The 57,006-nt window shown below is 64.4% G+C and carries 48 protein-coding genes and 1 pseudogene (2 of these 49 cut by a window edge); 26 read left to right on the forward strand and 23 right to left on the reverse strand.

From position 1 onward, the window contains the following. Positions 1–109, forward strand: the 3' portion of a protein-coding gene (locus tag QXZ85_RS07470; RefSeq protein ID WP_315702486.1) for a hypothetical protein. Its footprint begins 35 nt before the window's first position; the window shows 109 of its 144 coding nt (coding positions 36–144); the start codon falls outside the window, past its left edge; the stop codon is at positions 107–109. A gap of 32 nt (positions 110–141) precedes the next feature. On the opposite strand, the gene QXZ85_RS07475 is transcribed toward QXZ85_RS07470, so the two are convergent. From QXZ85_RS07475 to mtgA, 3 genes are all read right to left on the reverse strand, one after another. Beyond that, on the reverse strand, positions 142–885 hold the full coding sequence (locus QXZ85_RS07475; RefSeq protein ID WP_315769341.1) for a hypothetical protein: 744 nt from the start codon (positions 883–885) through the stop codon (positions 142–144). Between the two features lie 191 nt (positions 886–1,076). Further along, positions 1,077–1,259, reverse strand: a complete 183-nt coding sequence (gene rpmF / locus QXZ85_RS07480; protein ID WP_006610266.1) for a 50S ribosomal protein L32 — start codon at positions 1,257–1,259, stop codon at positions 1,077–1,079. A 178-nt stretch (positions 1,260–1,437) separates the two neighbouring features. Further along, positions 1,438–2,178 (reverse strand): monofunctional biosynthetic peptidoglycan transglycosylase, encoded by a 741-nt coding sequence (gene mtgA / locus QXZ85_RS07485; RefSeq protein WP_409998243.1) that lies wholly within the window; start codon positions 2,176–2,178, stop codon positions 1,438–1,440. A gap of 118 nt (positions 2,179–2,296) precedes the next feature. Here mtgA and QXZ85_RS07490 point away from each other — a divergent pair, with 118 nt between their 5' ends. After that, positions 2,297–3,220: a farnesyl diphosphate synthase gene (locus QXZ85_RS07490; RefSeq protein WP_315702484.1), complete on the forward strand. Its 924-nt coding sequence runs from the start codon at positions 2,297–2,299 to the stop codon at positions 3,218–3,220. A gap of 70 nt (positions 3,221–3,290) precedes the next feature. Next, positions 3,291–3,929 carry a DUF1345 domain-containing protein gene (locus tag QXZ85_RS07495; protein ID WP_409977478.1) on the forward strand — a complete coding sequence of 213 codons (639 nt, stop codon included), beginning with the start codon at positions 3,291–3,293 and terminating at the stop codon, positions 3,927–3,929. 96 nt (positions 3,930–4,025) lie between these two features. On the opposite strand, the gene QXZ85_RS07500 is transcribed toward QXZ85_RS07495, so the two are convergent. Continuing rightward, positions 4,026–5,903, reverse strand: a complete 1,878-nt coding sequence (locus tag QXZ85_RS07500) for a caspase domain-containing protein (RefSeq protein WP_315769342.1) — start codon at positions 5,901–5,903, stop codon at positions 4,026–4,028. A gap of 202 nt (positions 5,904–6,105) precedes the next feature. Between QXZ85_RS07500 and QXZ85_RS07505 the strand changes: the two genes are divergently transcribed. After that, the gene (locus QXZ85_RS07505) at positions 6,106–6,480 is read left to right on the forward strand and encodes a nuclear transport factor 2 family protein (RefSeq protein ID WP_315702482.1); all 375 of its coding nucleotides are present in this window, start codon (positions 6,106–6,108) and stop codon (positions 6,478–6,480) included. 25 nt (positions 6,481–6,505) lie between these two features. Continuing rightward, positions 6,506–8,113, forward strand: a complete 1,608-nt coding sequence (locus QXZ85_RS07510; RefSeq protein WP_316173871.1) for a Na+/H+ antiporter — start codon at positions 6,506–6,508, stop codon at positions 8,111–8,113. A 27-nt stretch (positions 8,114–8,140) separates the two neighbouring features. On the opposite strand, the gene QXZ85_RS07515 is transcribed toward QXZ85_RS07510, so the two are convergent. Beyond that, positions 8,141–9,379, reverse strand: a complete 1,239-nt coding sequence (locus QXZ85_RS07515; protein WP_316174203.1) for an ABC transporter substrate-binding protein — start codon at positions 9,377–9,379, stop codon at positions 8,141–8,143. 225 nt (positions 9,380–9,604) lie between these two features. Here QXZ85_RS07515 and QXZ85_RS07520 point away from each other — a divergent pair, with 225 nt between their 5' ends. Further along, positions 9,605–10,144, forward strand: coding sequence for a methylated-DNA--[protein]-cysteine S-methyltransferase (locus QXZ85_RS07520; protein WP_315702480.1), 540 nt, complete (start codon positions 9,605–9,607; stop codon positions 10,142–10,144). 174 nt (positions 10,145–10,318) lie between these two features. On the opposite strand, the gene QXZ85_RS07525 is transcribed toward QXZ85_RS07520, so the two are convergent. After that, the gene (locus tag QXZ85_RS07525) at positions 10,319–13,114 is read right to left on the reverse strand and encodes a [protein-PII] uridylyltransferase (RefSeq protein ID WP_315702479.1); all 2,796 of its coding nucleotides are present in this window, start codon (positions 13,112–13,114) and stop codon (positions 10,319–10,321) included. 194 nt (positions 13,115–13,308) lie between these two features. Between QXZ85_RS07525 and QXZ85_RS07530 the strand changes: the two genes are divergently transcribed. The 5 genes from QXZ85_RS07530 (at position 13,309) to QXZ85_RS07550 (ending at position 17,760) form a co-directional block, all read left to right on the forward strand. After that, on the forward strand, positions 13,309–14,280 hold the full coding sequence (locus tag QXZ85_RS07530; RefSeq protein ID WP_315702478.1) for an aliphatic sulfonate ABC transporter substrate-binding protein: 972 nt from the start codon (positions 13,309–13,311) through the stop codon (positions 14,278–14,280). Between the two features lie 223 nt (positions 14,281–14,503). Further along, positions 14,504–15,355 carry an ABC transporter permease gene (locus QXZ85_RS07535; protein ID WP_315769346.1) on the forward strand — a complete coding sequence of 284 codons (852 nt, stop codon included), beginning with the start codon at positions 14,504–14,506 and terminating at the stop codon, positions 15,353–15,355. Beyond that, a complete protein-coding gene (locus tag QXZ85_RS07540) occupies positions 15,355–16,140 on the forward strand; it encodes an ABC transporter ATP-binding protein (RefSeq protein WP_315702476.1) in 786 nt (261 codons plus the stop codon). The genes QXZ85_RS07535 and QXZ85_RS07540 overlap by 1 nt, the downstream gene beginning before the upstream one ends. A gap of 56 nt (positions 16,141–16,196) precedes the next feature. After that, on the forward strand, positions 16,197–16,706 hold the full coding sequence (locus QXZ85_RS07545) for an OsmC family protein (RefSeq protein WP_315702475.1): 510 nt from the start codon (positions 16,197–16,199) through the stop codon (positions 16,704–16,706). Positions 16,707–16,920: 214 nt separating this feature from the next. Beyond that, positions 16,921–17,760, forward strand: coding sequence for a hypothetical protein (locus QXZ85_RS07550; RefSeq protein ID WP_315747564.1), 840 nt, complete (start codon positions 16,921–16,923; stop codon positions 17,758–17,760). Positions 17,761–18,030: 270 nt separating this feature from the next. On the opposite strand, the gene mutS is transcribed toward QXZ85_RS07550, so the two are convergent. Then, positions 18,031–20,766 carry a DNA mismatch repair protein MutS gene (mutS, locus tag QXZ85_RS07555; protein ID WP_315744531.1) on the reverse strand — a complete coding sequence of 912 codons (2,736 nt, stop codon included), beginning with the start codon at positions 20,764–20,766 and terminating at the stop codon, positions 18,031–18,033. Positions 20,767–21,124: 358 nt separating this feature from the next. On the opposite strand from mutS, the gene pcaF reads away from it, so the two are divergent. Together pcaF and QXZ85_RS07565 are read left to right on the forward strand one after the other, a co-directional pair. Further along, positions 21,125–22,333 carry a 3-oxoadipyl-CoA thiolase gene (gene pcaF, locus QXZ85_RS07560; protein ID WP_315702472.1) on the forward strand — a complete coding sequence of 403 codons (1,209 nt, stop codon included), beginning with the start codon at positions 21,125–21,127 and terminating at the stop codon, positions 22,331–22,333. Positions 22,334–22,464: 131 nt separating this feature from the next. Continuing rightward, positions 22,465–23,358 (forward strand): dioxygenase, encoded by an 894-nt coding sequence (locus QXZ85_RS07565; protein WP_315702471.1) that lies wholly within the window; start codon positions 22,465–22,467, stop codon positions 23,356–23,358. 210 nt (positions 23,359–23,568) lie between these two features. Here QXZ85_RS07565 and QXZ85_RS07570 read toward each other — a convergent pair whose 3' ends face one another. The 3 genes from QXZ85_RS07570 to QXZ85_RS07580 are packed head-to-tail and all read right to left on the reverse strand — an operon-like array spanning position 23,569 to position 26,752. Beyond that, positions 23,569–25,128: a DHA2 family efflux MFS transporter permease subunit gene (locus QXZ85_RS07570; RefSeq protein ID WP_316173874.1), complete on the reverse strand. Its 1,560-nt coding sequence runs from the start codon at positions 25,126–25,128 to the stop codon at positions 23,569–23,571. Between the two features lie 3 nt (positions 25,129–25,131). After that, a complete protein-coding gene (locus QXZ85_RS07575) occupies positions 25,132–26,280 on the reverse strand; it encodes an HlyD family secretion protein (RefSeq protein ID WP_315747561.1) in 1,149 nt (382 codons plus the stop codon). After that, positions 26,273–26,752 carry a MarR family transcriptional regulator gene (locus QXZ85_RS07580; protein WP_315744525.1) on the reverse strand — a complete coding sequence of 160 codons (480 nt, stop codon included), beginning with the start codon at positions 26,750–26,752 and terminating at the stop codon, positions 26,273–26,275. Before QXZ85_RS07580 ends, QXZ85_RS07575 begins: the two co-directional genes overlap by 8 nt. 179 nt (positions 26,753–26,931) lie before the next feature. On the opposite strand from QXZ85_RS07580, the gene QXZ85_RS07585 reads away from it, so the two are divergent. From QXZ85_RS07585 to QXZ85_RS07605, 5 genes are all read left to right on the forward strand, one after another. After that, positions 26,932–27,423, forward strand: coding sequence for a Fur family transcriptional regulator (locus QXZ85_RS07585; RefSeq protein ID WP_315702467.1), 492 nt, complete (start codon positions 26,932–26,934; stop codon positions 27,421–27,423). Positions 27,424–27,483: 60 nt separating this feature from the next. Beyond that, on the forward strand, positions 27,484–28,434 hold the full coding sequence (locus QXZ85_RS07590; protein ID WP_315702466.1) for a DMT family transporter: 951 nt from the start codon (positions 27,484–27,486) through the stop codon (positions 28,432–28,434). 13 nt (positions 28,435–28,447) lie between these two features. Further along, positions 28,448–29,737: a flavodoxin-dependent (E)-4-hydroxy-3-methylbut-2-enyl-diphosphate synthase gene (gene ispG, locus QXZ85_RS07595; RefSeq protein WP_315744523.1), complete on the forward strand. Its 1,290-nt coding sequence runs from the start codon at positions 28,448–28,450 to the stop codon at positions 29,735–29,737. Between the two features lie 235 nt (positions 29,738–29,972). Next, complete coding sequence (locus QXZ85_RS07600) at positions 29,973–30,869, forward strand: TauD/TfdA dioxygenase family protein (RefSeq protein ID WP_315769350.1); 897 nt, start codon at positions 29,973–29,975, stop codon at positions 30,867–30,869. A 362-nt stretch (positions 30,870–31,231) separates the two neighbouring features. Further along, entirely contained in the window at positions 31,232–31,744 is a 513-nt protein-coding gene (locus QXZ85_RS07605) for a GNAT family protein (protein ID WP_315702463.1), read from the forward strand. A 796-nt stretch (positions 31,745–32,540) separates the two neighbouring features. Here the strand turns inward: QXZ85_RS07605 and QXZ85_RS07610 are convergent. Beyond that, positions 32,541–32,966: a DUF1330 domain-containing protein gene (locus QXZ85_RS07610; protein WP_315761697.1), complete on the reverse strand. Its 426-nt coding sequence runs from the start codon at positions 32,964–32,966 to the stop codon at positions 32,541–32,543. A 144-nt stretch (positions 32,967–33,110) separates the two neighbouring features. On the opposite strand from QXZ85_RS07610, the gene QXZ85_RS07615 reads away from it, so the two are divergent. Next, positions 33,111–35,324: a penicillin-binding protein 1A gene (locus tag QXZ85_RS07615; protein ID WP_315769351.1), complete on the forward strand. Its 2,214-nt coding sequence runs from the start codon at positions 33,111–33,113 to the stop codon at positions 35,322–35,324. 24 nt (positions 35,325–35,348) lie between these two features. On the opposite strand, the gene QXZ85_RS07620 is transcribed toward QXZ85_RS07615, so the two are convergent. The 5 genes from QXZ85_RS07620 to QXZ85_RS07640 all read right to left on the reverse strand — a co-directional run bounded on the left by QXZ85_RS07620 (position 35,349) and on the right by QXZ85_RS07640 (position 42,350). Then, entirely contained in the window at positions 35,349–37,994 is a 2,646-nt protein-coding gene (locus QXZ85_RS07620; protein ID WP_315769352.1) for an EAL domain-containing protein, read from the reverse strand. Positions 37,995–38,247: 253 nt separating this feature from the next. Further along, positions 38,248–39,087, reverse strand: a complete 840-nt coding sequence (locus QXZ85_RS07625; protein WP_315702459.1) for a SprT family zinc-dependent metalloprotease — start codon at positions 39,085–39,087, stop codon at positions 38,248–38,250. A gap of 207 nt (positions 39,088–39,294) precedes the next feature. Continuing rightward, a complete protein-coding gene (locus tag QXZ85_RS07630) occupies positions 39,295–40,623 on the reverse strand; it encodes a polyhydroxyalkanoate depolymerase (RefSeq protein ID WP_315702458.1) in 1,329 nt (442 codons plus the stop codon). Positions 40,624–40,746: 123 nt separating this feature from the next. Then, positions 40,747–41,559 (reverse strand): ABC transporter permease, encoded by an 813-nt coding sequence (locus QXZ85_RS07635; protein ID WP_316173878.1) that lies wholly within the window; start codon positions 41,557–41,559, stop codon positions 40,747–40,749. Next, positions 41,556–42,350 (reverse strand): ABC transporter ATP-binding protein, encoded by a 795-nt coding sequence (locus QXZ85_RS07640; RefSeq protein ID WP_315702456.1) that lies wholly within the window; start codon positions 42,348–42,350, stop codon positions 41,556–41,558. The genes QXZ85_RS07635 and QXZ85_RS07640 overlap by 4 nt, the downstream gene beginning before the upstream one ends. 100 nt (positions 42,351–42,450) lie before the next feature. Here QXZ85_RS07640 and QXZ85_RS07645 point away from each other — a divergent pair, with 100 nt between their 5' ends. Then, positions 42,451–43,785 carry an ActS/PrrB/RegB family redox-sensitive histidine kinase gene (locus QXZ85_RS07645; RefSeq protein ID WP_315702455.1) on the forward strand — a complete coding sequence of 445 codons (1,335 nt, stop codon included), beginning with the start codon at positions 42,451–42,453 and terminating at the stop codon, positions 43,783–43,785. A gap of 171 nt (positions 43,786–43,956) precedes the next feature. After that, positions 43,957–44,511: an ActR/PrrA/RegA family redox response regulator transcription factor gene (locus tag QXZ85_RS07650; protein ID WP_315702454.1), complete on the forward strand. Its 555-nt coding sequence runs from the start codon at positions 43,957–43,959 to the stop codon at positions 44,509–44,511. Positions 44,512–44,550: 39 nt separating this feature from the next. On the opposite strand, the gene QXZ85_RS07655 is transcribed toward QXZ85_RS07650, so the two are convergent. Continuing rightward, entirely contained in the window at positions 44,551–45,033 is a 483-nt protein-coding gene (locus QXZ85_RS07655) for an MmcB family DNA repair protein (protein WP_315728133.1), read from the reverse strand. A gap of 128 nt (positions 45,034–45,161) precedes the next feature. Between QXZ85_RS07655 and QXZ85_RS07660 the strand changes: the two are divergent. Further along, positions 45,162–45,575: pseudogene (locus QXZ85_RS07660) on the forward strand (alpha-amylase family glycosyl hydrolase); the annotation flags it as partial. Positions 45,576–45,735: 160 nt separating this feature from the next. After that, complete coding sequence (locus QXZ85_RS07665) at positions 45,736–46,428, forward strand: MBL fold metallo-hydrolase (RefSeq protein ID WP_409977479.1); 693 nt, start codon at positions 45,736–45,738, stop codon at positions 46,426–46,428. Positions 46,429–46,454: 26 nt separating this feature from the next. Here the strand turns inward: QXZ85_RS07665 and QXZ85_RS07670 are convergent, their stop codons facing one another. Then, on the reverse strand, positions 46,455–47,819 hold the full coding sequence (locus QXZ85_RS07670) for a PHB depolymerase family esterase (protein WP_315761691.1): 1,365 nt from the start codon (positions 47,817–47,819) through the stop codon (positions 46,455–46,457). A gap of 312 nt (positions 47,820–48,131) precedes the next feature. After that, positions 48,132–49,601 carry a glycosyltransferase gene (locus QXZ85_RS07675; protein ID WP_315761689.1) on the reverse strand — a complete coding sequence of 490 codons (1,470 nt, stop codon included), beginning with the start codon at positions 49,599–49,601 and terminating at the stop codon, positions 48,132–48,134. 350 nt (positions 49,602–49,951) lie between these two features. Here QXZ85_RS07675 and QXZ85_RS07680 point away from each other — a divergent pair, with 350 nt between their 5' ends. Continuing rightward, entirely contained in the window at positions 49,952–51,190 is a 1,239-nt protein-coding gene (locus tag QXZ85_RS07680; RefSeq protein WP_315769355.1) for an LLM class flavin-dependent oxidoreductase, read from the forward strand. Positions 51,191–51,354: 164 nt separating this feature from the next. On the opposite strand, the gene QXZ85_RS07685 is transcribed toward QXZ85_RS07680, so the two are convergent. From QXZ85_RS07685 to QXZ85_RS07700, 4 genes are read right to left on the reverse strand one after another with little or no spacing between them, the layout of a single operon-like run. Further along, positions 51,355–51,972 (reverse strand): hypothetical protein, encoded by a 618-nt coding sequence (locus QXZ85_RS07685; RefSeq protein ID WP_315769363.1) that lies wholly within the window; start codon positions 51,970–51,972, stop codon positions 51,355–51,357. Continuing rightward, positions 51,950–53,131 (reverse strand): XRE family transcriptional regulator, encoded by a 1,182-nt coding sequence (locus QXZ85_RS07690; protein ID WP_315769356.1) that lies wholly within the window; start codon positions 53,129–53,131, stop codon positions 51,950–51,952. The genes QXZ85_RS07685 and QXZ85_RS07690 overlap by 23 nt, the downstream gene beginning before the upstream one ends. Then, positions 53,115–54,497: a 7-cyano-7-deazaguanine synthase gene (locus QXZ85_RS07695; RefSeq protein ID WP_315769357.1), complete on the reverse strand. Its 1,383-nt coding sequence runs from the start codon at positions 54,495–54,497 to the stop codon at positions 53,115–53,117. Before QXZ85_RS07695 ends, QXZ85_RS07690 begins: the two co-directional genes overlap by 17 nt. Further along, a complete protein-coding gene (locus QXZ85_RS07700; RefSeq protein ID WP_315769358.1) occupies positions 54,494–55,072 on the reverse strand; it encodes a hypothetical protein in 579 nt (192 codons plus the stop codon). The genes QXZ85_RS07695 and QXZ85_RS07700 overlap by 4 nt, the downstream gene beginning before the upstream one ends. A 41-nt stretch (positions 55,073–55,113) precedes the next feature. On the opposite strand from QXZ85_RS07700, the gene QXZ85_RS07705 reads away from it, so the two are divergent. Both QXZ85_RS07705 and QXZ85_RS07710 read left to right on the forward strand, forming a co-directional pair. After that, on the forward strand, positions 55,114–55,515 hold the full coding sequence (locus tag QXZ85_RS07705; protein WP_315769359.1) for a hypothetical protein: 402 nt from the start codon (positions 55,114–55,116) through the stop codon (positions 55,513–55,515). 314 nt (positions 55,516–55,829) lie between these two features. After that, positions 55,830–57,006: the 5' portion of a cytochrome P450 gene (locus tag QXZ85_RS07710; protein ID WP_315702448.1), read on the forward strand. 200 nt of this gene lie beyond the right edge of the window; 1,177 of the gene's 1,377 nt are visible here — the first part of the coding sequence; the start codon lies at positions 55,830–55,832; its stop codon lies off the right edge, out of view.

A 57,006-nucleotide genomic window follows, 5' to 3' on the forward strand; every position in this document is an offset into this window, starting at 1 on the left:
GCAGACCCGCCATCTGCGCCGCGCCGCCACGGCCGACGCGCTCTCCGCCTATGCGACGCATCAGCATCCCACGGTCAGCGCCGCCGGGCGGACCCGGCAAGTCATCTAGGCAATCCCGTTCAGGTAAGCGCCGGCGCCGCTTCAGGGCTTCGGCGCGGCCGGCGCCTGCTCGTGCTCTTTCGCCTGGTCCGGCGCGCCAGCGTTCGGGGCCGGTTCAGTCGCAGCCGGGGTGGCGATGCGCGGATCGGGATGAGCCATCAGCACGGATTCGGCGACGGCTGCCGCGGCCGGCACCTCGATGTCCGGCGGCGCCGGTGCGGGCTCGGGCTCGGCATAAGCGGCCGGTGCCGGGACGACCGAGCCAGGGACATCCGCCGCACCCGCCGATTCTGCGACCTGTGGCTCCGGTTCAGCCTTGGCCGGCTCAGACTTGGCCGGTTCGGGCTTGGACGCAGACGCAAGGACGGGTTCAGTCCGAACCACCGGCGCGGCTGCAAGCACGGCCGCTGCGCGGCGGCGCTTCGTGCGCAGGCCGACGCCTGCGAAGAAGTCCACCATGGCCAGCAGCGCCAGCAGGAAGAAGGTCGAATTACCGAATTTCGGCCACATCACGAATTCGGCCGCAGCGCCGCCGGCGACCAGCAGCGAGAGCAGATGATCCGTGAGATATTTGCCGTGAGGCCGGGCGGCCTTGATCACTTCGAGCCACAGCAGCAACACCCCGAGCGCAAGCAGGATGTCGCCCAGCGACACCGTCCACGTCTCGCCCGAAACCAGCCGCACCTGGACCAGCGTCTCGCCGAAGCCGACCCCCGGCATCAGGAAGGCGATCATGTTGTAGATCGCCAGCGGGATCAGCAGCAGCGGAAAACCGACCATGGACATCGGTGACGCCTTCAACCGCGCAAGGGATCAGCACCTGCGCATTTCCAAGGACCGGGGACGGGAATACGACGGGCTCGTCCGCGAATGCCTTACGCGCAAAGGTCCCGGCGAATGGACTCGCACGGGACCGCGCTCAACCCGTCGGCGCCGCGTTCCGGCGGGCGACAAGCCCGCCGCATGGGCACAGACGATCAGGCGTCCTTTTTCTTCAGGACCTGGCGACCCTTGTACATGCCGGTCTTGAGATCCAGGTGGTGCGGACGACGCAGCTCGCCGGAATCCTTGTCCTCGACATAGGTCGGCTTCTTGATCGCATCGGCCGAGCGACGCATACCGCGTCGCGACGGCGACGTTTTTCTTCTGGGGACGGCCATATCCGTATCCTCTAGGGGTAATCTCTTATGGCATCAGCGGAACATCGTCGCGTGGCGACGGCCGCAAGCGCAAGCGCCGGCGAGCCCCGATGCCGATTAAGGCCGGGCTTATAGAGGATGAGGTCCCGTAAAGCTAGCGCCGTTTACGGCAATTTCGGGCAAATTCGCGCGTTCGCGCTCATCGGCCCCCGCCCCAACAGGTCTGAAGCGCGGGTGATTGCCCCCGCGCCATGTAGGTCATGGCGAGCCGGCGTACGCCCGGACCCGGATTCCGTGCGCTGCGTTTGACCGGGTTGGGCAGGATCGAAGCCAATAGCGCCGCCTCGCGCGGCCCCAAACCTGCTGCCGACCGGCCGAACGCATAGTTTGCGGCGGCCTCGGCCCCGAACTGGCCGGACGGGCCGAGTTCGGCGACGTTCAGATACAGTTCCAGGATTCGCCGCTTCGGCAGCACGGCGTCGATCCAGAGCGCCAGCGGCAGTTCCAGCGCCTTGCGGACGAAGCTGCGCCCTGGCCATAGGAAGAGGTTCTTGGCCAGCTGCTGGGTGATGGTCGAGCCGCCGCGCGTGACTTCCCCCTCCTCGGCATCATCCACGACCTCGCGCAGCGCACCCCAATCGACACCGTGATGGCTGCAGAATTTAGCGTCCTCCGCCGCAACCACCGCGCGCGGCAGGTAGGGCGACATCGCCGACAGATCGATCCAGCGCCGTTCGACCGGCCTGCCGGTCACCGAGCGCCACAGCATCAAAGCCGACATCGGGTGTCCTGTCGCATAGAACGGCGTCAGCCCGTAAGGCACGAGCAGCACCAGCAGGACCATGGCAAGGAGCGTTCGGAGCGGGCGCAAATTGAGGTTTCGCGGGGCTAGTGGAGCATGATCGGATGGTCGTCCGTCGCGATTATCCGATATCTCCATGAAATTTCCTGCCTTTTTCGGACAATCGAGGCCAAGTGTCGCGCTCGCGCCCGCAATTGACGAAGTCGGCGTCATCAACGATTGTCCGGCGAATTTTTTGCCTCTGGAGCACTACTTGATGACCGCGACGGCCCTGACCGACTTCACCCAACGCCTGGACAAGACCGCGGAAGACACCGAGGCCCTGCTGGGCGAATTGCTGTCGGACGCGCCGATGCAAGACGAGATCGTGCGGCCGAAGCGGCTGATCGAGGCCATGCGCTATTCAAGCCTCGGCGGCGGCAAGCGGCTGCGTCCGTTCCTGGTGGTCGAGAGCGCGGCGGTGTTCGGCGTGCCGCGGCAGGGCGCGCTGATGGCAGGCGCCGCGCTCGAATGCATCCATTGCTACTCGCTGATCCATGACGATCTGCCGGCGATGGACAATTCCGACCTGCGGCGCGGGCGGCCGACGCTGCACAAGGCCTATGACGATGCCACCGCGATCCTCGCGGGCGATGCGCTTCTGACGATCGCGTTCGACATCATCACCCGCGACGAGATCCATCCCGATGCCGGCGTGCGGCTGGCCCTGACCCGGGCCCTGGCACGCGCCTCCGGGATCGGCGGCATGGCGGGCGGGCAGATCCTCGATCTTGCCGGCGAAGGCCGGTTCGGCGATCGCGAGCCGGTCGACGTGGCGCGCCTGCAGCAGATGAAGACCGGCGCGCTGCTGCGCTTCGGCTGCATCGCGGGCGCCCTCCTCGGCCAGGCCTCGGCGCAGGAATATCAGGCGCTCGATGATTTCGGCCGCGCGCTTGGCGAGGCCTTCCAGATCGCCGACGACCTGCTCGACGTGGAGGGCGATGCGGCGACGCTCGGCAAACCGGCCGGCGCCGATGCCGAACTCGGCAAGACCACCTTCGTCACCCAGCTCGGGATCGACGGTGCCAAGCAGCGCGTGCGGGACCTGCTCGCGCGCGGCGATGCGGCGCTCGCGATCTTCGGCGCCAAGGGCGACGTGCTGCGCGCCGCCGCGCGCTTCGTGGCCGAGCGCAAGAACTAGAGCCCGCGCGGTGCCGATCCAGCCAGAGCACAAGGAAGACCCCGCGCTCGCCCACTTCACCAGGCTGCCGATGGCGCTGCGCGTGGTCTATGCGCGGCCGCGCACCTTCATTGCGCTTGGCATCGCTATATTCTCGTTCTTTGCGCTGCCCGGCGCCTGGCGAGTGATGACCCGGCTCCTGCTCTGCTGGGACATCTTTGCCACGCTCTATCTCATGCTGGTGGTGCTCATGATGCTGCAATGCGAGCATCAGCACATCCGCCGCAACGCCATCAAGCAGGACGATGGCCGCTTCGTGATCCTGATGGTGACGGCGCTCGGCGCCTTCGCCAGCATCGTCGCGATCGTGTTCGAGCTCGGCGCTTCCAAGCGCGGCGCCGTCGAGCTCACGCTGGCGACACTCACTGTCGCGCTGTCCTGGGCCATCGTGCACACCACCTTCGCCCTGCATTATGCGCACGACTATTATCGCGGCAGCAAACCGGGCGGCCTGCAATTCCCGAGCGGCGAGAGGCAGGATCACGCCGACTACTGGGATTTTGTCTATTTCTCCTTCGTGATCGGCATGACCGCCCAGGTGTCCGATGTCGGCATCACCGACAAGGTGATCCGACGCACCGCGACCGTGCACGGCATCATCTCGTTCATCTACAACACTGCGCTGGTCGCGCTGATGGTCAACATCGCCGCAAGCGCGATCTCGAACTGATTCAAGAGGCGGGGTGCGGCCTCCCACGCCCGGAATCGGAGAGGGCCAAAACCGACGCTGCCGCAACAGCTGCGCCGAGCGGCGGCACGGTCTACTTCAATTACACACTTCCACGCTGGCGTTGTGGCTCGGGCCGCCGCCGCCCTGATAGTCGAGATGGCAGCCGCGCTGGACCGGCCGGCACAGATAGGCATCGCAATAGATCTGGCCTGACGCGCGCCCCGGCTTCTCCGCCCGAAGCTGCGGCTTGGCAAAGCCCGACAGCGGCCGGCCGGCATCGACCTCGGGAAGCGTCAATCGCCGCTCCGACCGCAGCCGCTTGCGGGCCGGCTCGTCGTCGCGATCGTTGCGGCTCGCGACCGGCTTCTTGCTGCGCTTCTCGCATTCGTTGTCGTCGTTGAGGAACGAGCCGGCAGCACAGACGATCCTGTCGCAATGGTCGACGTCGACCTCGAAACCATGCGGGCAAGCCAGCGGACACACCCGCCCCTGCTTGCGCTTGATCACATCGAGCGCATCGCCGGAGACCGTCTGCGTATCGAGCTTGGTACCGGCATAGCGGTTGAATGCCGACAGCGACCGCCGCGAGGCCGAGCCCCAGTCCCCATTGGCATCCTCGTTCAGGCAGCCGACGCGGCGCAATTCGACCTGCACCGCTCTGGCGAGATCGGCCGGCGGTGCGGCCGGAGTCAGCGATGCCAGCCTCGGAGCTTTCTCCGGCTGGGTGGCCGCAGCCGCGGCGGGGACCGATGCCGCGGTCGTGGTCACCGCTATGAGCGAGGCTTGCTGCTGGTTCGACGGCTCGTCCTGCGGCCTGCCGTTCGCCTCCGCGGCCTGCTGCCGCGCGACCTCCGTGACCTTCGCGGCTGCAATCCGCGCCTGCTCGGCCGCCTTCGCCTCGGCCGCCGCCTTGGCTTCAGCCCTGGCCAGCACATCCTTGCCCGCGCCTTCGGCGACGAGACGCGCCCGCTCGACTTCGGCCGCCCGGGCCTGCTCGGCCAGTGCGACGTGGTTCTCCTCCGCCGTCAGCTTATCGAGCTGCAGCCTGGCGAGGCTCGCATAGAAGCCATCCGGATATTGCGCCAGAAAGGCGTTCCAGGCCGCCTCGTTGCCGACCTGCAGCGCGAGCTCATAGTCGCGGCGCATCCCCGATTGCGCATTCGGCGCGGCCGCCGCTTGCGGGACTCGGGCGGCAGCCGGCACCAGTGCGACATCCTCACCGCCGAGCGAGCCATAGACGAACGGCTCCTGGCGATTGCCGGTCGCCTTCAACACCTCGTCGCGCACGAAGCCGAAGGCCTTGCGGATATCGAGCCCCGGCGTGCCGATACGCCGCGACAGCGCCAGCGTGAACGGACTGTTCCTGCCGTCGCCGTCCTGCGCCGTCGATCCTGCCTTCGCCGAATAGGCGACCAGGGTGTTTGGGCTGGTCGGCTCGATCCTGGCAAGGCCGCGACCGATGCCGCGCACGGCAACCGTGCGCTCCATGGTCCTCGCGAACGGATTGTCACGACAGGCATCGAGAATGACCAGGCGCAGTTTCTTGGCCGGCTCGACGGCGACCAGAATGCGGTCCAGCGACAGCGTCTCGTCATAAACGTCGGTGTCGCGTTCAAGCCGCGCATCGACCGGAATCAGGTAATTGGCGCCTTCGACCTCCATGCCGTGGCCGGCGTAATACACCACGGCGATGTCGGCATCCCGCGCGGCATCGGCGAAATCGCGCAGCGCCCGCCGCGTCTCCCCTGCCGACAGGTCGCGCCGGAAGTCGACCACGTCGAAACCGGCCGCCTTGAAGGTCTTGGACATGACGGCGCCGTCATTCACGGGGTTCGCCAGCGGCGGAACATTCCGATACGCCGAGTTGGCGATGACCAATGCCACCCGCTTCTCGGCAAAGGCCGGCTGGCATGCAAGCAGCAACACCGCTGCAATCAGCAAGCGGGGGATTTGAAAGGATCGCGACCGGAACATGACTGAGAGCCCATGATGCTGGGAGACTTGCAGAAGCCGACTACCAGAGCTGGGAACGGCTGGGCTGTGATTGCGGTCACACACCTCGCTCCCAGGCCAAACCGCATCCTTGTTCGTCGCCGCTGATGTGGCCTTGGTTCGTCTTGCCAATCACGTTATTGCGTTGAAAATAAGCTGATCGTTCCGCAGCGAGGAGAGAGCCGTGAACCCTGACCGATCCAGTGTCGAAGCCGTGGTCCAAGGCTATTTCGACGCGCTCTATGCGGGCGACGCCGACAAGCTCGGCGCGATTTTCCATCCCACCGCCGATCTGCGCTGCGTGGAGAATGGCGAGCTGAAGATCCTGACCATGGCCGACTGGCTGGCCTGGGTCCGCAAACGGCCTTCGGCGCAGGCCGAAGGCAAGCCGCGGGACGATTTCATCGTCACCATCGACCGCTCGGATGACAACACTGCCTTCATCAAGGTCCGCTGCCAGCTCCCGCCGCGCTATTTCACCGATTATCTGGTGGCGATGAAGCTGAAGGATGGCTGGCAGATCGTCTCCAAATCCTATCGCTACGATCTGCGGGACTGAGCGTCGGCACCGACGCGCAGATCGCATGGAAGATCATTTTCAGCTGTTTTTGATCCTGCTCGCCGTGCTGGCCGGAACCGCACTGCTCGCGCGCCGTGCGAGTATTGCGCCGGCCATCCTGCTGATGCTGGCCGGCATCGCGCTGGCCTTCGTGCCGACCATGCCGGCGTTCGCGCTGCCGCCGGAGCTGGTGCTACTGGTGGTGCTGCCGCCTCTGATCTACTCGGCCAGCGTCGCCATGAGCTGGCGCGAGTTCAAGCTGAGCCTGCGCCCGATCGTGCTGCTCGCGGTCGGCTGCGTGATCTTCACCGCCTGCGCGGTCGCAGCCGCAACCCACATCCTGATCGGCCTGCCCTGGAGCGTCGGCTTCCTGTTAGGGGCCATCGTCGCGCCACCCGACGTGGTGGCGCCGCTCGCCATTGCCCGCCGGCTGCATCTGCCGCGGCGGATCCTGGTGGTGCTGGAGGGCGAAGGGCTGGCCAACGACGCCACCGCGCTGATCCTCTATCGCTTCGCGGTGGCCGTGATCACCACCGGCACGTTCTCGCTGCCGGTCGCCGCCGGCGAGTTCGCCCTCATCGTGGTGGGCGAGATCGCCTTCGGCATCGGCGTCGGCTGGCTGATGCTGCGCGCCCGCTATTATAGCCGTGACCCGCAGATCGAGATCACGCTGTCCCTGCTCACGCCCTATCTCGCCTATTGGATCCCCGAACATGTCGGCGGCTCCGGCGTGATCGCGACCGTCGCCTGCGGCCTTTATATGAGCTGGAACGGGCCGCTCCTGATCCCCTCGGCGACCCGGCTGCAGGGCGTCTTCTTCTGGGACCTCGTGATCTACCTGATCGAGGGCATGCTGTTTCTGCTCACCGGCTTCCAGATGCGGCTGCTCTACGAGAGGTCTAAGGCCTTTCCGCTGCATGACATCCTTCTGGTGACGGCGCTGGTGGTCGGCATCGTCATCCTGGCGCGGTTCGCCTGGATCTTCCCCGCGACCTATCTGCCGCGCTGGTTTTCGAAAAGCCTGCGCCAACGCGACCCCTCGCCGCCCTGGCAGTGGGTGTTCATCCTCGGCTTCACCGGGGTACGCGGCACGGTCTCGCTGGCGGCGGCGCTGGCGCTGCCGCTGACGCTCTCGACCGGCGACGCCTTCCCGTTTCGCGACCTCATCCTGTTCGTTTCCTTCGGCGTGATCTTCTTCACCCTGGTCGGCCTCGGGCTCACGCTGCCGCGCGTCGTTCACTGGCTCGGCGTGACCCGTGCCGGCCGCGCCGAGCATGTCGCCGAGCACGAGCAGGAGATCGCCGCACGCCGCGAAGCGCTCGAGACCGCGCTGCACTCGCTGGAGACGATGACCAATGATCGCGAACTGTCCGACGAGGTGGTGCGGCTGCTGCGCGCGCGCCATGAGGTCCGCGTCAACCAGCTGCCGCAATCGCTCGATCCCGATCAGCAGGACTCCTCCGCGCTCGGCATCGAGCTGACCCGCGAATTGATCGCCGTAGAGCGTCAATTCATCCATGTCCTGCTGCGCGACGGCAGGATCACCGACGAAACCCGGCGCCGGATCGAGCGCGACCTCGACCTCGAGGAGGCGAGCCTCGCCAACCGCGAATATGGCGAGCTGCCGCTGTGAAGAAAAAGGCAGCTCGCCTTTGCTAGCTCAGCCTGCCGCACCATGGTCCTCCAGGACCGGGCCGAACAGCTCCCAGCGCTCGCCGTCGAAACGCATCATCTGCAGCTGCTTGTTGACGCGATAGTCGGTCGGCGACGTGTTGATCTCCATGCCCGGCAACGCGAGATCGCCGGTGACGTGCTTGAGCGAAGCGGCCTGCTTCATCACGTTCTCGCGGGTCAGATTGTCGCCGCACATCTTCAGCACCGTGGTCAGGAGCTCCGCGGTCGAGTAGCCATAGATATTGAAATTCGAGTTCTTGTCGCCTTCCGGATAGTACTTCGCCATGAACGAGAAATAGCGCTTCATGCCGGGATCGTCCTTCCAGGTCGGGTCCAGCGGGTCCTTGCCGTAGTTGACCGAGATGACGCCCTTGGACGCCTCCAGGCCCGCCGGCTTCATCACGGCGCCGACCGAGGTAGCGTTGATATCCACGATGTGAGTCGGTTTCCAGTCGAGCTCGGCGATCTTCTTGATCGCCTGCGCCGCCTGCTTCGGCGTCGCCGCCGAGAACACGAGATCGGCGCCGGCCGACTTGATCTTCAGGATCTGCGAATCGATGGTCGGATCGGAGACCTCGTAGGACGCCTCGGCGACGATCATGCTCGACGCCTTGTCGCCCAGCCCGGCCTTGAGGCCGTTCAGATAGTCCTTGCCGAGATCGTCGTTCTGATAGAGCACGCCGATCTTGGCGTTCGGATGTTCCTTGAGAATGTACTGGCCGTAGATGCGCCCCTCGGTGAAGTAGTTGGGGTTGAAACCCATGGTCCAGGGGAAGTTCTTCGGATCGGTAAACCTCGTCGCGCCAGTGGCCGCGAACAGCTGCGGCACCTTTTTGGCGTTGAGATATTTCTGCACGGCGGCGTTCGACGGCGTGCCGATGATCTGGAAGGTCAGCAGCACCTCGTCGTCCTCGACCAGTTTGCGAACCTGCTCGACCGCTTTCGGCGGCGAATAGGCGTCGTCATACTGGATCAGCTTGATCTTGCGGCCATTGATGCCGCCCTGATCGTTGATCATGTTGAAATAGGCGGCCTGGGTCTTGCCGATCGAGGCATAGGCCGAGGCAGGGCCCGAGAACGGCACGGTCTGGCCGACCTTGATCTCGGTGTCGGACGCGCCGGGATCGTATTTCTTCTGGGCGTAGGCGGATGTGACCGAAAGCGTGGCCGCAAGCGTGGCCGCAAGCGCGGCGGCCCCGGCAAGACGGACGATGCCAGATCGCATCGTGCCATGTGTCATCATACCATGTCTCATGGGCAATGTTCCTCCTGGATGTTTTGCGCGATGGTCTGATTGTTTTGGACGCCATCGCTGCCAGGATTGTGGAGGAAGCCAAGGCGCCATGCAAGACGAGGCGGCCGGCCCGCGGATGCGGATTTCGGGTCGACGCCTACGCTCGGAGCGGCCATAGAGCTTCGGAATCGATCAACCGAGAGCGGTGAAACGGACATGCCCGAACGCATTAGTCCGGCGCAAAAGCCGGCCACGGTGTTCCGCCTCGACCGACTGGCGACGCCGATCGGTATAGCGCTGCTGGTCACCGATGACGACGGCGTGCTGCGCGCCCTCGACTGGGACGATCATGCACCGCGCATGATGGATCTGCTTCGGCGGCATTATGGCGTGGTGATGCTGAACGAGCGGCAGGCGCCTGCCGCGATCAAGGCGGCCCTGACGGCCTATTTCAATGGCGATCTCGATCGGCTGGCCGAGGTGGCATGGCGCGTGGCCGGAACGGAGTTTCAGCGCAAGGTCTGGTCGGCATTGCCGGGCATTCCAGCGGGCCAAACCATGAGCTATGGCGCGCTGGCGGCCCGATTGCAGGCGCCCAAGGCGACGCGCGCGGTCGGCCACGCCAATGGCGCCAATCCGATCAGCGTCGTGCTGCCCTGTCACCGCCTGATCGGCGCGAACGGCGCGCTGGTGAAATATGGCGGCGGCTTGACGCGCAAGCGCTGGCTGCTGCGCCATGAGGGCGTGGAGGTTTAGCCTCCTCTGCCAATCGACACATGACAAACAAACAGCGTCATTGCGAGGAGCGAAGCGACGAAGCAATCCAGACTTCCGGCGCCGCCCTGGATTGCTTCCGCCGTCGCCCTTCGGGCTATGGCGGACAAGTCGCTGCGCTCGCAATGACGAGCGGATAAAATCGAGACGTGCGCTTCAAGCCGCCGGCTGCGCGGCGCTTACGTCGCTCGACAGCAGATGCAAGAGCGCGCTCTTGATCGCGGCCTGCCGGGTCGGCGCGGTGATCTGGGCGCCCAACAGGTCCGTGACATAGAACACGTCGCGGGCGCGCTCGCCGAAGGTCGCGACGTGAGCGGAGGTGATGTTGAGGTTGAGCTTGGAGATCGCGGTGGTCAGCTCGTACAGCAGTCCGGGACGATCGAGACCGGAGACCTCGATCACGGTGTAGAGCTCCGACCACTGATTGTTGATGGTCACCTCCGGCTCGACCGAGAATGCCTTGTGCTGCTTGCCGCGGGTCGCACGCCGCGCCACCGCTTCCGGCAGCTTCAGCTTGCCTTCCAGCACCTGCTCGATCATCTCGCCGATCCGCGTGGCGCGCCTCGCCTCGTCCTCGTCGCGCTCATATTCCCGGGAGATCGCGATGGTGTCGAGCGCGCGCCCGTCGGTCGTGGTGTAGATCTGCGCGTCGACGATGTTCGCGCCGGCCGAGGCACAGGCGCCAGCGATGATCGACAGCAGCCAGGGATGGTCCATCGCGAAGATCGTCAGTTCCGTGACGCCGCGCGCCGGATCGAAGCCGACATTGATCGCAAGCTTGTGGCCGGCCTCTTCGCTCGCGCGCACGAAACGCGCGTGGCGGATCTTGCGCGGCAGCTCGACCTTGAGCCAATAGGCCGGATAGTGGCGGGCGATATAGCCGTTGAGCTCGGCCTCCGGCCAGTCGGTGAAGCCGGCGCGGAATTCGGCCTGCGCCGCGGCGATCCGCTTGGCGCGGTTCACCTCCGAGAAACCGCCGGTCAGCACCGGCTCGGTCTCGTAATAGAGCGTGCGCAGGAGCTGCGCCTTCCAGCCGTTCCAGACGCCCGGACCGACGCCGCGGATGTCGGCGGTGGTCAGGATGGTCAGGAGCTTCATCTGCTCGACCGACTGCACCACGGCGGCGAAGTTCTCGATGGTGCGGCGGTCCGAGAGGTCGCGCGACTGCGCGACCGTGGACATCGTCAGGTGCTCCTCGATCAGCCACGCCACGAGCTCGGTATCGGCATTGCTGAAGCCGAGCCGCGGGCACAGCCGCCGCGCGACCTTGGCGCCGGCGATCGAGTGATCCTCGGGCCGGCCCTTGGCGATGTCGTGCAGCAGCACGGCGATGTAGAGCACCGACCGGTGCTCGGGCCGGATCTTGCGCATGAGATCGGAGGCGAGCGCGAACTCGTCGCTGCCGCCGCGCTCGATCTCCTGCAGGAAGCCGATACAGCGGATCAGGTGCTCGTCGACCGTGTAGTGATGATACATGTTGAACTGCATCATCGAGACGATCCGGCCGAAAGAGCGGATGAAGTGGCCGAGCACGCCGGTCTCGTTCATCCGCCGCAGCACCACTTCGGCGTCGTTGGAGGTCAGTATCTCCATGAACAGCCGATTGGCTTCCGGATTTTCGCGCTGGCCCGTATCGATCAGGCTGAGCGAGCGCGTCACCGCGCGCATCGCATCCGGATGGAAGGCGAGATTGTTCTTCTGCGCGAGACGGAAGATGCGGATCAGGTTGACCGGATCGTGCTTGAAGACATCGGGCGCGGCGAGATTGATGCGGTTGTTGTCGACGATGAAATCGTCGCTCTCCGGCACCCGCCGCCAGGTCGAGCCGGTCGTCAGCCGCGAGATCACCCGGCTCAGCACCGGTGCCGGCTTGGCCTGCTGGTCCTCCAGCTTGGCGCACAGGATCGCGGTGAGATTGCCGACCTCCTTGGCCACCAGGAAGTAGTGCTTCATGAAGCGCTCGACGTCCTGCATGCCGGGATGGCTGGTGTAGCCGAGCCGGACGGCGATCTCGCGCTGCAGATCGAAGGACAGCCGCTCCTCGGCCCGGCCGCTCAGGAAATGCAGGTTGCAGCGGACCGACCACAGGAAGTCGGCGCAGCGGCGGAAGGTGCGGAATTCGTGCGCATCGAACACGCCGCGCTCCAGCAGCTCGCCGGTCTCGCGCACCCGGTAGACATATTTGGCGATCCAGAACAGCGTGTGCAGGTCGCGCAAGGCGCCCTTGCCGTCCTTGACGTTGGGCTCGACCAGGTAGCGCGACTGGCCGGCGCGGCGATGACGTTCCTCGCGCTCGGCCAGTTTTGCGGTGACGAATTCGGCCGCGGTGCCCTGCACGACCTCCTTGTCGAAGCGCTCGACGAGTTCGTCATAGAGCGGACGGTCGCCGGCGAGATAACGCGTCTCCAGGATCGCGGTGCGGATGGTCATGTCGCCACGCGCCTGGCGGATCGATTCGTCGACCGAGCGCGTCGCATGGCCGACCTTCAACCCCATGTCCCAGAGGCAATAGAGGATGGCTTCGGCGACCTGCTCGCCCCAGGCGGTCTGCTTGTAGGGAAGGATAAACAGCAGGTCGATGTCCGACTCCGGCGCCATCAGGCCGCGGCCATAGCCGCCGGTCGCCACCACGGCCATGCGCTCGGCGCCGCTCGGCACGTCCGAACGGTAGAGGTGCCCGGTGGCGGCGGCATAGAGGATGCGGATGATCTCGTCCTGCACGAAGCAGAGCCGCTCGGCGCAGCGCCGGCCATGACGATCCTTCAACAGCTGCGCCTGGGCGGCCGCACGCGCCTTGACCAGCTCGGCCTTGAGGAGCTGCGCCACCGCCGAGCGGAACATATCCTCGCGGCCGGAATGCTGCGCGGCGAGCGCCTCGACCGCCGCAGCGATGGTGGCGCTATCGAAATCCGGATCGGCCTTGAGTTTGTGATCTGTCGCGATGCTGTCCATGAACCATCCGGATATCGAACACAGCCTGTGCTGTCACGACACATTCTATGCAACAAACGATCCATGCTGTCGCGCGCCATCGGCGCATGATGTTCGTGCTGGGAATAGCTCCGCTGGGGAAAGGTAATTCTCGTTGACGCGCCATCTAACTCATTGAAATAAGAGAGTATTTTAATGAGCAGGGAGGAACGGGGATGGACGGAATATCGAGGCGGGCTTTCGCCGCCATGGCAGCGGTGTTCTTGTGCGGCGGCATCGCCTCGGCGGCCGAGCCGCTCAAGGAAATCCGGATCGACTGGGCAACCTACAATCCGGTGTCGCTGGTCCTGAAGCAGAAGGGCCTGCTCGAAAAGGAGTTCGCCAAGGACGGCATCGGCATCGTCTGGGTGCAATCGGCGGGCTCGAACAAGGCGCTCGAATTCCTCAATGCCGGCTCGCTCGATTTCGGCTCGACCGCGGGCTCGGCCGCGCTGGTCGCCAGGATCAACGGCAACCCGATCAAGTCGATCTATGTCTATTCGCGCCCCGAGTGGACCGCGCTGGTCACGACCAAGGACTCCAAGATCGCCAGCATTGCGGATCTGAAGGGCAAGCGTGTCGCTGTGACGCGCGGCACCGATCCGCACATCTTCCTGGTGCGCGCGCTGCTCGGCGCGGGACTGTCCGAGAAAGACATCACGCCCGTTCTGCTGCAGCACGCCGACGGCAAGACGGCACTGCTCCGTGGCGACGTCGATGCCTGGGCCGGGCTCGATCCGATGATGGCGCAGGCCGAGGTCGAAGACGGCGCCAGGCTGTTCTACCGCAACGCGGGCGCCAACACCTGGGGCATCCTCAATGTGCGCGAGCAGTTCCTGAAGGATTATCCCGACATCGTCCGCCGCGTACTCGCCACCTATGAAGAGGCGCGCAAGGATGCGCTCGGCAACTACGACGATCTGAAGAAGACCTTCATCGCCGTCACCAGGCTGCCGGAACCGGTGGTCGACAAACAGCTCAAGGAGCGCACCGAACTGACCCATAGCCGCATCGGCGCACCCCAGCGCGAGTCGATCCTGGCCGCGGGCCAGGCGCTGCAACAGGCCGGCGTGATCGATGCCAAGGTGGATGTGAAGGCATCGCTGGATGCGCTGATCGACGATCAGGTGCCGCTGCCGACCAACTGAGACAACAAAATCGGTGTCGTCCCGGACAAGCCCGACAACGCGCCAGCGTTGGCGGGCGCCGATCCGGGACCCATACTCCCGAATGCTTGTTGCGAGGCACGCCGGAGCGACATCTCGTCTCGCAACAAACGCCGCGGCGTATGGGTCCCGACTCAAGGCCGGGACGACACCGAGTTTGTAGCGCGGCCATCATTTTGTAATTTGCTTGAGGCCCTTCTTACGGATGTCCATGACCGCCGAATTGCAGGCCGCCGCGCCAATCGAACAAGCAATGCCCACGCAAGCCGCGCCGCGGCTCTCGCGTCTCGCGCGGCCGCTGCAAGGCCTCCTGCTCCCAGTCGCGCTCGCCGCCGGCTGGGAGCTCATCGTTTGGCTCGGCTGGTCCACCGGACGGCTGGTGCCGCCGCCGTCCCGCATCATCACCACGCTCATCGAGCTTGCACGTTCTGGCGAGCTGATGCGCCACATCACGGCCACCCTCGCGCGCGTCGGGCTCGGCTTCGGCCTCGGCGTCGCCGCCGGCACGGTGATGGGAGGCATCTGCGGCTATTGGGGATTGGCGCGGCGGCTGATCGATCCCACCGTTCAGGCATTGCGCGCGATCCCGTCGATCGCCTGGGTGCCGCTGTTCATCCTCTGGCTCGGCATTTTCGAGACCTCGAAAGTGGCGCTGATCGCGGTCGGCGTCTTCTTCCCGGTCTATCTCGGCCTGATGGGCGCGATCCTCTCGGTCGATCGCAAGATCGTCGAGGTCGGCCGCATCTTCCGCCTGTCGGGCCTCTCGATGATCCGCTGCGTCTTGCTGCCAGCCGTGCTGCCCGCCTATGTCGTGGCGCTGCGGGTCGGACTGGGGCTGGGCTGGATGTTCGTGGTCGCCGCCGAGTTCATGGGCGCCTCCGAGGGGCTCGGCTATCTCCTGATCGACGGCCAGCAGCTCGGCAAGCCCGCGCAGATCGTGGCTGCGATCGTCATCTTCGCCATCATCGGCAAGACTACCGACTGGCTGCTCGAGCTGGCGACCGCGCCGCTGTTGCGCTGGCAGGACAATTTCGCGCGTCATGGCGGAGCAAACTGATGCTGTCGCTGCAATCCCTCGGCAAGGTCTATCCGAACGGCGTCCACGCGCTGGAGCGATTCTCGGCCGAGATCAATCTCGGCGAGATCGTCGCCATTATCGGCGGCTCCGGCTGCGGCAAGTCCACGCTGCTCCGCGCCATCGCCGGCCTCGATCCGGCCAGCCGCGGCACGGTCACGCTCGATGGCGAGGCGATCGCCGCGCCGCACCCCAAGATCGGCATCGTCTTTCAGGAGCCGCGGCTGCTGCCGTGGCTGTCCGTCGCCGACAATATCGGCTTCGGCCTGTCCGAGCTGCCGCCTGCCGCGCGCCGCGAGCGCGTGGCGCGGGCGCTCGCGCGGGTCGGCCTTGCCGACAAGGCCAGAGCGTGGCCGCGCGAACTCTCCGGCGGCCAGGCCCAGCGGGCGGCGATTGCGCGGGCGCTGGTGCCGCAGCCCGAAGTGCTGCTGCTCGACGAGCCGTTCTCCGCGCTCGACGCCTTCACCCGCAAGGACCTGCAGGATCACCTGCTCGACCTGTGGGCGGATACGCGCCCGACTCTCGTGCTGGTCACCCACGACGTCGAAGAGGCGGTGGTGCTGGCGGACCGCGTGCTGGTGATGCGGCCGCATCCGGGACGGCTGTTCGAGGAGATCACGATCAATCTGTCGCGACCGCGCGACCGCAATGCGCCGCTGTTCGACCAGTTCAAGCGCCATGTGCTGGCGAGCCTCGACCGCTCGCTCGATCGAACGATGCCCGACCGGCAGAACAGCCGTGACGCCAGCGCGGCGATGTGGTGGTGACATCGGCGGCCGGGCCCGGTACACCTCAACCGTAAGAAATCCGGGAGAGAGCGACGATGGATGCTGCCGAGCTGCGCGCGCTGCAGGCGCCGATCAAGGAACGCTACAAGTCGGATCCCGCCGCTGCCATCATCACGCTGAAGGCCAAGGGCTCGGTCGGCGACGAGGGGTTGACCTGCAAGGTCGAGACCGGACGTGCATTGGCGGTGGCCGGCCTGCATCCGGGAACGGGCGGCTCCGGGCTCGAGCTCTGCTCCGGCGACATGCTGCTGGAGGCGCTGGTCGCCTGCGCCGGCGTGACGCTGAAATCGGTCGCCACCGCGATCGAGGTGCCGCTCAAGAGCGGGCAGGTGATCGCCGAGGGCGATCTCGATTTCCGCGGCACGCTGGGCGTCGACAAGGAGGCGCCGGTCGGCTTCCAGGAGATTCGCCTGCGCTTCGAGGTCGATACCGATGCGCCGCAAGACAAGCTCGATCTGCTGCTCAAGCTGACCGAACGCTATTGCGTGGTCTATCAGACCATCAAGAACGGACCGAAAGTCTCGGTGAGCCTGAAGCGGGTGTGATCTCGCTTTGCCATGCCGCGGATGATTGCAGCGGGCAATGCTCGCTCGGTCTGCGCCTCCCCCGCCTGCGGGGGAGGTCGCCTTGCATCGAAGATGCGAGGCGGGTGGGGGAAGTCTCTCCACACGGCGCGAATGTTTCGGCTCGGGCCATCCCCCACCCCAGCCCTCCCCCGCAAGCGGGGGAGGGAGACTACTGCCCGCACCGAATGAGCTGATGTCCCCCGACCTTTCCTTCATCCTCCTCCTCGGCCTGCGCATGGTCATTGCGGCCGCCTTCGTGGTGTCGGCTTCGATGATCGCCGAGCGCACCGGGCCCGTGATCGGCGCGCTGGTGGCGACCTTGCCGATCTCGGCCGGCCCCACCTACGTCTTCCTCGCGCTCGATCATGACGCCGCCTTCATCGCGCAAGGCGCGCTCACCAGCCTGCCGGTCAATGCCGCCACCATCTTTCTCAGCCTGATCTACGCGGTGCTGGCCCAGCGCCGCGGTGTGGTCATCAGCACGGCTTGCGCGGTGGCGGTCTGGCTCTTCCTCGCAGCGCTGGTCCGCAGCGTGCAGTGGTCGCTGCTCGGCGGCCTGATCGCAAACGCCGTGACCTTCGCGATCTGCCTGCCGCTGCTTGAGCGCTACCGTCACGCCAAGATGCCGCTGATCACCCGCCGCTGGTACGACGTGCCGCTGCGCGCCTCGCTGGTCGCCGCGCTTGTCGCTACGGTTACATCGGTCTCGGGCTGGGCTGGTCCAAGTGTGTCAGGCATCCTCGCGCTGTTTCCGATCGTCTTCACCTCGATGATGCTGATCCTGCAGCCGCGCATCGGCGGCCCCGCGACTGCGGCCGTGATTGCCAACGGCGCCTACGGCCTGATCGGCTTCGGCATCGCGGTCGCGGTGCTGCATCTGGGCGTCCTGCATCTCGGCGCGCCGGCCGGCCTGAGCCTCGCGCTCGCGACCTGCGTGGGATGGAATCTCGGCCTGTGGTGGATCGGGCGGCGAAGGGCTTCTCCGCTGTCATTGCGAGCGAAGCGAAGCAATCCAGGAGCCGATCGGGGATAGTCCGTTACTGGATTGCTTCGGCGCAAATGCGCCTCGCAATGACGGCGTCGGTTCGTAGGGTGGGCAAAGCGAAGCGTGCCCACCGACGCGCATCCTGCGATGGAGGTGGTGGGCACGACGCTTCGCGCCTTTGCCCACCCTACGGCACTGTGGTGTGTGGGAGAAAGAAAGTCTCTCCGCCGTCATTGCGAGCGAAGCAATCCAGAGGCCAATCGGGGATAGTCCGTTGCTGGATTGCTTCGGCGCAAATGCGCCTCGCAATGACAGTGACTACGATTTTCCGAGCTTCGCCTTCAGCGCGTAGAGCGCGTCCATGGCCTCGCGCGGCGTCATCTCGTCCGGATTCAGCGCCTTCACCGCGCCGATCAGCTCTTCCGCCTCCTTCGACATCGCAGGCTCCACGGCCGCGCGCGACGGCACCGCGAACAGCGGCAGGTCATCGACCAGAGCACGCGCACTCTGGCCGCGGTCTTGCGCCTCTAACTTCGCCAACACGGATTTGGCGCGGTTGATCACCGCTGGCGGAAGGCCGGCGAGCTTGGCCACTTGGATGCCGTAGGAGCGGTCGGCCGAGCCCGGCAGCACCTCGTGCAGGAACACCACGTTGCCCTGCCATTCCTTGACCCGCACCGTGGCGTTGAACAGCCGCGGCAGCTTGGCGGAGAGCGCCGTCAGCTCGTGGTAATGCGTGGCGAACAGCGTGCGGCAGCGATTGGTCTCGTGCAGATGTTCGATCGCGGCCCAGGCGATCGAGAGTCCGTCGAAGGTCGCGGTGCCGCGTCCGATCTCATCCAAAATCACCAGCGCCCGCTCGCCGGCCTGGTTGAGGATGACGGCGGTCTCCACCATCTCGACCATGAAGGTGGACCGCCCGCGCGCCAGATCATCGGCGGCGCCGACCCGCGAGAACAGCCGGTCGACGATGCCGATGCGGGCGCGCGAGGCCGGCACGAACGAACCGATCTGCGCCAGCAGCGCGATCAGCGCATTCTGGCGCAGGAAGGTGGATTTGCCGGCCATGTTCGGACCGGTGAGCAGCCAGAGCTGACCGCTGTGATGGCCCGGCGTCGGCGACAGGTCGCAGGAATTGGCGATGAAGGGCTGGCCGTCGCGCTTCAATGCCTGCTCGACCACCGGATGGCGGCCGCCTTCGATGGCAAAGCCGAGCGAACCATCGACGTCGGGCCGCACATAATTGTCATCGACCGCGAGCTTGGCCAGCGACGTCGCGACGTCGAGCATGGCAAAGCCGTGTGCGGCGGCGCGCAGATCGTCGCCGGCGGCGAGCGCGACAGCACAGAGCCGATCGAAGATCTCAAGCTCGAGGTTGAGCGCGCGCTCACCGGCATTGGCGATCTTGGCTTCGATCTCGCCGAGCTCCGAGGTCGTGAAGCGCACCTGGCCCGCCAATGTCTGGCGATGAATGAAGGTCGCGTTCAACGGCGCGGCCATCAGCTTGTCACCATGCTGCGCGGTGACCTCGACGAAATAGCCGAGCACGTTGTTGTGCCGGATCTTCAAAGCCTTCACGCCGGTCTGGTCGGCATAGCGCGCCTGCATCGAGGCGACGACGAGCCGCGAGGCGTCGCGCAGATTGCGCGCTTCGTCGAGCGCCGGCTCGTAGGCGGCGCGGACGAAGCCGCCATCGCGCTTGATCAGCGGCAGCTGCTCATCGAGCGCGCGGGCAAATTCGGCCGCCAGCTCACGCGACGGCCGGCCGAGCGCCGCCATCACCGAAGCGATCTCCTGCGGAGGCTGGTCGAGTTCGGACAGGCGCGCCAGGGCCTGATCCGCGGCGAGAATGCCATCGCGGATCGCAGCGAGGTCGCGCGGGCCGCCGCGGCCGACCGAGAGCCGCGCCAGCGCGCGCGACATGTCGGGGGCGCCGCGCAGGATGCTCCTGATGTCCTCGCGGGCGGGGCTGTCGGCCACGAACGCCGCGACCGCATCGAGGCGCCGCGCGATCTGCCGATCATCGGTCAGCGGCGCCGCCAGCCGCTGCGCCAACAGTCGCGAGCCGGCCGAGGTGACGGTGCAGTCGATCGCGTCGAGCAGCGAGCCGCGGCGTTCGCCGCCGAGCGTGCGCGTCAATTCCAGATTGGCGCGGGTGGCCGGATCGATCGCCATCGTGCTGCCGGTCGCCTCGCGCGAGGGCGGCGACAGCGGCGGACGCTTGCCCACCTGGGTGCGATCGACATAGGTGACAGCAGCGGCCGCTGCGGTCGCTTCCAGCCGCGACAGCGCGGCGAGCCCGTCCATGGTGGCGACGGCGAAGTAATCGCACAGCCGCCGCTCCGCGGTGGCGCCGTCGAACACGTCGCGCGTCAATGGCGTGACCGCGGCGAGTTCGCGCAGGATCGGCTCGAATGCATGGTCCGAATAGAGCGCATCGCTGACGATCACCTCGTTCGGATTGATGCGGGCGAGCGTCGCAGCGAGTTCGGCGAACGCGCATTCGGCGACCACGAATTCGGAGGTCGAGATGTCGATCCAGGCGAGCCCGAGGCGATCGCCGCCGGAGGAGCCGCGGGCGCGTGCAATCGCGAGCAGGTAGTTGTTGGCACGTGCATCGAGCAGGTTGTCTTCGGTCAACGTGCCCGGCGTCACGACGCGAACCACGCCGCGCTTGACCACGCTCTTGTTGCCGCGGGCGCGCGCCGCCGCCGGATCTTCCATCTGCTCGCAGACTGCGACCCGGATGCCTTGCGCGATCAGCCGGTGCAGATAATCTTCCGAGCGTTCGACCGGCACGCCGCACATCGGGATGTCGACGCCCTGGTGCTTGCCGCGCTTGGTCAGGACGATGCCGAGCGCCTTCGAGGCGACTTCGGCGTCCTCGAAGAACAGTTCGTAGAAATCGCCCATCCGGTAGAACAGCAAGAGTCCCGGATGGGCCGCCTTGATCTCCAGATATTGCTCCATCATCGGCGTGAGCTTGGCCGGCGCATCTTGCGCGGGCGTCGTGTCGGGCATGTCAGGCGCGGAGATGGGCTGCTGGATCGTCATGGCGCGGAAATTACCCAAATTGCCGGCACGCTCCTACCGCTTTGCGGCCGCTGTCCCGGTTTTCCACGCCCGGTGCAAGCTGAACTCTGCCTCTCCCGCTTGCGGGGGAGGTCGCATCGCATCGAAGATGCGATGCGGGTGGGCGAAGTGCTTCCGTTTGCACCTGCCGTGGGGTTTGCCCCCACCCCAACCCTCCCCCGCAAGCGGGGGAGGGGCGCACCGATCACGACGAGAGAGCGACCATACTTCAGTCTCCCGCATACCACCCCGCGTCGCCGTCATTTGACCTGCCTGCGGCGCACTCCTAAAACCGCCATCAACATCCGATCAGAACATCCGAAAATCCAGGGAGAGAGCGATGCGAGACGTCTATATTTGCGATGCGGTGCGGACGCCGATCGGCCGCTTCGGCGGATCGCTCGCCAAGGTGCGCACCGACGATCTCGCCGCCACGCCGATCAAGGCGCTGATCGCGAAACATCCGAATCTCGACTGGTCCGCGGTCGACGAAGTGTTCTTCGGCTGCGCCAACCAGGCTGGCGAGGACAACCGCAACGTGGCGCGCATGGCGCTGCTGCTTGCAGGCCTGCCCGATTCAGTTCCGGGCCAGACGCTCAACCGGCTCTGCGCCTCGGGGCTCGACGCGGTCGGTGCCGCGGGCCGCGCGATCCGCGCCGGCGAGATCGATCTTGCCATTGCCGGCGGCGTTGAATCGATGACGCGCGCCCCCTTCGTGATGGGCAAGGCGGCGGAAGCCTTCTCGCGCTCGGCCGAGATCTTCGACACCACCATCGGCTGGCGCTTCATCAATCCGCTGATGAAGCAGCAATATGGCGTCGATTCGATGCCCGAGACCGGCGAGAATGTCGCCGAGGAATTCCAGGTCTCGCGCGCCGACCAGGATGCGTTCGCGATCCGCTCACAGCAGCGCGCCGGCAAGGCGATCGCCGCGGGTTACTTTGCGGAAGAGATCACGCCGGTCACGGTGCCCGGCGGCAAGGCCGGCCCCGTCATCGTCGACAAGGATGAGCATCCGCGTCCCGAAACCACGCTCGAGGGCCTCGCCAAGCTGAGGCCGATCGTGCGCAATCCCGGCACGGTGACGGCAGGCAATGCCTCCGGCGTCAACGACGGCGCCGCCGCGATGATCCTCGCTTCCGAGGCTGCCGTAAAGAAGCACGGCCTGACGCCGCGGGCGAAAGTGCTGGGGCTGGCGTCGGCCGCGGTGCCGCCGCGCATCATGGGCATCGGACCGGTGCCGGCCACGCGCAAGTTGATGGAGCGGCTCGGTCTCAAGATCACCGATTTCGACCTGATCGAATTGAACGAGGCCTTCGCGAGCCAGGGCATCGCCTGCCTGCGCCAGCTCGGCGTCGCCGACGATGCCGATTTCGTCAATCCGCATGGCGGCGCGATCGCGCTGGGGCATCCGCTCGGCATGAGCGGCGCACGGCTCGCCCTCACCGCCGCACATGGCCTGGAAAAGCGCGGCGGCAAGCGCGCGCTCGCCACCATGTGCGTCGGCGTCGGCCAGGGCGTGGCGCTGGCGATCGAGAAGCTGAATTGAGGACGCGTCCTGCGCTTCGTCATTCCGGGGCAGCCCGCAGGGCTGAACCCGGAATCTGGAGATGAGTCCAACAACATCGAGATTCCGGGCTCGACGCTGACGCGTCGCCCCGGAATGACGGAGGGACAGCCATGACCATCTCCCGCGAGCAGGACGTTACGCCGGCGGTGCTGGCCGTGATGGAGCGAACGACAAATCCGCGGCTGCGCGAGATCATGCTGTCGCTGATCACGCACCTGCATGGATTCATTCGCGACGTTCGGTTGACCGAGGCAGAATTCCGCGAGGCCGCCGCCATCATCGCCGAGCTCGGCCAGCGCACCAACGACACCCACAACGAGGTGGTGCTGATGGCCGGCTCGCTCGGCGTCTCCTCGCTGGTGTGCCTTTTGAACAATGGCGACAACGGCAACACCGAGACCTCGCAGTCCCTGCTCGGCCCGTTCTGGCGCTTGAATTCACCCCGCGTCGAGAACGGCGGTTCGATCGTGCGCTCGGAAACGCCCGGCCCGTCACTGTTCGTCAGGGGCCGCGTGGTTGATCCGGACGGCGCGCCGGTAGCAGGCGCCGAAGTCGATGTCTGGCACGCCTCGCCGGTCGGCCTCTATGAGAACCAGGATCCCGAGCAGGCCGACATGAACCTGCGCGGCAAGTTCACCACCGATGCCGACGGCCGCTTCTGGTTTCGCTCGGTGATGATGGTGGGCTATCCGATCCCGACGGACGGCGTGGTCGGCCGCCTGCTCGCGGCACAGGGGCGCCATCCCTATCGTCCCGCGCATCTGCATGCGCTGATCGTCAAGCAGGGCTTCAAGGTCCTGATCTCGCAGGTCTACGACCCCAGCGATCCGCATATCGACAGCGACGTCCAGTTCGGCGTGACGAAAGCGCTGCTCGGCGATTTCATCCGCCACGACGAGCCGCACCCGACCGCGCGCGATGTGGTCGCGCCCTGGTATTCGCTCGATCACCTCTATCGGATGGAAGCCGGCGAGACGGCGCTGCCGCGCGCACCGATCAAGTAATTGCCGGAGAAGCCCGCCGGACTGGGGGCGGCGCTGGAGGAACCGCCGCCCCCATCCGGCACATCATGGCGGGGCGTCCATGAGATGTTGCCTCCGCGCGCAACTCATACGCGGAGCCGCCGGCTTGGTCTTGCATAGCCCGAAACGTGACGATGTTTGGTCGAAAAGCCATCACGTTTCAGTCACCTTTTCGCTACCGCCGGGCAGCTCCTATTCCATCACCGCATGATCCGCCGGCGCGGCCTGGGCGCGCAGCGCCGTCCGGGTCGAGCCGATCATGATCGCGAGCGGGATCGAAGCCAGGATGAACACCATCACCAGCTGGTAGTCGTGCGAGAAGGCGAGGATCTGCGCCTGCACGGTGACCATCGCGTCCGCCATCGCCCGGCCGGCATCGGTCGAAAGATCGATCATTCTGGCGACGTTCGGCATCTGCAGGGCCTGGTTGAACGGGTTGATGTGCTCGACGAGGATCGCGTGATTGCGGCGGGTGCCTTCCGTGAGCTGGGCGATCGCGATCGAGATGCCGATCGAGCTCGCGACGTTGCGCACCAGCGTCAGCATCGAGGTGCCGTCGGTGCGCAATTGCCCCGGCAGGGTCATGAACGCCACCGTCGACAGCGGCACGAAGACCAGCCCGAAGCCGAAGCCCTGCATGATGCTGATGGTGATGATCTCGGGAACGCCGGTCTGGTCGGTCCACGCCGTCATCTGGAACAGCGACAGCGCGGTGAGCCCAAGCCCCACCACGATGAGGGTGCGCGCCTCGATGTAGCGGAGCAGCCGGCCCACGATCATCATGGCGACGAAGGTGCCGCAGCCGCGGCTTGCAAGCAGCACGCCGGCAGTGATGATGGGATAGCCGATCACGTTCTGCAGGTACGGCGATGACAGCGCCATGGTGGAGAACAGCACCAGCCCCATCACGGTCATGAACACGCAGCCGCCGACGAAATTCTTGTCCTTGAACAGAGCGAACTGGATGAACGGCCGCCTCGTGGTCAGCGAATGCGCCAGGAAGTAATAGAAGCCGATGGCGGCGACGATGAACTCGGCGATGATCTCGTTCGATTCGAGCCAGCCTTGATCCTCGCCGCGGTCGAGCGCGATCTGCAGCGAGCCGATGCCGACCGCGAGCGCAAAGAAGCCGAACCAGTCGAAGGTCAGCTCGGTATTCGGCCGGGTCTCGTCCATGAACGCCATCAGCCCGAGCACGGTGACGAGGCCGAACGGCAGGTTGACGAAGAACACCCAGTGCCAGGAATAGGTCTCGGTCAGCCAGGCGCCGAGCGAGGGGCCCATGATCGGGCCCATCATGACGCCCATGCCCCAGATCGACATCGCCTTCGCCCGCTCGTGCAGCGCGTAGGAATCGAGCAGCACGGCCTGCGACAGCGGCACCAGCGAGGCGCCGAACACGCCCTGCAGCAGGCGGAACAGCACCATCTGGTTGATGTCCTGCGCCAGCCCGCACAGCACGGACGCGACGGTGAAGCCGGCCGAGCAGACAATGAAGGTGCGCTTGCGGCCGAAGCGGTTGGCGATCCAGCCGACCGGCGCGGTCATGATCGCCGCCGCCACGATGTAGGAGGTCAGCACCCAGTTGATCTGGTCCTGCGAGGCCGACAGCGTGCCTTGCATATAGGGCAGCGCCACGTTGGCGATCGTGGTGTCGAGCGCCTGCATGATCGTCGCCGTCATGGCGCAGATCGTCACCATGTTGCGGCGGAAGCCGGGGACCGCGGAGGGTGAAGGCGCAGGCCCGTTCATCGCCTACTCCTCCTGCTCCGAGGCATGCGCCGTGCCGAACAGCGCCGCCAGCGAACGCTGATGGCCGGTATCGATCGAGACGTTGACGCTCATGCCGGCCTTCAGCTTCGCGACATACTTGTCGTTCTTGTCGAAGTAGATCCGCACGGGCACGCGCTGCACGACCTTGACGAAATTGCCGGTCGCGTTCTGCGGCGGCAGGATCGCGAATTGCGCCCCGGTGCCGGGCGACAGCGAGCCGATGGTGCCCTTGAAGGCGTGGTTCGGGAAGGCATCGACGTCGAGCTCGACCGGCTGGCCGACCGCGACATGGGTGAAATCGCTTTCCTTCGGATTGGCATCGACCCAGGGATTGGCGACGTCGATCACCGAGAACACCGGCGTGCCGGCGGGCAGGAAGCGGCCGAGCTGGATCTGGTCGACCTGGGTCGCGATGCCGTCGATCGGCGCCCGCATCACGGTGTGGTCGAGATTGCGCTGGGCGATGCCGAGTGCGGCCTCGGCCTGATAGTAGGGCGGAAATTCCGCGATCGGGAGATCGACATTGCCCAGCAGCTGGGTCTTGGCGCTGGACATTTGCTGCAGGACGAAGGCGTATTCCGCCCGTGCCGTGACCAGGGCCGACGATGCATTGTCGAGATCGAGCTGCGAGCCGAAGCTGCTCCTGGCCAGGGTCGATTTGCGATCGACGTCCTTCTGCTTCAGATCGATGGTCTGCTGCATCAGGTCGGCCATCTGCTGATAGATCTTGATGTTGGCGACCAGGTTGTCGTGCGTGGTGCGAGCCTGCTCCAAGGCGGCCTTGGCCTGGTCGACCGCGAGCCGATAGGGCTCGGGGTCCATCTCGAACAGTTCGTCGCCCTTTTTGACCTGCTGCCCTTCCTTGACGACGATCTTGACGATCTTGCCGGAGATGTCGGGCGTGATCAGCACCTTCTGCGCGCCGACATAGGCGTCGTCGGTGGTGACGTAACGGCCGCCATGCAGATAGAGCGCAACGCCGCCGATCGCGGCGAGGATCGGCAACACAACCAGCAGCACCGTGCGGCGATAACGCCTGACCAGGCCGCCTTTCGGCGCCGCCGCCGCGGCGGCCGTGCGTTCGGGGCTGGCCTTCTGTTCGGCGGCAATTTTCAAGGCGGGTTCAGCCATAATGCTGCTCCTTTCGCTGCTCGTCGCACAGCGACTGCAGGGCGTTTCTCACATTTTCTTTGATGGCTTCGAGTTGGGTCATCAGCCGTTGCGCATCGGCCGGACCGAAGCCCGCCAGGGCCGTCGCGGTCAGTTCCGCCTTGAGCTCGGCGAGCTTGGCCAGCAATGGGCGAGCCGCCTTCTTCAGATAGAGCCGGTTGACGCGGCGGTCGCTGTCGTCGCCGCGGCGTTCGATCAAACCGGCATCGGCCAGCTTGTCGATCAGCCGCGTCAGCGTGATCGGCTGCATCTCCATCTGCTCGGCCAGTTCCGACTGCTTCATGCCCTCGTTGCGCTCGACCCTGGCCAGCACCGCCCATTGCGCGCGGGTCATGCCGAAACGCGCCGCCTCCTTGTCGGCATAGACGCGCACCAGGCGCTGCAGCTCGCCCAGGGTAAACAGGAAGTTCACGTCCACGGGATCGCGGGCCATATCCGTCCAATCGGGAACTTTGGGAATGAAGCCAAGCTTGGCTCCAATAAGCTTCGAATATTATAAGCAAGCTTATGAATTTTCCATGGCCAAGTTGCGCAAGCTCATGCGAATGGCTTGCATGGCTCGTCTGCGGCGAGCTTTGTCCGCCGCGGCCGGAAGATGCTAGATTGACGCCGATGACGCTCGCCAAACCCACCTTCCCCGCGCCCGACCATGATCACGGCCGCTGTGCCGCGGATGCGCTCGATCATGCCGAGCGCGTCTGCGCGCAGCGTAGCCAGAAATTCACCCCGCTCCGCCGCCAGGTGCTGCAGGCGCTGCTCGCAAGCCATCGGCCGCTCGGGGCTTACGAGATCATCGAGGAACTCGCCAAGGCGGCGGCCCGTCCGGCACCGATCACGATCTATCGGGCGCTCGAGTTCCTGATGGCCAACGGGCTCGTGCACCGGATCGAAAGCCGCAATGCCTATCTCGCTTGCGCGCAGGATCACGACAACGCCGCGCTGGTCGCCTTCCTGATCTGCGAGCACTGCGGCGCGGTCGGCGAGGTCCCGGCGGCGCCGATCGCCGAGAGCCTGAAGACTGCCGCCTCAGCCTCCGGCTTCGCGCCAAAGCTCTCGGTCGTGGAGATCACCGGCATCTGTGCACATTGCCAGCAGGTGGCGTGACGTGGATAGCGGCCGGACCAACGAGAAGAACAAGAAGAAGAACGTCTAAGCGGGAGCAAGATGTCCTCGAAGCAACTTTCGTCGGCGGCCCGGCCACTGGGTCCGGGTGCCATTGCCGTCATCGTCGTGCTCTGCCTGTCCTGGGCCTTCAATCAGATCGCGGTGAAGCTGGCGCTGCCGGAGATTCCGCCGATGCTGCAGGCGACCTTGCGCTCGGCCGGCGCCTTGCCGGTGCTGCTGCTGTTTGCATGGGTGCGCGGGGTCAGGATGTTCGAGCGCGACGGCACGCTGATCGCAGGTCTCGTCGCCGGCACCATGTTCGGCATCGAGTTCGTCCTGATCTATGGCGGCCTGCTGCTGACCTCGGCCTCGCGCGCGGTGGTGTTCCTCTACACCGCGCCCTTCTTCGTCGCGCTCGGCTCCTACCGCTTCCTCGGTGAACGCCTCGGCACGACCCAATGGATGGGCCTTGCGCTCAGCTTCGCCGGGGTGGCGCTGGCGATCGGCATTCCGCAGGCCAATGTCGACCGCAGCGTGCTGCTCGGCGATCTCATGGTGGTGGGCGGCGGGCTCTTGTGGGGCGCGACTACCGTGCTGGCCAAGGGCACCAGGCTGCGCTTGGCCCCGCCCGAGAAGGCGCTGGCATACCAGGTGACGATGTCGATCCCGATCCTGGGAGCGGCGGCTCTACTCTCGGGCGAGCGGATGGCGCAGGTTCCTAGCGCCTTCGTGCTGTCCTTGATGGCCTACCAGTCGATCTGGGTGGTCGGAACCACCTTCACCCTGTGGTTTGCGCTGGTGAAGACCTATTCCGCCAGCAAATTGTCGGCATTTACCTTCATCACCCCTTTATTCGGGGTCGTGGCCAGCTATTTCATCCTGCATGACGCCCTGACGCTGGCTTTTGGCGCCGCCGCCCTGCTTGTGATTGCAGGGCTTTTTCTGGTCAACCGGCCCAATCGCGTCGCTGCGGCGCCGACTGATCCATTGCTGAATGTCACCAAAACCTGATATCCGAGGCCTCATGAACAAGCCCGAAATTCTGCCTCAGAACGACATCGCCGGCCCCGCTCCCCGGCACCAGACCACCCAAGTCATGGTCGGCAACGTCGCCGTCGGCGGCGGCGCGCCGATCGTGGTGCAGTCGATGACCAACACCGACACTGCCGATGTCGAGAGCACGGTGGCCCAGGTCGCAGCGCTGGCGCGCGCCGGGTCCGAGATGGTCCGCATCACCGTGGACCGCGAGGAGGCCGCCGCCGCCGTCCCGCACATCCGCGAGGCCCTGGACAAGCGCGGCATCACCACGCCCTTGATCGGCGACTTCCATTACATCGGCCACAAACTGCTGACCGAATATCCGGCCTGCGCCGAAGCGCTGGCCAAATACCGCATCAATCCCGGCAATGTCGGCTTCAAGGACAAGCGCGACACCCAGTTCTCCTCGATCATCGAGATCGCCAACAAGAACGACAAGCCGGTCCGCATCGGCGCCAATTGGGGCTCGCTCGACCAGGAGCTGCTCTCCAAGCTGATGGACGAGAATGCGACGTCCGCGACCCCGCGCGATGCGCGCGCGGTGACGCGCGAGGCCATGGTGCAGTCGGCCCTGCTCTCGGCGGCGCGGGCGCAGGAACTGGGCATGCCGAAGAACCGCATCATCCTGTCGGCCAAGGTCTCGGCCGTGCAGGACCTGATCGCGGTCTACCAGGATCTCGCCGCGCGTTCGGATTACGCCATCCATCTCGGCCTCACCGAGGCCGGCATGGGCTCCAAGGGCATCGTCGCCTCCTCGGCCGCGCTCGGCATCCTCCTGCAGCAGGGCATCGGCGACACCATCCGCATCTCGCTGACGCCGGAGCCCGGCGGCGACCGCACCCTCGAAGTGCAGGTCGCGCAGGAGCTGCTGCAGACCATGGGCTTCCGCACCTTCGTGCCGCTGGTGGCGGCCTGCCCCGGCTGCGGCCGCACCACCTCGACCGTGTTCCAGGAGCTGGCGCGCTCGATCCAGGATTTCATCCGCGACGAGATGCCGGCCTGGAAGAGCAAATATCCCGGCGTGGAAGAACTCAACGTCGCGGTGATGGGCTGCATCGTCAACGGCCCCGGCGAATCCAAGCACGCCAATATCGGCATCTCGCTGCCCGGCACCGGCGAAGCGCCGGCCGCTCCGGTGTTCGTCGACGGCAAGAAATTCCGCACCTTGCGCGGCCCGACCATCGCCGCCGACTTCAAGGCCCTGGTGATCGACTATATCGACCAGCGCTACGGCAACGGCGCCAAGCAGCCGGAGACGGTGACGGCGGCGGAGTAGCCGCTCCAATATCGGCAGCGTCGCTCCAATATCGGTGTCGTCCCCGCGAACGCGGGGACCCAGACTCCGCAGCCGTCGTGATCGGCCGCTCTGCCGTTCCATCTCGCGCAACCAGAACCTGCGGTGGCTATGGGGCCCGTCTCAAGGCCGGGACGACGGCATTGACTGCAGCGCCATTGCACTCCCTTTTCCCCGCGCTACCATGCCCTCAATCCACGATCGAGGGAGAACGCGGATGAGCTCGCTCGCAAGCCTGCAGGGGCCGCGCTACAAACATGCTGCGGACGAGACTGCCCCCTATGAGACCATCTCCGTCGACAAGCTGACGCCGATCATCGGCGCAGAGATTTCAGGCATTGATATTGGCCGGCTGGTCTCCGACGGCTCGTACAACAACCGCCAGATGGACGAGATCCATCGCGCGCTCGCCGAGCACCTCGTCATCTTCTTCCGCGATCAGCACATCACGCCTGAACAACATCTCGCCTTTGGCCGCAAATTCGGCGAGCTGCATATCCATCCGGCAGCGCCGCATGACGGCAGCGATCCGGCCCTGATGCGCATCTACGCCGACAAGGATTCACCGCGCGCCAATGGCGAGGGCTGGCACTCCGACGTGTCCTGCGACGTCGAGCCGCCGATGGGCTCGATCCTCCACATCCGGCAATGCCCGCCCGCAGGCGGCGACACGCTGTTCGCCTCGATGTACGCCGCCTATGAGGCGCTGTCGGATCGCATGAAATCCTATCTCGACGGGCTGACCGCCTTCCATGACGGCGAGAGCGTCTATCGGGGGCTCTACGCCAACTACGGCGTCGCCGACCGGCCGGCCTATCCGAGCGCGGAGCATCCGATCGTGCGCACCCATCCGGTGACCGGCAAGAAGGCGCTCTACGTCAACCGCGGTTTCACCCGCCACATCATCGGCATTCCCCGCGACGAGAGCGATGTCATTCTCGCCTATCTCTACCAGCACGCGGAGAACCCGCTGTTCCAGTGCCGCTTCCGTTGGACCGAGAACGCGATCGCATTCTGGGACAACCGCTGCACCCAGCACCGCGCGATGTGGGACTACTGGCCGCACACGCGTTCAGGCACGCGCGTCACCATCAAGGGCGAGCGGCCGGTGTGAGGGCAAGCCTGCTATTCCAGCCGTCATCGCCCGGCTCGACCGGGCGATCCAGCACGCCGAGACCTCTCCTTCATCATCCGCCGTCTCGAAATACTGGATCACCCGCTTTCGCGGGTGATGACGGACTGAGCGAGTTGTAGGGTGGGCAAAGGCGCAAAGCGCCGCGCCCACCGCTTTCAAGGATGATCCCGGTGGACGCGCTTCGCTTCGCCAACCCGACAGCTCAAACTGGACACGTCATTGCGAGGAGCCGGAGGCGACGAAGCAATCCAGAGCCGACCTCGAGATCTGGATTGCTTCGCTATCGCTCGCAATGACGGCACAATGAACGATGAAAGAGTCCGCGACCGGAGTCAAAAGCAATGAACCTCGACGTCCGAGAGATGACGCTCGACGAGATCGGCATCGTCATCGACTACTTCCACTCTTCCACGCCAGAACATCTGGAGCTGATGGGCGTCGATCCGACCCGGCTGCCGAGCCGGGCCGTTTGGGCCGGCCGCTTCAAGGAGCTCTATGCGCAGCCGCTCCCCGAGCGCGCAAGCCTTCTGGTCCTGTGGCGGCGCGACGGCAAGCCGATCGGCTTCTCCAGCTGTGACAAGATTGTATACGGCAGCCGCGCCAACATGCACCTGCATGTCACCGAGCCTGAGCTGCGGCAACAAGGCATCGGCGCCGAATGCGTTCGCCGCAGCGTCGACATCTATTTCCGCACGTTCAGTCTCAAGCAGCTGTTCTGCGAGCCGAACGCCTACAATGTCGGCCCGAACCGCACGCTGCAGAAAGCCGGCTTCAAATATCTCAAGACCTACAAGACGGTGCCCGGCTATCTGAACTACCACCAGGCGGTGACGCGCTGGGTGATCGAACGCTGAAGCAGAGCTAGCGGGCACGGCGCGCCCAGCATACGCGTCATGCGCAAATTGCCCGTCGTGTTACTTTGCCGCAGCCGTGTGCGCTTGTCGTGTCGGGCAAATCACCGGCAGATTCTTCGCGTCTCGGCCCGATGAGAGGGGCGCTACGCGATCGTCACGAGCGTTGGGCCGCAGATGCGATGGACGCGACATGTCGCAGTGAACTTGTCAGTTCACGGACGAACGATGTATCGCGGACGGTGAAATCGCGTGGTCCTGGCCTCCCGGTGCTGAGGCCAAGTTCGCGTCGCTCGACGAGCGCACGGATGACGGGGGCAAGAACGCCGGTCCCCGGGGAGAGCGCGTATAAGCCGTAAACCACTCGCGCAGGGAAGGCCGGAGCGATCCGGCTGAGCCTGTGGTTCCCGCCCCGTGCACTTCTTCACGCACGGGGGCCGCGGGTATCAGTCGATGCCCGGCCTTCCCTGCTCCCTCTATTAGTTAAGGGAGCCACGCTGCAGCAAGACTCGGGCGCGATTGCGTCGCGGGAATGCGGATGCATACACCCATGTCCGCTTGACGTTTGAGGATGGTGATGAGCTTGGACCCCGCGTTCCACTGCCATCCCGGCCTTGCCTGTCCGCCGCAGCTGGCAGAGCGAAGGCGGAAGCCGGGACCCATATTCCAGAGACGTCCGTTGTCGGCGAGTTGCCGGACCATCGTTCGCAACAACAACGGCGTGTGGTTATGGATCCCCGCTTTCGCGGGGATGACGACTGAGGATTTGGCGCGAGCGTCGGATCGTCAGCTGCCTGCATTACTCCGGAATCTCGCCGAAATTCTCGCCGATCGGCAGCACGGCATGACGGATCAGGCGCGAGTCCTCCACCGCGGCCTGACGATGCTTCACGGCCTCGCGATAGACGGGATCGCGGATCATCTCGACGAAGGCGGCGACGGAGGGATACTCGGCAATGAAGCAATGATCCCAATATTCCTCGCGCGGCCCGATCAGCATCAGTTCGAACTTGCCTTGCCAGACGATGCGACCGCCGAGCCGCTTGAACACCGGCCCGCTCTCGCGGCCATAGGCGGCATAGGCTTCCGCGCCGCTCGCCTTGCGGCCGTCAGGATAGGCCGCCTCCTTGCGCAGCCGCACCAGGTTCAGCATGTGGATCGGACCTGCGCGGTCGCGCGCACGAAATTCGGCAAAAACCTCCTTGGTCGGATCGATGTATCCCATGCGCGTTTCCTCTCGTTAACTTTGCCTTAACCATAACAGCGCGTGCACGTCGTGAAACACCTAATTGGGCGTTAACCTCTTGCTAACCGGCCTTTAAACTCCAGCGATTAGCGTGATCGGACCAGGTTGCGGGCACAATTGCGTATGGCGGGACGAAAGAAGAGCGGCGGGCGTAAGGAGCCGCTATTCGGCCTCGCGGCGGCCATGCACGATCTGCGTCTCGACTCCAAGGATCGCATTCCCACGGCTGAGGATCCGCCGAAGAAACCCGCACCGAAGCGCAAGCCGGTCATCGACGACGCTGACGACGAGCCGCCGCCGCGCGAGACCAAGCCGCGTCCTGCCAAGGGCAACAAACGCATGAGCAAATCGCGTGTCGGTTTCTCGGTCGGGCGGATGTTCTATTGGGCGCTGGTCTGCGGCCTCTGGGGCGTGATCGCGCTGGTCGGGGTCGTGGTGTGGGCCGGCGCGCATCTGCCGCCGATCCAGTCGCTGGAAATCCCCAAGCGCCCGCCGACCATCGAGATCGTCGGTCTCGACGGCAGCGTGCTGGCACAGCGCGGCGAGATGGCCGGCGCCAATGTCGCGCTCAAGGAGCTGCCGCCCTACCTGCCGAAGGCCTTCATCGCGATCGAGGACCGGCGCTTCTATCAGCATTTCGGCATCGACCCGATCGGCATCACGCGCGCATTGGTCGCCAACGTCCTGCATCGCGGCGTCTCGCAAGGCGGCTCGACGCTGACGCAACAGCTCGCCAAGAACCTGTTCCTCACCCAGGAGCGGACGCTGCAGCGCAAGCTGCAGGAGGCCGAGCTCGCGCTGTGGCTGGAGCGCAAGCACTCCAAGAACGAGATTCTCGAGCTCTATCTCAATCGCGTCTATTTCGGCTCCGGCGCCTATGGCGTCGAAGCCGCGGCGCAGCGCTACTTCGGCAAGTCCGCGCGGCACGTCACGCTCGGCGAAGCGGCGATGCTCGCGGGCCTCGTCAAATCGCCCTCGCGACTGGCGCCGAACCGCAACCCGGAAGGCGCGGCGAAACGCGCCGAGACCGTGCTCGCTGCGATGGCCGACGCCGGCTTCATTACCGATGCACAGGCGAAGGCCCAGATCGCTCATCCCACGATCACCGTGAAGCCCGCCGGCGCCGGCACCGTCAACTACGTCGCCGATTGGATCGGCGAGGTGCTGGACGATCTCGTCGGCCAGATCGATCAGTCCATCGTGGTCGAGACCACCATCGATCCGAAGCTGCAGTCGGCAGCCGAAGCCGCCGTGATCGACGAACTCGCCGCCAAGAGCGTGAAGTTCAATGTCAGCCAGGGCGCGCTGGTGGCGATGACGCCGGACGGTGCGGTTCGCGCGATGGTCGGCGGCCGGAATTATTCCGAGAGCCAATATAATCGCGCGGTCACCGCCAAGCGCCAGCCCGGCTCGGCGTTCAAGCCGTTCGTCTATCTCACCGCGATCGAGCAGGGCTTGACCCCGGAGACGGTCCGCCAGGACGCGCCGCTGGAGCTGAAGGGCTGGAAGCCGGAGAACTACACCCGCGAATATTTCGGACCGGTGACGCTGACACAGGCGCTGGCGATGTCGCTGAATACGGTCGCGGTGCGAGTCGGCCTCGAGGTCGGGCCCAAGAACGTGGTGCGTACCGCGCATCGGCTCGGCATCGCCTCCAAGCTCGATCCGAACCCGTCGATCGCGCTCGGCACATCCGAAGTGTCGGTGCTCGAGCTGGTCGGTGCCTACGCGCCCTTTTCCAATGGCGGCCTCAGCGTATCGCCGCATGTCGTGACCCGGATCAGGACGCGCGAGGGCAAGCTGCTCTATCTGCGCCAGGCGGATCCGCCGACCCAGGTGATCGAGCCGCGCAATGTCGCGATGATGAACCAGATGATGCAGGAGACCTTGATCTCCGGCACCGCGCGCAAGGCCGAGATTCCCGGCTGGGTCGCGGCCGGCAAGACCGGCACCAGCCAGGATTTCCGCGACGCCTGGTTCATCGGCTACACGGCCCGCCTCGTCACCGGGGTCTGGCTCGGCAACGACGACAATTCGCCGACCAAGAAGGCGACCGGCGGCGGCCTGCCGGTGGAGGTCTGGAGCCGTTTCATGCGGTCAGCGCATCAGGGTGTGCCGGTGGCGGCGCTGCCGAACTCGCAAGGTTCGGGCCTGGTGCCGACCTTGGCGCAGATCACCTCGCAGATCACGGCGCCCACCGCTCCGGCGGCACCAGCGCCTGCAGCCAATTACGGCGGCGGCCGCTCGGCCACGCCGACGCGCACGGCGGCGCGTCCGGAGGCCGCAGCAGGGCTCGACGGCTGGCTGGTGGACCGTCTGTTCGGCGGACAGCGTTGACGGCGGCGCGGCGAAGCGGCGCGGTCAGGCGGCGGGCTGAGCGGCGTCCTTCGGGAGCTTCGTTTCGGCGGAGGGTTTGGGCGAAGCTCCGGCGAGCGTACGGCCGATCTGCTTGAGCATATGGCTCGCACGATCCGCACTGTGCTCCAGCAGCCACCGTCCGAAGCCTGCAGCCGGCAAGGGCCGCGCATACAGGAAACCCTGCAGCGCCTCGCATCCGAGCTCGTACAGCAGGTGGCGCTGCCCCTCGGTCTCGACGCCTTCGGCGACGACAGCGAGATTCATGCTCTGCCCGACCCGGACCACCGCGGTCACGATGGCGCGGGTGGCGGGATTTTCCTCGACATCGCGCATGAAGCTGCGATCGATTTTCAACTCGCTGATCGGCAGTTGCGCCAGCCGGCTGAGGCTGGAATAGCCGGTGCCGAAATCGTCCAGCGACAGCCCGACGCCGAGATTGCGCAGCTCGCTCATGGTCGCCACCACCGTGGCGCGCTCGTTCAGGAACACACCCTCGGTGATCTCGAGCATCAGGCGGTTCGGCGGCAGGCCGAATTCGCCAAGGATCTGCGCGACGCGCGCAGCCAAATTGACGTTCTGGAAATTGATCGGCGACAGGTTGACCGAGATGCTCGGAATATCGAGCCCGGCCCGCTGCCAGATGGCCATCTGCCGACAGGCCTCGCGCATCGACCACAGCCCGATCTGCTCGATCAGCCCGCATTCCTCGGCAAGCGGAATGAATTTCGATGGCGACACGTCGCCGAGAACCGCATCGTGCCAGCGCGCGAGGGCTTCCACCCCGTGAATGCCGCCGTCCTGCGACCGGATCTGCGGCTGGTAATGCAGGCTCAGGGCCTCGTTGGCGACAGCATCCCGCAGCGCGGTGCTGTGCATCAGGCGCTGCTCGGCGATCTTGTCGAGATCGGCGCTGAAGAAGCGATAGGTCGCGCGCCCCGCACTCTTGGCCTTGTACATGGCGGCATCGGCCTGCTTGATCAGCGTGTCGATGTCCGAGGCATTGTCGGGATAGAGGCTGAGCCCCATGCTGGCCGACATCGGCACCTGCCGAGTGCCGATCGTAAGCGGCACCGCCAGCGCCGCGGTGATGCGGGCGGCCATCAGCGAGGCCTCGATCGAATCCCGGTTCGGCAGGAGCACCAAGAACTCGTCGCCGCCGAGCCGGCCCAGCATGTCGCCCGGCCGGAGCTGCCCGCGCAAGCGCTTGGCAAAGACGACCAGGAACTCGTCGCCCGCGGCATGGCCGAGCGTGTCGTTCACGTCCTTGAAATTGTCGGCGTCGAGATAGGCGACCGCCACATGCCCGCCCTCCGGGCAGGCCTCGAGCGCCGTCGCGATCAGCGAGCGGATATGGGCCCGGTTCGGCAGGCCGGTCAGCATGTCATAATAAGCGAGGCGCGCGACCGCAGACATCGCCTCCTGCCGTTCGATCGCCAGCGCGCCGAGATCGACGCAGGCGTCCACGATCCGCTCGTGCCAGTGGCTCGGGCCGCGGCATTCCCGGAAGTAGAAGGCGAACGTTCCGATCACCCGGCCGTCCTTCCCCTTGATCGGGGTCGACCAGCAGGCGCGCAGCCCCGCGGCCAGCGGCTTCTTCTTATAAGGCTGCCAGCGCGGATCGGTGTCGATATCCTGCGCCAGGACCGGCTCGTCGAGATAGGCGGCTGTGCCGCACGAGCCAACCTCCGGCCCGATCGGGATGCCGTCCAGTGCGGCCGAATAATCCGGCGGCAGGCTGGGCCCGCCGAGCGGGTGAACCACGCGGTCCGCGTCGACGTGCAGGATGGAGCAGACGACGTCGGGCGCGAGCTCCTCCACCCGCCGACAGAGCCGGTCGCAGATCTCCGTGATCGGAAGATTGTCGGCGAGCGCCGTCGTGATCAGTTGTTGCAGCGACCTCAGCTGCTTGCTCTCGCTGATGTCGCTGAGCATGCCGACCAGGTATTTCACGCGGCCGCGGGCATTGCGATGCGCCTTGACATAGGCGGTCACCCAGATTTCTCGGCCGCTCTTGTCATAGACGAGGACTTCCTCCTCGCCGCCGCGGTCTTCGCCGAACCAGAGCTGCAGCCTGTCGATGGCCTGTCGATCCGTGCATGGACCGACCATGAGCTCGTCGACACGACGCCCGATCGCCTCGCCGCGCTGATAGCCGAACAGGTCGGAAAACGCGGCATTGGTATAGATGATCTCGAGATGGTGATCGGTCACCACCATTGCCCGGTTGGTCTGATCGGCCACGGAATGCAACAGCGCCAGCCGGTCGCGCCGCTCGACTTCGGCCGAGACGTCTCGCGCAAACAGCGCAAGCCGGGTCGTCCCGCCAACATCCAACGGCGATGCAGTCAGGCTTACGCAGATGCGCTTACCTTCGCCTGGTCTGAGGATGATCTCGACCGGCGGTGGCATGATCTCGCGAACGTCACCGGGCAGCGGCTGTCCGGCCTCGAGCGACGTCTTGAAGATGGGATGGTCGGGCCGGATGCCCAGACGGCTGACATCGGCGCCGATCAGTGCGGCGCGGTCGAGTTGGAACAGCCGTTCGGCCGCTGCATTGGCATGCCGAACGCGCAAGTCCTCGTCGAGGATGACCACAGCTTCGCTGGAGCGTTCGAGCGCGGCCAACAACACGTCGGCAGGTTCGGCCATGGGCTACTCGTGGGGCGCATCACGTTCGGTGGAAACGCAGCCGCGCTCGGTTGGAGTCGACGTCTCATCACCTGGGGTTAGAAGCCCTAGTTGTGGCAAACTCCCCCTTACAACGGCGTTAAGACCGAGGCTCCTTGTGCGCGCTATCATGCTTAAGGGAATGCTACCCGGGGCGGGATTGGCGAGGATGAGGTCGCGCCAAAAGAAAAGGTCCGGACCAGCCGGACCTTGTCATGCCTTGATCGTCAAAGCTTCAATCGTCGATGCCGTAGCGATGGAGATCATTGCCGCAGGTGTCGAGCCACTTCTTGGCGCGTTCCACCGAACCGCAGATCCGCCCGCAGACTTTCCAGAACCGCGGCGAGTGATTCATCTCGATGAGATGGGCGACTTCGTGAGCCGCGAGATAATCGAGCACGAAGGGCGGAGCGAGAATCAGACGCCAGGAGAACGACAGCGAGCCCGCCGAGGTACAGGACCCCCAGCGGCTGGACTGGTCCCGGATCGACAACCGCTTGACCTTGACGCCAAGCTGATCGGCATAGGCCTCGGCGGCCTTCTGCAGATCGCGCCGCGCCTCCCGCTTCAGGAAGTCGTGCACCCGCCGCTCGACATGCTCGATGCCGCCGGCCACGCAGAGGATCTTCTCACCACTGTCGCGCGTCTCGGTCCACACCGTGCCGCGCTCGCCCGCGCGATGCACGATGCGGTGGGGTGCGCCACGCAGCGGGACGATCGTTCCAGGCAAGAACGGTGCCGCCTTCGGCAAGCGGCCGAGACGTGCGGCGATCCAGGCGCCGTGACGCTGCGCGAAGTCTTTGGCTTCCGCGATGGTGCCACGCGGAGGCATTGTCAGGATCGCTTCGCGATCCGAGGGGTGAATTCGCAACGTGTAACGGCGCGCCCGTCGATGGCGGCGCAATCTGATCGAATAGATTTGCGAGCCATGCTTGACGAGAAGACGCGAAGGTTCGGCGGGCCGCCGATAAAGGAGCGCGCGAGTGGCCATATATGTCAGTCCGGGGAGTAAGAGTTCGCCCGGATTCTGCCATATCCGCCGCCAGGGAAAGCGCTCGGCGCAAAAACAAATCATTTGCCCAACATACAGGGGTTCGGCGCCTTCCGAACCCCAGACCTTGGGCCTGAAAACAACGTTTTTGAGTGAATCTCGAGTCAAAAGCGTCGCTCAAGGGGTGACGCCATATTCACCCCTTGACTCATTCATGGAACTCGGTTTCACCGGGCAAATCAACGCCTTACCCGTACCCGGATTCGAGCCGGGCAACAGCGGTCAAAGCGGCTATCCCGCGGCGAGAGCGAGCAATGACTTCGGATCCGCGGCCGACATCATGAAATCAGAGATGCGCGGCACGATTTCCGACTTGAATCGCGAGCCATTGAACACGCCGTAATGTCCAACGCCGGGCTGCACGTAATGAACGCGGCGATGCGCCGGGATCGACGTGCAGAGCCGGTGTGTCGCTTCGGTCTGTCCGAGACCGGAAATGTCGTCTTTCTCCCCTTCCACCGTCATCAATGCCACACGCATGATCTTGGATGGATCGACCGGATTGCCGCGATGGGTCATTTCCCCCTTCGGCAAGGCGTGCCTGATGAACACCGTCTCGACGGTCTGCAAATAGTATTCCGCAGCCAAGTCCATCACTGCGAGATATTCGTCATAAAAGACGCGATGTTTGTCGACCTGATCGCCGTCGCCCTTCACCAGATTGGCGAACAGCGCCTTGTGAGCATCGACATGGCGGTCGAGGTTCATGCTGATGAACCCGTTGAGCTGCAGAAAGCCCGGATAGACGTCGCGCATGACGCCGGGATGCGGGAACGGCACTTTGGTAATGACGTGGTTGCGGAACCAATCGATGCCCCGCTCGACCGCAAGCTGATTGACCGCGGTCGGATTGCGGCGCGTATCGATCGGGCCACCCATCAACGTCATCGACAGCGGCACGAACGGATCGCGCTCGGCCTCCATGATCGAGATCGCCGCCAGCACCGGCACGGCGGGCTGGCAGACTGCCATCACGTGCATGTTGGTGCCGAGCGCATGAAGCATCTCGATCACGTAATCGATGTAATCGTCGAGATCGAAGCGGCCCTCCGCCAGCGGCACCATGCGCGCGTCGGCCCAGTCGGTGATGTAGACCTCATGCGTCGGCAGGAACGCCTCGACCGTACCGCGCAACAGTGTCGCGTAATGGCCGGACATCGGCGCGACGATCAGGAGCCGCGGTTGCGGGCTGCGCAACGGCCGCGTCAGCTTGCGATCGAAGTGGAGCAACCGACAGAACGGCTTTTCCCAGACGTTGCGGACCTCGACCGGGGTTTTGACGCCGTTGACCTCGGTCTCGTCGAGCCCCCATTCCGGTTTCCCATAACGGCGCGTGGTGCGCTCGAACAATTCGCAGGCCGCCGCGATCGATTTGCCGGCCTCCGTATGCGTCCAAGGATTCAGCGGATTTTGAAACAGGATCTTGGTGGCGTCCGTGACGGCCCGCGCAGGATTGAGCGAGGCATGCGCCATCTCGTACATCCAGTACATCGGCGTGGTCAGGACCGGACTGCCTTCCGACGCCAGCGGCGGCGCGCCGCCAAACTCACCTATCGGCATTCTCTTCAACCCTCTCGGCAATGCAGCATAGTGCCGAATGCGTAATTAAGCGTCAATGCGCTGCCGCGCCAGCTAACGCGTTCTAGCGGCAAAATCCCCCGGGAATTCACGGGAAAACATGAATTATTCACCACTGGCGAGCAGCGACCCGGCCCGTCGCGCGCTCCGCAACAGGGCAATGAATGCCGCAAACGACGCCAATAGAAGGGCGGCATTGAGCGCAAGCGAAGCCAGCATCAGATCAGCACGAAACACGTGCTCGATCAGAAGCGCACGCATGCCCTCGAAAACATAGGTCGGCGGCAGCGCCCAGGACACCCATTGCAGCCACCCGGGCAATACGCTGACCGGATAGTAGACGCAGGCAAGCGGCATCAGCGCGAACATCAACGTCCACACGATGCCCTCGGCGCCCAGACCGTTGCGCAGCACGAGACCCGACACGAAGATGCCGACCGCCCAGGACGTGAAGATCAGATTGCAGAAGAAGGCGATCAGCGGCAGGCCCAGGCTGTAGAAATTGAATTGGAAGAAGACGATGGCAAGCAGGGTCATCGGGATCACGCCGATCGCCAGCCGCACCAGGCTCATCGCCATCAATGCGATCAGGAACTCGACCGGCTTGAGCGGGCTCATCATCAGGTTGCCGAGGTTTCGCGCCCACATCTCCTCCAGGAACGAGATGGAGAAGCCGAGCTGGCCGCGGAACAGAATGTCCCAGAGGATGACGGCGCCGATCAGGGTGCCGCCCGCGCGTGCAAAGAAGCCGGCGTTGGTCGCTATATAGGTCTGCAGGAACCCCCAGGTGATGATCTGTAGCGTCGGCCAGTAGATCAGCTCCAGGAGCCTCGGCCAGGAGGAGATCAACAGATACCAATAGCGCAGGATCATCGCGCCGATCCGGTGCGGGGCAATGGCGAACGAGGGATCGTTCATTGCGCGACCTCGCGATGGCGGCCGCGGGCTACGTCGAGGAATACCTCTTCCAGCGTGCTCCGGTTATAGCGCGCCATGATCTGCGCCGGGCTGTCGTCATCCTCGATGCGGCCGCGCTTCATGATGATGACCCGGTCGCAGAGCCGCTCGACCTCCAGCATGTTGTGGGAGGCGAGCAGGATCGTCGCACCGCACCGCTTGCGATAACGTTCGAGATGGCCGCGCACCCAGTCAGCCGTATCAGGATCGAGCGAAGCGGTCGGCTCGTCCAGGAGCAGAAGCTCGGGATCGTTGATCAAGGCCTTGGCCAGGGCCACCCGCGTCTTTTGCCCTGCCGACAGCTTGCCCGAGGCCCGATCGAGAAAATCGGCAAGATCGAGATCGGCAGCGAGCTGCGCGATCCGGTCTTTCAGGTTTTCGACCGCGTAAAGGCGGCCAAAGATCGTGAGGTTCTGCCGCACCGTCAGTCGCATCGGCATGTCGACATAGGGGCTTTCGAAATTCATCCGCCCCAGCACCGCGGCACTTTCATCCGGCATCCGATGTCCAAGCACCTCGACCAGGCCCGAGGTCGGCAGCACCAGCCCCATGATCATGGCGATCGTGGTGGTCTTGCCGGCGCCGTTGCCGCCGAGCAGGCCGGTGATGCTGCCGCGGCCGATCCGAAACGAGATATCGTCGACCGCGCGGGTCGCCTTATAGACTTTCGTCAGATGCGTGACCGCGATAGCCGCCGAAATATGCGGATCCTGGGCGGCAGCGCTGGACAAGGCTGCGTCATCATGTGTCATGGGCCCCGTTCATTGGGCCATTGCGCTCCGAAGCGCAACAGGCCAAGGACGTGAACAGGCCGATTTGTCGCCGCCATCGGGCGGCACTAAGTTTCGGGTCATGACCGACACGCTGATCACGGACACGCCGGATACCCAGCTTCGCCATCCGCGGCGACGGGTCCGGCTCGACACCATTCTGCGGCTGCGCTGGCTGGCTGCACTCGGGCAGCTGACCGCGATCTTCGTCGTGTTGCAGGGATTGGAATTCGATCTTCCGGTGGTGCCCTGCCTTGCCGTGATCAGCGTATCGGCGCTCCTCAATCTCGCGCTGCAGATCGCCTTCAATCCGATGCAGCTCTTGGAACCGCGCTATGCCGGTGCCCTGCTCGCGCTGAACATCGTCGAACTGGCAGTATTGCTCTATCTGACCGGCGGGTTGGACAACCCGTTCTCTTTCATGTTCCTGGTGCCCGTCCTGATCTCGGCGACGGCTCTGCCGGTCCGGCTCACCGTGGCCCTTGGATTGCTCGCAGTCGCCTGCGCCAGTGTGCTGTTGTTCTATCACATGCCGCTGCCCTGGGTGGTTGAGGAGCCGCTGGATTTCCCACCGATCTATATTTTCGGTGTTTGGCTTTCGATCGCGCTCGCGATCGGCGTGACCAGCCTGTATTCGTTCCAGGTCACCGAGGAAGCGCGCAAGCTGTCGGACGCGCTCGCGGCCACCGAGCTCGTTCTCGCACGCGAGCAGCATCTGACCCAGCTCGATGGACTGGCGGCAGCCGCGGCGCACGAGCTCGGCACCCCGCTCGCGACCATCGTCCTGATCTCACGCGAGCTCGAGCGGGCGCTGCAAAGCAACGATCAGGTCGCAGACGATATCAAGACGTTGCGCGAGCAGGCGCAGCGCTGTCGCGACATTCTCAGCAAGATCACCCAGCTCTCATCGACCGGATCGATGTTCGATCGCATGAAGCTCTCCACCCTGATCGAGGAGACGGTGGCCCCGCATCGGGATTTCGACGTCGACATCAAGGTGCGCATTGCAGTCGCCGCAAGTCCGGAGCCGGTCGGCACGCGCAATCCCGCGATCCTCTATGGCGTCGGCAATATCCTCGAGAACGCGGTGGACTTCGCTCGCGATACGGTCGAGGTCAACGCCTGGTGGAACAAGGATACGGTCGAGATCGTGATCTCCGACGACGGTCCAGGTTTCGCGCCTGAGATCCTGAAGCGGATCGGCGAACCCTATCTCTCACGGCGCCGCGGCAACGACGAATCCCAGGGCGGCGGTCTCGGGCTCGGGGTGTTCATTGCGCGGACGTTGCTTGATCGCACCGGCGCCAAGGTCTCGTTTACCAATCGCTCATTTCCCGACCATGGCGCGGTGGTGCAGATCGTCTGGCCACGGGAGCGGTTCGAGGCCGTCGAGGAAGGTGAAATCAAGGCATCATGATCGACGCGAGCCCCTAGCCCCCGGCAGGTCCTGCCTGACAGGAAGCCACTGATACCAATGATGAAAAATGCGCGGCGTCACGCCGCACGCCGACCGCCTTGGCAGATCATGGGCGCGACGCCATATGTTCCGCGAGCTTTCCCGTAAACCCAAGCCTTTCCGAGGATGACCGTGGGTGCCATCGCCGAACTTGCCAGTCAGCCCGACCGTTCGCTGCTGATTGTGGAAGACGACAAGCCGTTCCTGGAACGGCTCGCGCGGGCCATGGAGACCCGCGGCTTCATCGTCACTTCCTGCGAAAGCGTGGCCGATGGTATCTCGCAGATCGGCAAATCAGCTCCCGCCTTTGCGGTCGTCGATCTCAGGCTCGGCGACGGCAACGGGCTCGACGTCGTCTCTGCGCTGAAGCGCAAGCGCCCCGAAGCCCGCGCAATCGTCTTGACCGGCTACGGCAATATTGCCACCGCCGTCACCGCGGTGAAAATGGGCGCGGTCGATTATCTCGCCAAACCTGCCGATGCCGATGATGTCGTGGCGGCGCTGCTCTCGACCACCACGGAAAAATCGGAACTGCCGCAGAACCCGATGTCGGCCGACCGGGTCCGCTGGGAGCACATTCAGCGCATCTACGAGATGTGCAACCGCAATGTCTCGGAAACGGCACGCCGGCTCAACATGCACCGCCGCACGCTGCAGCGCATCCTCGCCAAGCGGGCACCGAAGTAGGCGGCCTCGGCTCGAGGCCGACCGGCAGCCGCCGGAATTTCAGAATTCCTGATGTCCTTGCGGATCGATCAGCCGGCTCATCCGCTGCGCAGCGACAAGCGCAAACCGCACCGTCATCAGCTTGCGTGTCGGCGCCGGTAGCTTGTGCAAGGGCGCCTCGCAGTGCAGATGCGCACCATAAGCATCAGCGACGATGAGCCCCGTCTCCTTCGGGAAGATCTCGCACGGCAGATCCTGCGTGAAGGCGAAGAACAGCCGGTCGCAATGCAGCCGGTAGTCCTCCCATTTGTTGTCCGCGCGCAGGTCCTCGACCGAGGATTTGATCTCGACGATCCAGATCTCGCCGCGCTCGTTGAGCGCCACGAGATCGGCGCGGCGGCCTGACGGCAGCGGCAATTCGCTGACGGCGGCAAAACCGAGCGAGCGCAACAGCCGCGAGGTCCCGCGCGCGACCGCCAGCGCCGTTTCGGACTGGCGCCCGTCAAGCGGAACGAGAGTGATCTTGGCGGCCGACGATTCCATGTGGCCAGAATAGCCGATTCCGCGGCCGACCCAAGGGCACTCTCATCATCACGGAACCGGGAACTCAGCGGACACCTTTGGCTTAACAAGCGGCCGCCGTGACGGCGGCGCCACAGGGGCGGCCGTCCATGATCGATGATCTCTGGTACAAGAACGCCATGTTCTACTGCTTGGCCGTCGGCACCTACATGGACGCCAATGGCGACGGCATCGGCGACTTCATCGGCCTGACCCTCCGCCTCGACTATCTGCACGGGCTCGGCGTCACCGCGATTTGGCTGATGCCGTTTCAGCCGTCGCCGCAGCGCGACGGCGGCTACGACATCGCCGACTATTACGGCGTCGACCCGCGCTACGGCACGCTCGGCGATTTCGTCGAGTTCACCCATGGCTGCAAGCAGCGCGGCATCCGCGTCATCTTCGATCTCGTCGTCAACCACACTTCCGATCAGCATCCCTGGTTTCAGGATGCGCGGCGCTCGAAGGATTCGCCCTATCGCGACTGGTATGTGTGGTCGGACAAGAAGCCGGCCAACGCCGAGTCCTGTTCGCATGCGTTGCGCCCCAACGCCGGAACAGCCGCCAAGTTCAGAGCAGGTTCAGAACGCACCCTGTCGGCCTTCGTCTCGGCTACGTTCGACAGGTCCATTCAACAGGGCGAAATCGTGCGTCTTTTCGCTTGGCGCGATGCCAAAAATGAGCATGCTTGGGGGCATGACCCAGAACACCAGGCAAGCAACCGAGAACAAAGCCAAGGCCGGCGCGATCATCGTTCCCGTCACGCCGTTCGAGCAGAACTGCACTCTCCTCTGGTGCGAGACGACCAAGAAGGCGGTCGTGATCGATCCCGGCGGCGACGTGCCTGTGATCCGCGACGCCATCGCCAAGACCGGGGTCACGGTCGAGAAGATCTGGCTCACTCACGGCCATATCGATCATGTCGGCGGCGCTGCCGAGCTGCGCGAAGCGCTGAATGTGCCGATCGAGGGCCCGCATATCGCCGACAAGTTCCTGCTCGACAACGTGGTGTCGAGCGGCGCCCGCTTCGGCATCACGGGGGTGCGCGATTTCACCCCGGATCGCTGGCTCGACGAGGGCGACCGGGTCGAGATCGGCGAGCTCGCCTTCGACATCTTCCATTGCCCCGGCCATTCGCCGGGCAGCGTGGTCTATTTCAACAAGGGGATGCGCTTCGCGCTCGTCGGCGACGTGCTGTTCAACGGCTCGGTCGGCCGCACCGATCTGCCCGGCGGCAGCCATGCCACGCTGATCCGGTCGATCACGGAGAAGCTGCTGCCGCTCGGCGACGATGTCGGCTTCATCTGCGGCCATGGCGCCGGCTCGAGCTTCGGGCAAGAGCGGATGACCAATCCGTTCCTGACCGGCGAGCTCTAGTCAGGGCAGCATCGAACGCGCAGGAGCTATTTCTTCAGGCCGGCCGCGTGCAACGCGCGCTCGATTACGGCGGCGACATCGATCTGCGGTCGCCGCGGCTTTCGCTCCGGATGCTTCGGCGCGCTCCTGGCAGCCGTTTCTGCCGGCTTTGTTGCGGCAGGCCGCAGCTCCGCCGGCGCTGGCTCGGCGGGCTTCCCATTCAGCGGCTTCGCATCAAGCGTCTTCTCGGCAGGCGCCTTCCCGTTAAGGGGTTTGCCATCAAGCAGCTTGGCATCCGCAAGCTGCTGATCCGCCGTCTTCGGCCACAGCATCTTGGTCAGGCTCGGAAGCGCGGCCGTAATCGGCGAGACCTGCGGAATGAGCTTGGCGCTCGGCGATTCCGGCGCCACCTTCGGCGGACGGATCCAGTCGGTGACCCCGAAGAATTTCGCGATGTGGTAGGAAGACGAGATTCCTGCCTCGAGCAGGAACGGTCCCTGCTTGCCGTAGCGCTTGTCGTTGGCGGCGAGCCCCAGCGGCGTCCCATGCGCCATGTCGGTGATGGCGAAGGCCTCTACGACCGGCTCGCCATCGGCGTTCCACCACTGCTGGCGCGGATAGCCGTCGACCTCGGCGGTCGCCATCGGCGGCAGCGGCAGACGATGCAGGTCGAGCCACTGCTTGACGATCTCGTCGGCATTCTGCGGATGCACGGTGCGGTCCGCCGTGCCGTGCCACACCGACAATTTGGGCCAGGGACCGCGGTGGCGTGAGTTGCCGCGCACCAGCTTGCCGAGCTCGCCGGCGGACCTCGTCTGCGGCATGCGCATCTGCATGATGGCATCGCGCATGTTGCGCGCCGTGCCGAACGGCAGACCGGCGATGACGGCGCCGCCGGCGAACAGCTCCGGATAGTTCGCCAGCATCGCCATGGTCATGGCGCCGCCCGCCGACAGGCCGGTGATGAAGACGCGCCGGGGATCGATCGCGAGATCGGCGACCATGCGCGCGATCATCTGCCTGATCGAGCAGACTTCGCCCTGGTCGCGCGTGATATCTTCCGGATCGAACCAGCTGAAACAGCGTTGGCCGTTGTTGGCGCGTTGCTGCTCCGGCAACAGCAGCGCAAAGCCGTAATGCTTGGCGAGCGTCGACCAGCCTGCACCAAGGTCATACTCGGCCGCGGTCTGGCCGCAGCCATGCAGCACGACGACGAGCGGCAGCAGCGGCTGGCGCTGCGCCGGCACATAGGCGAACATCTTCAAGCGGCCCGGATTGGAGCCGAAGCGGTCGATCTCGATCAGCGGAGTGGATGGCGCCGGCCGAGGCTGGCGCTGGAAGTCCCCAAATCCTGTGATGCCGTGCAGCTCTCGGAGCCGTCGCAAATATTCTACATTTTCAGCGAGGGACACCCGCAACTCCTTGTTGGCAGCGACGGAATCAACACGACATCACCTAAATAGTTGCTGCAATGCAAAATAAAAAGAAGCAGGATTCACCGTCTCCGGCAATTCTGTTGCGAATTTCTCGCTTGCTGCGATCTAAATGTCACGAACAGCGGCACACGCCATACAAAGCGGGTTCAACGCGATGTTTGCCGGCGCGATCGCGAGCCCAGCGGACCACGACTTTTACCTGCTGACAGCTTCGTGACGCGGCGTGCTGCGATTGTGAGCATCAAATGCCGCGTCAGAGCAATAGACACGTAAGATGTTTCTCGGCCCTCAGATCGCTTTCAGCTTGCGATAGGCGAACCACACCATTTTCAAGAGCAGCCAGCCGTCACGGAAGCGCGAGATCTGCGTCTCGCCGAACGTGCGCGCCTTGTAGTGGATCGGGGTCTCGATGATCTTCAGGTTCTGTTTTGCGGCGCCGAAGATCAGGTCGAAATCGCCGAACGGATCGAAGTCGCCGAAATAGCCGCGTTCTCTCGCCAGCACTTCATAGTCCTTGCGCAGCAGCACCTTGGTGCCGCACAGCGTATCGGTGAGGCGGGTGTTCACCAGGAAGCTGAACAGATAGGCGAAGCAGCGATTGGCGATGAAGTTGAGCGGCCGCATCGCTTCGTCTTCCATCGGATAGACCAGCCGCGTGCCGTTGACGAACTCGGCCTTTCCGCTCTCGATGACCGTGTGATATTTCGGCAAGGTCTCCGGCGGCATGGTGAGATCGGCGTCCAGGATCATCAGCACGTCGCCGCTCGCCGCGGCGAACCCCTTGCGCACCGCGTCGCCCTTGCCCTTGCCGTCCTGTTTGAAGACCTTGATGTCCCACTGATCCTTGTAGGCGTCGCGGACGCGCTCGCATTCGGCGAAGGTGCCGTCGCTGGAATTGCCTTCGACGAACAGGATCTCCTGGTGCGATCCGAAGCGCGGCATGCGCTTGATCGCGTCCTCGATATTGCCGCGCTCGTTGCGGCAGGGAATGACGATGCTGGCGGAGAGCTTGCGATCCGGGAAATGCCGCACCGGGCGCGCCACCAGATATGTCCGCAGGCACAGCGCGCGGATGCCCGGCAGTGGAGCGATGTAGCTGTTGATGAACGTCCCAAGCCCGAACCAGCGCTGCGGCAACAGCTGCCGCTGTTCGTGGCGGATGACCTCGAAATCCGCGAGGTCCATCAAATTGAGGAAATCGGCGGTCGCGATGTAGTTGATCTTGGGCTGCTTGCGCCGCAGGTTCACGGCTTCGGCGGCCTTCAGGATCGGCTCCCACAAATGGGAGTAGTAAGAGATGATGATCCGCGTCGACGGCGCGCAGAGCTTCTGGATCAGCCGCATCGTGCCGTCGATATCCTCGAACATGCCGATGGTATCGGCAATGACGATGTAATCGAACGGCCCTTCGATCGCATCCAGCGTTGCGGGATCCTCGACGTCGCCGAGCACGAAATTGAGCTCAGGATGCCGCGCGTTCGCGGTGGCGATGGTCTGCGCGCCGAAATCGATGCCGACGCCGTAAGCGGGCTTGAGCCCGGCGAGCAGATCGCCGCGGCCGCAGCCGAGCTCCAGCACCCGCTTTCCTGGCGGGATCAGGAACTGCATGAATTTGAGGTCGTCGGCGTGATAGGCGGCGTTGAATTCGCGCCAGCGGTCGAGCTCCTCGACATTGCTTTCATAGTGATCGAGCAGATCGCGCTTGCGCTTGCTCGGCAGTTGCAGCGTCGCGTTGGCGTCGGACGGCCTCAGATACATCACAGCCTCAGGCGAAAAGTGCGGATATTCCGGTTCATGGACGGCCCCCCGTTATAGGTCGCGCGGGCAGCGGGTCAATCGGCGCCCGCCGTTTAGGGCCGCGTATGGTTGCGCCGCTGCAACCGCGGGCCCATCCACGAAGGACGACCCGGCTGGGTGCAATCGCACCAGTGTTTCCGCCTGCGGCCGTCCTTGGTCACGCCAAGGTCAGGAATGCAGCCCGCCACAGTGGACACGCCCCGTTCCGCGCAAGACGTCAATCCGCCTTGCGCCGCCAGCAATTGCCTAATCACGGTCCACCCCATAGCCTCTCCGAGAGACAACAATGAATTCCACGCGGGAGAAAACACATGGCGCGCCTCAAATTCGGAGCTTTCCTGGCTCCGCATCATCCGATCGGCGAGCATCCGATGCTGCAATTCCGCCGCGATCTCGACCTCGTCGCGCAGCTCGACGAGCTCGGCTATGACGAGTTCTGGTGCGGCGAGCATCATTCGAGCGGATGGGAGACGATCGCCTCGCCGGAGATGTTCCTGGCCGCAGCCGGCGAACGCACCAAGCGCATCAGGCTCGGCACCGGCGTCATCTCGCTGCCCTATCACCATCCGTTCAATGTCGCCCAGCGCATGGTGCAGCTCGATCACATGACCGGCGGCCGTGCCATTTTCGGCTCCGGCCCCGGCGCGCTGGCCTCGGATGCCCACACGCTCGGCATCGACCCGATGACGCAGCGCGACCGCCAGGACGAGGCCATCGCCATCATCCGCCGCCTGTTCAACGGCGAGCGCGTGACCGCCAAGAGCGACTGGTTCACGATGAACGACGCCGCGCTGCAGATCCTGCCGCTACAGGAGGAGATGCCGTTCGTCGTGGCTTCGCAGATCTCGCCGTCCGGCATGACGCTCGCCGGCAAATACGGCATCGGCATCATCTCGCTGGGCTCGATGTCGACGCAAGGATTGATGGCGCTGCCGCAGCAATGGGAGTTCGCCGAGGACGCCGCGAAGAAGCACGGCACCACCGTGAGCCGGGCGAACTGGCGCGTGCTGCTGTCCTGGCACATCGCCGAGACTCGCGAGCAGGCGCGCCGCGAGGCGGGCGCCGGGCTGATGCGCTGGCACAACGAGTACACTGTCGGCACCCTGATGCGCCCTGGCCTCAAGCCGTTCGCCTCGCCGGACGAAGCCGTCGACAAGACCGCCTTCGTCGAGGGCGCGGCGTCGACGATCGGCACGCCCGACGATCTGGTGAAGACGATCAAGAACCTGATGCAGGTGTCCGGCGGCGTAGGCACCATCGTCGGCTTCGTGCACGACTGGGCCAACCCGGAAAACACCCGCCGCAGCTGGGACATGGTCGCGCGCTACGTGGTGCCGGAGATCAACGGCTACATCGACGGCCTACGCCGTTCGCAAACCTTCGTCATCGAGAACCGCGACATCTTCGAGCGCGCCGGCCAAGCCGTGATGGCCAAGATCATGGACAACGAGAAGGCCGCCGCCGCGCTGGCGCAAACCGGGCCAGGCCGGGTCGCGATTCCGGCCGTGAATGCGCCGGACCTGCAGGAGGCGGCGAAGCGGAGGGGGTGATGGGGCAGAGCCTGCGACGTAAGGCGGGCACGCTGCCGGTTCTCCCCTCCCCCTTGCGGGGAGGGGTCGGGGGTGGGGGTCTCACACGAAGACTGCGGTTGATTTTCCTGCAGCCTGTAGGGCGGATTAGCTAATCCGCCCTACGCGCTTAGTTGGACGTGCGATCATTTCCCGCGCATTGTTCTAACAGCGCGCGGAAGGCATTCGCACACTGCCGCACGTTCTGGCCCGATCAACTCGACCACCCACTTTAGCGCCGAAGCCGGAACGCGCATTCGGGCCAACCGTAGAGCATTGAAGACAGCATCTGCGGTTCCACCATGGTCCAACACCGCAAGTACAGCGCTATGGGTAAATAGATCAATGGAAGTTCCAACCGTTAGACGCGGATAACGCTCGTTGCAAAGTCGCACAGCCTTCCGCTCGTCAATCAAGGCGATCGCACCTTTTTCAACGCTGTAAGCGATCGTCGCAGCCTCGCCGTCGTCAAGTGTCGCCTCACCCCGTCCAATCACCAAATCTTCGAAATGGGACTCAGTGAGGTCGTCGAGTTTCGCTACTGAGATAAAGCCCGAGCCAATAAGTTCAGCAACCAATTGTCCATCGTTGCGACCGTTTCGGCGATCTTCGATGAGTTCTCCCTGCACAACGTCGGTAATAATAAAGGGATTTGGAATTGCCTTTAGAATGCTCGGTGCGCAAGCCGTCGCATTCAAATTGATCACGGTACTCGCATCGAGTACAACAGGTGCCGTGGGGTCAATCAGGCATGAGAGCCCCATCGGCTTCACTCCCTTCTAGTTCGAGGCCATCAAACATGCGCCGCAGCTCGACACGGTCCAATTGGAGCATGCGGGCGAGTTGGCCTTCGCTGAGTATCCCGCGGCGCCACACTTCGCCGGCGAGGAGACCGAGCCTAAGCGTGGTGGGCCTATCCGCATCCCCCTTGTGGAAGTCGGGCCTCGTAAGGTCTCCCAGCACCTGAATGGCCTGTCGATCGCTGATGCCCCCGTTTTCTTGAAACCAATCCCACGTGCCAAGCTTCGTCAACTTGAGCTCTTCCAGTCGCCTAACGATCGCTTCGCGTGAGACGCCAAAATAATGAGCGAGGACGATAACGTGCCTTCGGGTCAGCTTTTCCGATCCGACAGTCAGCTCCTTGAATTTCTGCATAACCGCACGGGCCGGAGTCATAAACGCTCTGCCGAACGTGTTGGCGTAACGCTCCTCGCGGGAGTTTTCAGTGACACCTTCTTCCAGGACCTCCGGCTCCCTCCGCGTAGAAACCAGATGGCCGAGCTCATGAGCAGCCGTCTGTGCGCGGCGATCGCGCGGATGATTTCCGTTGAGAAGAATGCAAGCGCCGAGCGCTTCATCGTACGCGAACACGCCGGAAATTCCGCCGTCGATGCGACGGATATAGACGCGGACGCCAAGTTCGAGCTCCAGGAGCGTTACAATGTCGGAGATTGGACTTAAGCCAAGGCCGAGCCGCTGCCGCAATTCAAGGGCGTCCTGTTCCGCCTGTGCTCGAACGTCTCCGGGAAGAATCGGGCGTTCCGGCGGATAATTGCGCAGCGGTTTCACGCCGAGAAGTTGTTCCAGCTCTGCCTCAGCTCGTGCCAGGGCCTCTAGCTGCCTAACGGCAAGCTCAACGGCGTCATCCTCCTGTTGGAATAATTTGCGGAATTTGGGAGTCAGATCCGCGTGGATCGCCTCCTGCCGCATCAGTTCATTAATCGACATCCGGTAAAGCCTCGCGAGCTTGCGCAGCTCGTCGATCCGCACGCGCCGCTGCCCCTGCTCGATCGCAACCAGAGTGGTACGCGACAGTCCAACGGACTCTGCCGCTTCCGCTTGCTTGAGCTTCATGCGGTCGCGCGCTTCGCGAAGGCGTTCGCCGACTTCCGTCGGCGGCATAGTGTCAAGTAGAGTGGTCATTGTCGGCCCACTGAGCAACGAATGACTGCGGTCCCAAAGAATTCATATAAGTCTTCCATTCTTTTTGATGTTGGGAGAGCAGTCGGTCCAATTTTGGACGAGTGACAGCTTCCGATTCGCCAAGCGCACGCGCTAGCTGAAAGACCGCAAGATTCAGCGACCGGTCGGCTGCGGGTGACTGCTTTAGATACGCGAGATGATCGAGATGCAACGTGCCTGCGATTGCATATTGCCTTTGAGCACTGGTCGTTTTCTTGAAACCTTCCGCAACTCCCGCATCAAAGGTTGAGGCAGAGAGATTTTCCCACACATAGGTATCTGCAGGCTCCGAGAGATCAGCCGCATGAACACTCAACCGACGCAGCATGCAAGCCGCGCAAATGCCACACTGACGCCTGTGATTATCGACCGATACATGACGGCTACCCTGCCAACACGATCTCGTCTTCGACCACGAAGTATCCTTGCCAGCGCTTAATTCCATGTACGCCCTAAGGGTTTCGCCTTTGGTAAACCAAAGGCGCGGGAATACGAAAGCGATGTCTGTGCCAAGCAGCACTCTAAAAAACGCTGTCATGAGGTTCATGAATCGAGGATGGTTGCGATAATCCTCGTACCCCTGACCGACCGGCACAAGCGTGGGACCCAGCGCGCCTTGTCCACTCTCCGGCACGATGATCTTTCTGGCTTTGGCAAAATATGCAGCCGATCCGCTTAGCACGGCGAATTTGAATCCGCGAGACCGGGCGCTTGATTCAACAAAGCGGAAAGAACCGGACTTCACCTGATACGGCAGCGCCATGAAAGGCTGCTTTCGACCCAGCACGTCCTTGGGCTGGTCTTTCGTCTTCGATCCGAGGCGAACACGGACCAGCCGGCCACCATATTCCTCTGCCATCAGTGCACCTACTGCGCGGGAGTCTAGTCCATCGCTGAAGGGAATGACCGCGTCAGCCCCGGTTTCCAGATAGAAAAGTTTTTGTGCTGGTTCAGCGGCAGGTTTCCTGCGCTTAATGAAGCCGATTCTCCATCGATCGCCCGTCAGAAGTTCCAGCGCCTCGTGCAAGGCGTCAGATACAGTCCTTTGATTCCAGACATCTGGATTATGCACGGGCAGGCGCAGTTCGAACGCACGACCCCATCCCAGTGCCGGGCGACGTTGTATCCGATCACAAAATTCAACTGATGCCGCCAACAGCATCAAGTCGAATACGACCGGCTCCCATTTCGCGAAAAAGTAGGCGGCGAGATTATGCGCCTTAAAGACAAGGTTGGTTTCGATCTCGCAACCAATCCAATTTGCTCGAGCGCGTCCGCCGACTTCGTGCACATCGACCTGCGCTCCCTGCAGCTCACAATCATTCATGGCAGCCTCACGCCGTCTTCGAGACCCTGCTGCCTGACAGACTGGAACTGAGTGGCCGAGTCCAAGCCTGACAAACGACGAGCGAGACCCGTAATCGGAGCTCTTGCGATGGCGTCCTCCATTCGATTTCTGACTCGAGTCGCCATCGATTCGGGGCTCTGCTTGCGCAGATAATGTTCTTCCACTTGCCGGGGGCCTCGAGCTGCGCGATCGCGCAAGGCATTTTCAACACCGTCGCAAACGGCATCGATACCAAGCCTTCCACTGGCAAGAGATTGCGTGACATAATCGAGGATCAGGCGCCGCATCGGGTATCCGGCGGAAAGATCCCGCCGCGCGGCCTCCAGCTCGACAGACCTATCTTGTCCGAACATGTCGATCTGTTTGGCGTCGCCCAGGATCGCACCTATGGCGCGAACGACTTCGCCACAGCGTTCATCCCGCCACGTCTCCTCCAAAGCCGGAATGACACGTCCAGCCACATCATCCGGCTCAAATGCCGCCTTATGCGCCCATTCCGCAAACTTCTTCCAGGCAGGCGTCATATTCAGACTTTTGTATGGACCATCACTCACAGCGATCCTCCATGTCAAAAATATAGTAAAAAAATTCGACAATGTCAAATATGATCGAGTCGCCGGCTAAGTTAGTCGGCCAAAACGACTTGCGCCGAAAAACTCATTTCGCCTGCCGGCTCAATGCCATCACCCCTGTCCAGTCCTCCCCGCGAAAATATTCCACTTTCGCTTTTTCAGAAATCGTGTTTCTCTATCCCCGTCCCGCCTCGCTTGAGGGGCGCTTCGCGATCGTCACGAACGTGGAGGCGGGATGCGGTGGGCGTGTCGATGTTGCAGCGCGGGTTTCCTCGCGCCGACGAACAGCAGCGATGCGCACGGTCAAGTCGCGTGGTCCTGATACTCCGACGCTAGTATTAAGCCTGAGCTGGCGCTCACGCGCCGCGCAGGTGACGGTGGCCAACAAGCCCGGCGCACCGGGGAGATCGCGAAGCAGCCGTTAAAGCCATCGCGCGGGGAATGCCGGGTGTCCCGGCTGAGCCCGTGGTGACTGCCGCCTGCTTTCTCTTCTGCAGGCGGGCCATGGGTGCGGCCAGCGCCCGGCATTCCCCGTGCCCTCTGCTTGAAGAGGGCAGGACTTCCAGCAAGACTCGGACGCGCGAAATGCGTCGCGAGATCGCGAACGCGTGCGATGCAGCGGAACTGAAGAACGAATGAAACCGCGGAACATATTGCATCACGGCTGCAACCGCATATCAATGAACGCTCCGATGTGCGACCGCCCCTCCTACCTTTCCGATGAGATGGAGCTTCCGCGATGTCGATGCAAAGTGTGGCCTCTCCCGCGCTCGTGCTGAAATCGCCGAAGCGCAATTCGCTGACGCATATTCCCGGCGACGAGGGCTGGCCGATCATCGGCAAGACGCTGCAGATCCTGGCCGACCCCAAGGGCCATGTCGAAAGCAACGCGGCCAAATACGGGCCGGTCTATCGCAGCCACGTGCTGGGGGAGACCACGGTCGTGCTGCTCGGGCCGGAGGCCAATGAGCTCGTGCTGTTCGACCAGGCCAAGCTGTTTTCATCGGCGCATGGCTGGGAGCCGGTGCTCGGCCTGTTGTTTCCGCGCGGGCTGATGCTGATGGATTTCGAAGAGCATCGAGCGCATCGCAAGGCGCTGTCGGTCGCGTTCAAGGCCGGACCGATGAAATCCTACCTCGCCGGGCTCGACCGCGGCATCGCCGCGCGGGTCGCGCAGTGGAAGGCCCATCCGGGCGAGATGCTGTTCTATCCCGCAATCAAGCAGCTGACGCTCGACCTTGCCGCGACGGCCTTTCTCGGCACCGAGCTTGGGCCGGAGGTCGAGACGATCAACCGCGCCTTCATCGACATGGTCGCCGCCGCGGTCACCCCGATCAGGCGGCCGCTGCCCGGCACGCAGATGGCGCGCGGCGTCAAGGGGCGCAAGCGCGTCGTCGCCTATTTCTCCGAGCAGATCCCGCTGCGCCGCGCCAAGGGCGACGGGGAGGACCTGTTCTCACATCTCTGCCGCGCGACCGACGATGACGGCGCGCTGTTGTCGACGCAGGCCATCGTGGATCATATGAGCTTCCTGATGATGGCGGCCCATGACACGCTGACCTCGTCGTTCACGTCCTTCGTCGCGCAGCTGGCCGCGAATCCGGACTGGCAGCAGGCATTGCGCGCGGAGGTCACGAGCCTCGGCCTCGCCGACGGCGAGCCGATGGATGCGAACCATCTGGAGCAGATGAAGCTGACCGGGATGGCGTTCCAGGAAACGCTGCGGCTGATGCCGCCGGTGCCGTCGCTGCCGCGCCGCGCGCTCAGGGACTTCACCTTCAAGGGCTATGCGATCCCGGCCGGCACGGGCGTCGGCGTCAATCCGATGTTCACGCACCATATGCCGGAGATCTGGCCCGAGCCTGATCGCTTCGACCCGATGCGCTTCACCGACGAGGCCCAGCGCGGACGCCACC

It is taken from the genome of Bradyrhizobium sp. SZCCHNGR1005 (genome assembly GCF_032489995.1).
GTDB lineage: Bacteria > Pseudomonadota > Alphaproteobacteria > Rhizobiales > Xanthobacteraceae > Bradyrhizobium.

Bases quoted from the DNA above. Each gene is read 5' to 3' on its own strand.
- QXZ85_RS07695 (WP_315769357.1), bottom strand. From the start codon at position 54,497: ATGAATGATTGTGAGCTGCAGGGAGCGCAGGTCGATGTGCACGAAGTC.
- QXZ85_RS07585 (WP_315702467.1), top strand. From the start codon at position 26,932: ATGACGCTCGCCAAACCCACCTTCCCCGCGCCCGACCATGATCACGGC.
- ispG (WP_315744523.1), top strand. From the start codon at position 28,448: ATGAACAAGCCCGAAATTCTGCCTCAGAACGACATCGCCGGCCCCGCT.
- QXZ85_RS07535 (WP_315769346.1), top strand. From the start codon at position 14,504: ATGTCCATGACCGCCGAATTGCAGGCCGCCGCGCCAATCGAACAAGCA.
- QXZ85_RS07510 (WP_316173871.1), top strand. From the start codon at position 6,506: ATGGAAGATCATTTTCAGCTGTTTTTGATCCTGCTCGCCGTGCTGGCC.
- QXZ85_RS07635 (WP_316173878.1), bottom strand. From the start codon at position 41,559: ATGAACGATCCCTCGTTCGCCATTGCCCCGCACCGGATCGGCGCGATG.
- mutS (WP_315744531.1), bottom strand. From the start codon at position 20,766: ATGACGATCCAGCAGCCCATCTCCGCGCCTGACATGCCCGACACGACG.
- QXZ85_RS07665 (WP_409977479.1), top strand. From the start codon at position 45,736: ATGCTTGGGGGCATGACCCAGAACACCAGGCAAGCAACCGAGAACAAA.
- QXZ85_RS07475 (WP_315769341.1), bottom strand. From the start codon at position 885: ATGTCCATGGTCGGTTTTCCGCTGCTGCTGATCCCGCTGGCGATCTAC.
- QXZ85_RS07705 (WP_315769359.1), top strand. From the start codon at position 55,114: ATGTCAAATATGATCGAGTCGCCGGCTAAGTTAGTCGGCCAAAACGAC.
- QXZ85_RS07540 (WP_315702476.1), top strand. From the start codon at position 15,355: ATGCTGTCGCTGCAATCCCTCGGCAAGGTCTATCCGAACGGCGTCCAC.
- QXZ85_RS07625 (WP_315702459.1), bottom strand. From the start codon at position 39,087: ATGATTTGTTTTTGCGCCGAGCGCTTTCCCTGGCGGCGGATATGGCAG.
- QXZ85_RS07565 (WP_315702471.1), top strand. From the start codon at position 22,465: ATGACCATCTCCCGCGAGCAGGACGTTACGCCGGCGGTGCTGGCCGTG.
- QXZ85_RS07580 (WP_315744525.1), bottom strand. From the start codon at position 26,752: ATGGCCCGCGATCCCGTGGACGTGAACTTCCTGTTTACCCTGGGCGAG.
- QXZ85_RS07610 (WP_315761697.1), bottom strand. From the start codon at position 32,966: ATGGGATACATCGATCCGACCAAGGAGGTTTTTGCCGAATTTCGTGCG.
- QXZ85_RS07525 (WP_315702479.1), bottom strand. From the start codon at position 13,114: ATGGACAGCATCGCGACAGATCACAAACTCAAGGCCGATCCGGATTTC.
- QXZ85_RS07620 (WP_315769352.1), bottom strand. From the start codon at position 37,994: ATGGCCGAACCTGCCGACGTGTTGTTGGCCGCGCTCGAACGCTCCAGC.
- mtgA (WP_409998243.1), bottom strand. From the start codon at position 2,178: ATGGAGATATCGGATAATCGCGACGGACGACCATCCGATCATGCTCCA.
- QXZ85_RS07495 (WP_409977478.1), top strand. From the start codon at position 3,291: ATGGCGCTGCGCGTGGTCTATGCGCGGCCGCGCACCTTCATTGCGCTT.
- QXZ85_RS07550 (WP_315747564.1), top strand. From the start codon at position 16,921: ATGTCCCCCGACCTTTCCTTCATCCTCCTCCTCGGCCTGCGCATGGTC.
- QXZ85_RS07515 (WP_316174203.1), bottom strand. From the start codon at position 9,379: ATGCGATCTGGCATCGTCCGTCTTGCCGGGGCCGCCGCGCTTGCGGCC.
- QXZ85_RS07575 (WP_315747561.1), bottom strand. From the start codon at position 26,280: ATGGCTGAACCCGCCTTGAAAATTGCCGCCGAACAGAAGGCCAGCCCC.
- QXZ85_RS07545 (WP_315702475.1), top strand. From the start codon at position 16,197: ATGGATGCTGCCGAGCTGCGCGCGCTGCAGGCGCCGATCAAGGAACGC.
- QXZ85_RS07640 (WP_315702456.1), bottom strand. From the start codon at position 42,350: ATGACACATGATGACGCAGCCTTGTCCAGCGCTGCCGCCCAGGATCCG.
- pcaF (WP_315702472.1), top strand. From the start codon at position 21,125: ATGCGAGACGTCTATATTTGCGATGCGGTGCGGACGCCGATCGGCCGC.
- QXZ85_RS07685 (WP_315769363.1), bottom strand. From the start codon at position 51,972: ATGGGGCTCTCATGCCTGATTGACCCCACGGCACCTGTTGTACTCGAT.
- QXZ85_RS07675 (WP_315761689.1), bottom strand. From the start codon at position 49,601: ATGTATCTGAGGCCGTCCGACGCCAACGCGACGCTGCAACTGCCGAGC.
- QXZ85_RS07615 (WP_315769351.1), top strand. From the start codon at position 33,111: ATGGCGGGACGAAAGAAGAGCGGCGGGCGTAAGGAGCCGCTATTCGGC.
- QXZ85_RS07490 (WP_315702484.1), top strand. From the start codon at position 2,297: ATGACCGCGACGGCCCTGACCGACTTCACCCAACGCCTGGACAAGACC.
- QXZ85_RS07655 (WP_315728133.1), bottom strand. From the start codon at position 45,033: ATGGAATCGTCGGCCGCCAAGATCACTCTCGTTCCGCTTGACGGGCGC.
- QXZ85_RS07520 (WP_315702480.1), top strand. From the start codon at position 9,605: ATGCCCGAACGCATTAGTCCGGCGCAAAAGCCGGCCACGGTGTTCCGC.
- QXZ85_RS07570 (WP_316173874.1), bottom strand. From the start codon at position 25,128: ATGAACGGGCCTGCGCCTTCACCCTCCGCGGTCCCCGGCTTCCGCCGC.
- QXZ85_RS07630 (WP_315702458.1), bottom strand. From the start codon at position 40,623: ATGCCGATAGGTGAGTTTGGCGGCGCGCCGCCGCTGGCGTCGGAAGGC.
- rpmF (WP_006610266.1), bottom strand. From the start codon at position 1,259: ATGGCCGTCCCCAGAAGAAAAACGTCGCCGTCGCGACGCGGTATGCGT.
- QXZ85_RS07645 (WP_315702455.1), top strand. From the start codon at position 42,451: ATGACCGACACGCTGATCACGGACACGCCGGATACCCAGCTTCGCCAT.
- QXZ85_RS07605 (WP_315702463.1), top strand. From the start codon at position 31,232: ATGAACCTCGACGTCCGAGAGATGACGCTCGACGAGATCGGCATCGTC.
- QXZ85_RS07690 (WP_315769356.1), bottom strand. From the start codon at position 53,131: ATGACCACTCTACTTGACACTATGCCGCCGACGGAAGTCGGCGAACGC.
- QXZ85_RS07680 (WP_315769355.1), top strand. From the start codon at position 49,952: ATGGCGCGCCTCAAATTCGGAGCTTTCCTGGCTCCGCATCATCCGATC.
- QXZ85_RS07590 (WP_315702466.1), top strand. From the start codon at position 27,484: ATGTCCTCGAAGCAACTTTCGTCGGCGGCCCGGCCACTGGGTCCGGGT.
- QXZ85_RS07500 (WP_315769342.1), bottom strand. From the start codon at position 5,903: ATGTTCCGGTCGCGATCCTTTCAAATCCCCCGCTTGCTGATTGCAGCG.
- QXZ85_RS07600 (WP_315769350.1), top strand. From the start codon at position 29,973: ATGAGCTCGCTCGCAAGCCTGCAGGGGCCGCGCTACAAACATGCTGCG.
- QXZ85_RS07530 (WP_315702478.1), top strand. From the start codon at position 13,309: ATGGACGGAATATCGAGGCGGGCTTTCGCCGCCATGGCAGCGGTGTTC.